Annotated in this window: 48 protein-coding genes, 1 pseudogene and 1 other annotated feature (1 of these 50 cut by a window edge); of the genes and pseudogenes, 17 read left to right on the top strand and 32 right to left on the bottom strand. The window is 68.1% G+C overall.

Annotated elements, in window-relative coordinates; translation table 11 throughout:
- Positions 1–1,275 carry the 3' portion of a ricin-type beta-trefoil lectin domain protein gene (locus tag G3I60_RS14755; protein WP_239069825.1) on the top strand. It extends 249 nt beyond the left edge of the window, so the window shows 1,275 of its 1,524 coding nt (coding positions 250–1,524); the start codon falls outside the window, past its left edge; its stop codon occupies positions 1,273–1,275.
- 83 nt (positions 1,276–1,358) lie between these two features.
- On the opposite strand, the gene G3I60_RS14750 is transcribed toward G3I60_RS14755, so the two are convergent.
- The gene (locus G3I60_RS14750; RefSeq protein WP_164607192.1) at positions 1,359–3,002 is read right to left on the bottom strand and encodes a fumarate hydratase; all 1,644 of its coding nucleotides are present in this window, start codon (positions 3,000–3,002) and stop codon (positions 1,359–1,361) included.
- Between the two features lie 189 nt (positions 3,003–3,191).
- Here G3I60_RS14750 and G3I60_RS14745 point away from each other — a divergent pair, with 189 nt between their 5' ends.
- Together G3I60_RS14745 and G3I60_RS14740 are read left to right on the top strand one after the other, a co-directional pair.
- Entirely contained in the window at positions 3,192–3,815 is a 624-nt protein-coding gene (locus G3I60_RS14745; RefSeq protein WP_164295396.1) for a DUF1707 domain-containing protein, read from the top strand.
- Between the two features lie 351 nt (positions 3,816–4,166).
- Positions 4,167–4,517 (top strand): WhiB family transcriptional regulator, encoded by a 351-nt coding sequence (locus tag G3I60_RS14740; RefSeq protein ID WP_138358599.1) that lies wholly within the window; start codon positions 4,167–4,169, stop codon positions 4,515–4,517.
- A gap of 156 nt (positions 4,518–4,673) precedes the next feature.
- On the opposite strand, the gene glpX is transcribed toward G3I60_RS14740, so the two are convergent.
- Positions 4,674–5,705 (bottom strand): class II fructose-bisphosphatase, encoded by a 1,032-nt coding sequence (gene glpX, locus G3I60_RS14735; protein WP_138358601.1) that lies wholly within the window; start codon positions 5,703–5,705, stop codon positions 4,674–4,676.
- A 212-nt stretch (positions 5,706–5,917) separates the two neighbouring features.
- On the opposite strand from glpX, the gene G3I60_RS14730 reads away from it, so the two are divergent.
- Entirely contained in the window at positions 5,918–6,445 is a 528-nt protein-coding gene (locus G3I60_RS14730; RefSeq protein WP_343241322.1) for a DUF4245 domain-containing protein, read from the top strand.
- 146 nt (positions 6,446–6,591) lie between these two features.
- Here G3I60_RS14730 and G3I60_RS14725 read toward each other — a convergent pair whose 3' ends face one another.
- From G3I60_RS14725 to G3I60_RS14710, 4 genes are all read right to left on the bottom strand, one after another.
- A complete protein-coding gene (locus G3I60_RS14725; protein WP_138358605.1) occupies positions 6,592–7,188 on the bottom strand; it encodes a malonic semialdehyde reductase in 597 nt (198 codons plus the stop codon).
- 164 nt (positions 7,189–7,352) lie between these two features.
- On the bottom strand, positions 7,353–7,574 hold the full coding sequence (locus G3I60_RS14720) for an exodeoxyribonuclease VII small subunit (protein ID WP_138358607.1): 222 nt from the start codon (positions 7,572–7,574) through the stop codon (positions 7,353–7,355).
- A 9-nt stretch (positions 7,575–7,583) separates the two neighbouring features.
- Positions 7,584–8,810: an exodeoxyribonuclease VII large subunit gene (gene xseA, locus G3I60_RS14715; protein WP_138358609.1), complete on the bottom strand. Its 1,227-nt coding sequence runs from the start codon at positions 8,808–8,810 to the stop codon at positions 7,584–7,586.
- Between the two features lie 89 nt (positions 8,811–8,899).
- Positions 8,900–10,282, bottom strand: coding sequence for an APC family permease (locus G3I60_RS14710; protein WP_138358611.1), 1,383 nt, complete (start codon positions 10,280–10,282; stop codon positions 8,900–8,902).
- A 112-nt stretch (positions 10,283–10,394) separates the two neighbouring features.
- Here G3I60_RS14710 and G3I60_RS14705 point away from each other — a divergent pair, with 112 nt between their 5' ends.
- Both G3I60_RS14705 and ppgK read left to right on the top strand, forming a co-directional pair.
- Positions 10,395–11,390 (top strand): 4-hydroxy-3-methylbut-2-enyl diphosphate reductase, encoded by a 996-nt coding sequence (locus G3I60_RS14705; protein WP_138358613.1) that lies wholly within the window; start codon positions 10,395–10,397, stop codon positions 11,388–11,390.
- Between the two features lie 58 nt (positions 11,391–11,448).
- Positions 11,449–12,186, top strand: a complete 738-nt coding sequence (gene ppgK, locus G3I60_RS14700) for a polyphosphate--glucose phosphotransferase (RefSeq protein ID WP_138358615.1) — start codon at positions 11,449–11,451, stop codon at positions 12,184–12,186.
- Here the strand turns inward: ppgK and G3I60_RS14695 are convergent.
- The gene (locus tag G3I60_RS14695; RefSeq protein ID WP_232484659.1) at positions 12,107–12,742 is read right to left on the bottom strand and encodes a DUF6542 domain-containing protein; all 636 of its coding nucleotides are present in this window, start codon (positions 12,740–12,742) and stop codon (positions 12,107–12,109) included. The genes ppgK and G3I60_RS14695 overlap by 80 nt on opposite strands.
- 174 nt (positions 12,743–12,916) lie before the next feature.
- Between G3I60_RS14695 and ychF the strand changes: the two genes are divergently transcribed.
- Positions 12,917–14,005 (top strand): redox-regulated ATPase YchF, encoded by a 1,089-nt coding sequence (gene ychF / locus G3I60_RS14690; RefSeq protein ID WP_138358617.1) that lies wholly within the window; start codon positions 12,917–12,919, stop codon positions 14,003–14,005.
- A 388-nt stretch (positions 14,006–14,393) separates the two neighbouring features.
- On the opposite strand, the gene G3I60_RS14685 is transcribed toward ychF, so the two are convergent.
- Positions 14,394–14,663: a Txe/YoeB family addiction module toxin gene (locus tag G3I60_RS14685; RefSeq protein ID WP_164295355.1), complete on the bottom strand. Its 270-nt coding sequence runs from the start codon at positions 14,661–14,663 to the stop codon at positions 14,394–14,396.
- Positions 14,660–14,920: a type II toxin-antitoxin system Phd/YefM family antitoxin gene (locus G3I60_RS14680; protein WP_164295354.1), complete on the bottom strand. Its 261-nt coding sequence runs from the start codon at positions 14,918–14,920 to the stop codon at positions 14,660–14,662. The genes G3I60_RS14685 and G3I60_RS14680 overlap by 4 nt, the downstream gene beginning before the upstream one ends.
- A 560-nt stretch (positions 14,921–15,480) precedes the next feature.
- On the opposite strand from G3I60_RS14680, the gene G3I60_RS14675 reads away from it, so the two are divergent.
- The 4 genes from G3I60_RS14675 to G3I60_RS14660 all read left to right on the top strand — a co-directional run bounded on the left by G3I60_RS14675 (position 15,481) and on the right by G3I60_RS14660 (position 26,916).
- On the top strand, positions 15,481–18,417 hold the full coding sequence (locus tag G3I60_RS14675; protein WP_343241318.1) for a DEAD/DEAH box helicase: 2,937 nt from the start codon (positions 15,481–15,483) through the stop codon (positions 18,415–18,417).
- Positions 18,414–19,817 (top strand): SWIM zinc finger family protein, encoded by a 1,404-nt coding sequence (locus tag G3I60_RS14670; RefSeq protein WP_164295352.1) that lies wholly within the window; start codon positions 18,414–18,416, stop codon positions 19,815–19,817. The genes G3I60_RS14675 and G3I60_RS14670 overlap by 4 nt, the downstream gene beginning before the upstream one ends.
- 1,652 nt (positions 19,818–21,469) lie before the next feature.
- On the top strand, positions 21,470–25,816 hold the full coding sequence (locus tag G3I60_RS46800; RefSeq protein ID WP_164295351.1) for an ATP-binding protein: 4,347 nt from the start codon (positions 21,470–21,472) through the stop codon (positions 25,814–25,816).
- Complete coding sequence (locus G3I60_RS14660; protein ID WP_164295350.1) at positions 25,813–26,916, top strand: ATP-binding protein; 1,104 nt, start codon at positions 25,813–25,815, stop codon at positions 26,914–26,916. The genes G3I60_RS46800 and G3I60_RS14660 overlap by 4 nt, the downstream gene beginning before the upstream one ends.
- Before the next feature lie 31 nt (positions 26,917–26,947).
- Here G3I60_RS14660 and G3I60_RS14655 read toward each other — a convergent pair whose 3' ends face one another.
- Positions 26,948–28,021: a caspase family protein gene (locus G3I60_RS14655; RefSeq protein ID WP_275405955.1), complete on the bottom strand. Its 1,074-nt coding sequence runs from the start codon at positions 28,019–28,021 to the stop codon at positions 26,948–26,950.
- On the bottom strand, positions 28,021–28,398 hold the full coding sequence (locus tag G3I60_RS14650; protein ID WP_164295348.1) for a hypothetical protein: 378 nt from the start codon (positions 28,396–28,398) through the stop codon (positions 28,021–28,023). Before G3I60_RS14650 ends, G3I60_RS14655 begins: the two co-directional genes overlap by 1 nt.
- 745 nt (positions 28,399–29,143) lie before the next feature.
- On the opposite strand from G3I60_RS14650, the gene G3I60_RS14645 reads away from it, so the two are divergent.
- Together G3I60_RS14645 and G3I60_RS14640 are read left to right on the top strand one after the other, a co-directional pair.
- On the top strand, positions 29,144–30,865 hold the full coding sequence (locus tag G3I60_RS14645) for a DUF262 domain-containing protein (protein ID WP_164295347.1): 1,722 nt from the start codon (positions 29,144–29,146) through the stop codon (positions 30,863–30,865).
- Positions 30,866–30,881: 16 nt separating this feature from the next.
- Positions 30,882–31,550, top strand: coding sequence for a RadC family protein (locus tag G3I60_RS14640; protein WP_164295346.1), 669 nt, complete (start codon positions 30,882–30,884; stop codon positions 31,548–31,550).
- Between the two features lie 5 nt (positions 31,551–31,555).
- On the opposite strand, the gene G3I60_RS14635 is transcribed toward G3I60_RS14640, so the two are convergent.
- From G3I60_RS14635 to G3I60_RS46395, 6 genes are all read right to left on the bottom strand, one after another.
- Entirely contained in the window at positions 31,556–32,686 is a 1,131-nt protein-coding gene (locus G3I60_RS14635; protein ID WP_164295345.1) for a restriction endonuclease subunit S, read from the bottom strand.
- Positions 32,683–34,200, bottom strand: a complete 1,518-nt coding sequence (locus G3I60_RS14630) for a class I SAM-dependent DNA methyltransferase (protein ID WP_164295344.1) — start codon at positions 34,198–34,200, stop codon at positions 32,683–32,685. The genes G3I60_RS14635 and G3I60_RS14630 overlap by 4 nt, the downstream gene beginning before the upstream one ends.
- A 1-nt stretch (position 34,201) precedes the next feature.
- Positions 34,202–35,143 (bottom strand): nucleotidyl transferase AbiEii/AbiGii toxin family protein, encoded by a 942-nt coding sequence (locus tag G3I60_RS14625; protein ID WP_164295343.1) that lies wholly within the window; start codon positions 35,141–35,143, stop codon positions 34,202–34,204.
- A complete protein-coding gene (locus G3I60_RS14620) occupies positions 35,140–35,739 on the bottom strand; it encodes a hypothetical protein (RefSeq protein ID WP_164295342.1) in 600 nt (199 codons plus the stop codon). Before G3I60_RS14620 ends, G3I60_RS14625 begins: the two co-directional genes overlap by 4 nt.
- A gap of 102 nt (positions 35,740–35,841) precedes the next feature.
- Positions 35,842–38,364, bottom strand: coding sequence for an EcoAI/FtnUII family type I restriction enzme subunit R (hsdR, locus tag G3I60_RS14615; RefSeq protein ID WP_164295341.1), 2,523 nt, complete (start codon positions 38,362–38,364; stop codon positions 35,842–35,844).
- Between the two features lie 1,017 nt (positions 38,365–39,381).
- A complete protein-coding gene (locus tag G3I60_RS46395; RefSeq protein WP_275405954.1) occupies positions 39,382–39,513 on the bottom strand; it encodes a hypothetical protein in 132 nt (43 codons plus the stop codon).
- Between the two features lie 331 nt (positions 39,514–39,844).
- Between G3I60_RS46395 and G3I60_RS45420 the strand changes: the two genes are divergently transcribed.
- The 3 genes and pseudogenes from G3I60_RS45420 (at position 39,845) to G3I60_RS14595 (ending at position 41,310) form a co-directional block, all read left to right on the top strand.
- Complete coding sequence (locus tag G3I60_RS45420; protein ID WP_239069824.1) at positions 39,845–40,099, top strand: DUF317 domain-containing protein; 255 nt, start codon at positions 39,845–39,847, stop codon at positions 40,097–40,099.
- A gap of 98 nt (positions 40,100–40,197) precedes the next feature.
- Positions 40,198–40,454 (top strand): annotated as a pseudogene (locus G3I60_RS45415) (hypothetical protein); the annotation flags it as partial.
- 37 nt (positions 40,455–40,491) lie between these two features.
- Complete coding sequence (locus tag G3I60_RS14595) at positions 40,492–41,310, top strand: DUF317 domain-containing protein (RefSeq protein WP_164607188.1); 819 nt, start codon at positions 40,492–40,494, stop codon at positions 41,308–41,310.
- 408 nt (positions 41,311–41,718) lie between these two features.
- Here the strand turns inward: G3I60_RS14595 and G3I60_RS14590 are convergent, their stop codons facing one another.
- From G3I60_RS14590 to G3I60_RS14555, 8 genes are all read right to left on the bottom strand, one after another.
- Complete coding sequence (locus G3I60_RS14590; RefSeq protein WP_203672912.1) at positions 41,719–43,455, bottom strand: relaxase/mobilization nuclease domain-containing protein; 1,737 nt, start codon at positions 43,453–43,455, stop codon at positions 41,719–41,721.
- The gene (locus tag G3I60_RS14585) at positions 43,452–43,853 is read right to left on the bottom strand and encodes a mobilization protein (RefSeq protein WP_239069823.1); all 402 of its coding nucleotides are present in this window, start codon (positions 43,851–43,853) and stop codon (positions 43,452–43,454) included. Before G3I60_RS14585 ends, G3I60_RS14590 begins: the two co-directional genes overlap by 4 nt.
- A gap of 212 nt (positions 43,854–44,065) precedes the next feature.
- Positions 44,066–44,302 carry a hypothetical protein gene (locus G3I60_RS14580; protein WP_343241311.1) on the bottom strand — a complete coding sequence of 79 codons (237 nt, stop codon included), beginning with the start codon at positions 44,300–44,302 and terminating at the stop codon, positions 44,066–44,068.
- Between the two features lie 88 nt (positions 44,303–44,390).
- Positions 44,391–44,582: a hypothetical protein gene (locus G3I60_RS14575; protein ID WP_164295338.1), complete on the bottom strand. Its 192-nt coding sequence runs from the start codon at positions 44,580–44,582 to the stop codon at positions 44,391–44,393.
- A 58-nt stretch (positions 44,583–44,640) separates the two neighbouring features.
- The gene (locus G3I60_RS14570) at positions 44,641–46,143 is read right to left on the bottom strand and encodes a hypothetical protein (protein ID WP_239069822.1); all 1,503 of its coding nucleotides are present in this window, start codon (positions 46,141–46,143) and stop codon (positions 44,641–44,643) included.
- Positions 46,140–46,748, bottom strand: a complete 609-nt coding sequence (locus tag G3I60_RS14565; RefSeq protein WP_164295337.1) for a WhiB family transcriptional regulator — start codon at positions 46,746–46,748, stop codon at positions 46,140–46,142. The genes G3I60_RS14570 and G3I60_RS14565 overlap by 4 nt, the downstream gene beginning before the upstream one ends.
- 133 nt (positions 46,749–46,881) lie before the next feature.
- Entirely contained in the window at positions 46,882–47,583 is a 702-nt protein-coding gene (locus G3I60_RS14560) for a hypothetical protein (protein WP_164295336.1), read from the bottom strand.
- A gap of 7 nt (positions 47,584–47,590) precedes the next feature.
- Positions 47,591–48,493, bottom strand: a complete 903-nt coding sequence (locus tag G3I60_RS14555) for a helix-turn-helix domain-containing protein (RefSeq protein WP_164295335.1) — start codon at positions 48,491–48,493, stop codon at positions 47,591–47,593.
- Positions 48,494–49,219: 726 nt separating this feature from the next.
- Positions 49,220–49,452: a binding site (T-box leader), on the top strand.
- Between the two features lie 36 nt (positions 49,453–49,488).
- Here G3I60_RS14555 and aspS point away from each other — a divergent pair.
- Complete coding sequence (gene aspS, locus G3I60_RS14550) at positions 49,489–50,805, top strand: aspartate--tRNA(Asn) ligase (protein WP_164295334.1); 1,317 nt, start codon at positions 49,489–49,491, stop codon at positions 50,803–50,805.
- Positions 50,806–50,918: 113 nt separating this feature from the next.
- On the opposite strand, the gene G3I60_RS14545 is transcribed toward aspS, so the two are convergent.
- The 7 genes from G3I60_RS14545 to G3I60_RS44585 form a co-directional block, all read right to left on the bottom strand.
- Positions 50,919–51,560: a restriction endonuclease gene (locus G3I60_RS14545; protein ID WP_343241308.1), complete on the bottom strand. Its 642-nt coding sequence runs from the start codon at positions 51,558–51,560 to the stop codon at positions 50,919–50,921.
- Positions 51,561–51,707: 147 nt separating this feature from the next.
- Positions 51,708–52,481 carry a hypothetical protein gene (locus G3I60_RS14540; protein ID WP_164295331.1) on the bottom strand — a complete coding sequence of 258 codons (774 nt, stop codon included), beginning with the start codon at positions 52,479–52,481 and terminating at the stop codon, positions 51,708–51,710.
- Positions 52,482–52,511: 30 nt separating this feature from the next.
- The gene (locus G3I60_RS14535) at positions 52,512–53,411 is read right to left on the bottom strand and encodes a radical SAM protein (protein WP_164295332.1); all 900 of its coding nucleotides are present in this window, start codon (positions 53,409–53,411) and stop codon (positions 52,512–52,514) included.
- Positions 53,408–54,709: a radical SAM protein gene (locus G3I60_RS14530; protein ID WP_203672906.1), complete on the bottom strand. Its 1,302-nt coding sequence runs from the start codon at positions 54,707–54,709 to the stop codon at positions 53,408–53,410. Before G3I60_RS14530 ends, G3I60_RS14535 begins: the two co-directional genes overlap by 4 nt.
- Positions 54,710–54,713: 4 nt before the next feature.
- Positions 54,714–55,070 carry a hypothetical protein gene (locus tag G3I60_RS14525; RefSeq protein WP_164295319.1) on the bottom strand — a complete coding sequence of 119 codons (357 nt, stop codon included), beginning with the start codon at positions 55,068–55,070 and terminating at the stop codon, positions 54,714–54,716.
- Between the two features lie 365 nt (positions 55,071–55,435).
- Entirely contained in the window at positions 55,436–56,155 is a 720-nt protein-coding gene (locus G3I60_RS14520) for a 2'-5' RNA ligase family protein (RefSeq protein WP_343241298.1), read from the bottom strand.
- A gap of 19 nt (positions 56,156–56,174) precedes the next feature.
- The gene (locus G3I60_RS44585; RefSeq protein WP_203672904.1) at positions 56,175–57,620 is read right to left on the bottom strand and encodes a helix-turn-helix domain-containing protein; all 1,446 of its coding nucleotides are present in this window, start codon (positions 57,618–57,620) and stop codon (positions 56,175–56,177) included.
- Positions 57,621–57,671 lie beyond the last annotated feature (51 nt).

The following is a 57,671-nucleotide window of genomic DNA, read 5'->3' as shown; positions in this document are numbered from 1 at the left end:
ATCTCCGGCGAGGGCGTCGGCACCTACGAGGCGGGCACGGACGGCCCCACGAACTGGTGCCACCGCTCCCCGGACTCCGCGATCCACCGCACCGGCATCCCGGCCGACGAGACGTACAACGTCGCCTGCTCGGGCGCGTACACCGGCAACATCAGGATCGGCGGCAGCAAGCAGTACGCGGACGAGCTGGTGCAGAGCGACAGCCTCGCCATCAAGGCCCGCAACACGAAGATCAAGATGGTGGTGCTGGTCGCGGGGGCCAATGACGACCTGCAGTTCGGACCGGTCATCACCGACTGCGTGGAGCGCTGGTTCCTGCTCCAGGGCAGCTGCGACTCCAAGTACGCGCCCGGCTGGCAGGCCCGCGTCGACGGACTGGTGCCCAAGGTCGAGGGGACCGTGCAGGACCTGCGGACGGTCATGCGCGACGCCGGCTACGCGGACGCCGACTACAAGCTCGTGGTGATGGGCTACCCCAGCCCGATGAGCCCCGACATCTACGACAACCCCGGCTTCCCCGGCAAGATCCCGGGCGGCTGCACCGGCTATGACACGGACCTCGCCTGGGGCCGCAACTCCGCGGTGCCCGCCTTCGAGCTCGGCATGCGCCAGGCCGCCGAGGCCACCGGGGCGGTGTACCTCGACAACTCCCGGCTCTTCCACGGGCATGAGGCGTGCACGGACAACACCTGGGCGCGCGGCCTGGTCGTGAACATCACCAACCCGTTCCCGCCCGACGCCAACTCCGTACGCCAGTCCTTCCACCCGAACGCCCGCGGCCACGGCGCCTTCGCGTCGTGCCTGACCCAGCTCTACAACTCCGGCTACCAGGAAGCCGGTTGCGCCGACCCGGCCAGCACCGGCACTCCGGTGCTCCACCAGGGCGCCTGGGACGACGCGTTCAAGCCGGTCACCAACGCGGCCACCGGCCAGTGCATGGACGCCAACGGCGGCTCGTCGCGCAACAACACCGCTCTGCTCGGCTGGAGCTGCCACGGGGGCCGCAACCAGTCCTTCGCGTACGACACCCAGTACCAGTCGCTGCACATCGCGCTCAGCCAGGACCGGTGCATGGACGTGCCGGCCTCGAACTACAGCGCCGGGACCGGCCTCATCCTGTGGGACTGCCACGGCGGCACCAACCAGCGGTTCACCATGACGGCGGGCACCATCCGTCCGGCGGCGGCCACCGGCCTGTGCGTGACCCAGAGCGCCGCGAGTTCGCCGCTGAGACTGGCGGCTTGCGACGGCTCCGCGAGCCAGCGCTTCGCGTAACGGCTCGCGACGGAACACGAACGGGCCCCGCCGATGGAGCGGGGGGGCCCGTTCGTGCTGCTGTTGTTCTCAGGGTCGGAGGATCAGCCCCGGCGGCCGATCGAGAGCACCGGGCCCGACGGGTCGGTGAAGAAGTCGTTGCCCTTGTCGTCGACGACGATGAACGCGGGGAAGTCCTCCACCTCGATCTTCCAGACCGCTTCCATGCCCAGCTCCGCGTACTCCAGGACGTCGACCTTCTTGATGCAGTCCTGGGCGAGCCGCGCGCCCGCGCCGCCGATCGAGCCGAGGTAGAAGCCGCCGTGCGCCTTGCACGCGTCGGTCACCTGCTTCGAGCGGTTGCCCTTGGCGAGCATGACGAACGAACCGCCGGCCGCCTGGAACTGCTCGACGTACGCGTCCATCCGGCCCGCCGTGGTCGGGCCGAACGAGCCGGACGCGAAGCCCTCGGGGGTCTTGGCCGGGCCCGCGTAGTAGACGGGGTGGTCGTGCAGGTACTGCGGCATGGACTCGCCCGCGTCCAGCCGCTCCTTGATCTTGGCGTGCGCGATGTCACGGGCCACGACGAGCGTGCCGGACAGCGACAGCCGGGTCTTGACCGGGTACTTGGACAGCTCGGCGCGGATGTCCGCCATCGGCCGGTTCAGATCGACGCGCACGACGTCGTCGTCCAGGTGCTCGTCCGTGGTCTCCGGGAGGAAGCGCGCCGGGTCGGTCTCCAGCTGCTCCAGGAAGACGCCCTCGGCGGTGATCTTCGCGACGGCCTGCCGGTCGGCCGAGCAGGACACCGCGATGGCGACGGGCAGCGACGCGCCGTGCCGGGGCAGCCGCACCACGCGCACGTCGTGGCAGAAGTACTTGCCGCCGAACTGCGCGCCGATGCCGATCTTCTGCGTCAGCTCGAAGACCTTCTCCTCCAGGCCCTTGTCCCGGAAGCCGTGCCCGTCCGGCGAGCCCTCGCCCGGCAGCTCGTCCAGGTAGTGCGCGGAGGCGTACTTGGCGGTCTTCAGCGCGAACTCGGCGCTGGTGCCGCCGACCACGATCGCCAGGTGGTACGGCGGGCAGGCCGCCGTACCGAGCGAGCGGATCTTCTCCTCCAGGAACTTCATCATGGAGGCCTCGTTGAGGACCGCCTTCGTCTCCTGGTAGAGGAACGACTTGTTGGCGCTGCCGCCGCCCTTCGCCATGAACAGGAACTTGTACGCGCCGCCGTCGGTCGCGTACAGCTCGATCTGGGCCGGCAGGTTCGAGCCGGTGTTCTTCTCGTCCCACATGGTCAGCGGGGCCATCTGCGAGTACCGCAGGTTGAGCTTGGTGTACGCGTCGTAGATGCCGTGCGACAGCGCCGCCTCGTCACCGCCGGAGGTCAGCACGTTCTGGCCGCGCTTGCCCATCACGATCGCGGTGCCGGTGTCCTGGCACATCGGGAGCACGCCGGCCGCCGCGATGTTCGCGTTCTTCAGCAGGTCCAGCGCGACGAAGCGGTCGTTCGGCGACGCCTCGGGGTCATCGAGGATCCGCCGCAGCTGGGTGAGGTGGGCCGGCCGCAGGTAGTGCGAGATGTCGTGCATCGCCTCGGCGGCGAGCGTGCGCAGCGCCTCCGGCTCGACCTTGAGGAAGGTGCGCCCGTCCGCCTCGAAGGTGCTCACACCCTCGGAGGTGATCAGCCGGTACGGCGTCGTGTCCTCGCCGAGCGGGAGGAGATCCGTATAGGAGAACTCGGGCATTTTGGGGGGCTTCCTCACTCGGCTGCGTCATTCGGCTGCGTCGACGAACGGTGTCCAGCGTAGAGCCCGCCGGCCGCTCGATCGGTGTGAGGTGAGGCTCACTCGCACTAGTCGCGATCTATCGCGTTTGTGTACGGTGGGCGGGTGGATGAATCGCAGCTCCAGAAGAAGTCGCAGCAGCCGGTGTCGATGCACAAGCCGACCACCGAAGCGGAGCTGCGCGCGTCCGATGCCGACCGTGACCGCATTTCCGACATTCTCCGCGATGCGCTGGCCGAGGGCCGGTTGAGCGCGGAGGAGCACTCGGAACGCCTCGACCATGTCTATGCCGCCAAGACGCTGGGCGAGCTGGAGCCGCTGGTGCGGGACCTGCCGGCCACCCGGGAGGGTGGGCCGCGGCCGCTCGCGCCGCTGGCCGATCCGTCGTCGCCCGTCGTGGCCGAGAATCTCGTCGCGGTCTTCGGCGGCGCCGCCCGCAAGGGGCGCTGGCTCGTCGGCCGGCGCACCAACGCCTTCGCCTGCTTCGGCGGTGTGGAGATCGATCTGACCGAGGCCGTCTTCCAGCATCAGCAGATCGTCATCCATGCCACCGCGATCTTCGGAGGCGTCGAAGTACGCGTCCCGGAGAACGTCACTCTGCGTGGCAGCGGGACCGGGATCTTCGGTGGTTTCGAGGTCAAGACGTACGAGGCCCCGGATCCGAACGCACCGGTCGTCATCGTCACCGGCACCGCCATCTTCGGCGGCGTCGAGGCGAAGGCGAAGCGCGGGAAGCGCCTCAAGGAATGGATCAACAAGCGCCTCGACGGGTAGGGATGGGGCTGTCGCACTCCCGCATCATGCCGCGCGTTCACGCCATGCATGGTGCGGGTTTACGCCCCGCGCAAGCTGGCTGGTTTTGGCCAGTGGCCAGTGTTCATCAGGGGTGTTGTTCGGTGGTCCGGATCGGACGATCGCCCATGCGCGCCCCAGTCGGACAGATGTTCGACGGAGAGGCCCTGGCGGCGAACACGGTCCGCATGAACACGCGCACAGCGGGTAGGGCTCCGACCACGTCACCCGCCTGGTTCCTCCCCGTTGCGACCCCCTGGAACAGCACGCGTGGAGCTCACCCGCGGTGACGGGCAAGGGTGACAAACGCCGAGCCGTCGTCAGGAGTATCCCGTGCTTCAACCGATCGAGCCCGTCAAGGACACTGCCCTCCCGCCGAGTCACCCACGGGATCTGGCAGGCCCATGGCACTCGGAGGCGGCGTGCCGCAGTGATGAGGCGGGATTGTTCTTCGCCCCGTCCAAAGAGCCGACAGCGGCGCGGCTGTCCCGTGAGGAGAACGCGAAGCGGGTGTGCGCCCGCTGCCCGGTGATGCTGGAATGCCGGGAACACGCACTGCGGCAGCCAGAGCCGTACGGCGTGTGGGGTGGCCTGACCGCCGCCGAACGCCGGGTCGTACTCGCCCGCAGGCGCCGCCGCGAGGCGGAACTGCCGCGGACGGACCGGATCGCCGCCGCAGGCTGAACAGGCGAACGGGCCGGGTCCGCCGCGTCAGTCGGCGGGCCCGGCCCGTACGTTTTCCCTGCCGCCCTCGCGCTGCCCAGGGCGCTCAGCGGCGGTTCAGCGAGTGCTCGGCGCGTGCCGGGTGCCGGCCGCGCGCTCGAGCGGATGCGCCAGGTCTCAGCGCGCGCGGTCGAAGTCGATCGCGCTGTACGCGCGCAGCTTCGACAGCCGGTGCGTGGAGGAGATCTGCCGGATCGTGCCGGACTTGGAGCGCACCACCAGTGATTCGGTGGTGGCGGTCTCGGCGCGGTAGCGGACGCCCTGGAGCAGCTCGCCGTCCGTGATGCCGGTCGCGACGAAGAACACGTTCTCCCCGCTGACCAGGTCGTTGGTGTGCAGCACGCGGTCCAGGTCGTGGCCCGCGTCGAGTGCCCGCTGCCGCTCGGCGTCGTCCTTCGGCCACAGCCGGCCCTGGATCGTGCCGCCGAGGCACTTGATCGCACAGGCGGCGATGATGCCTTCCGGCGTGCCGCCGATGCCCATCAGCATGTCCACGCCGGTGCCGTCGCGTACGGCCATGATGGCGCCCGCGACATCGCCGTCCGCGATGAACTTGATCCGTGCGCCGGTCTCCCGGATCTCCTTGACCAGCCCGTCGTGGCGCGGCCGGTCGAGGATCATGACGGTGACGTCCTCGGGCGCGCTGTGCTTCGCCTTGGCGACCCGGCGGATGTTCACCGCGGCGGGCGCCATGATGTCGACGTAGTCGGCGGCCTCGGGGCCGGTGACCAGTTTGTCCATGTAGAAGACGGCCGACGGGTCGAACATCGTGCCGCGGTCGGCCACGGCGAGCACGGCCACCGCGTTGGACATGCCCTTGGCGGTGAGGGTCGTCCCGTCGACGGGGTCCACGGCGACGTCGCACTCCGCACCGGTGCCGTCGCCGATCCGCTCGCCGTTGTAGAGCATGGGGGCGTCGTCCTTCTCGCCCTCACCGATGACGACGACGCCGTTCATCGAGACGGTGGAGACGAGCGTCCGCATCGCCTTCACCGCGGCGCCGTCCGCGCCGTTCTTGTCACCACGGCCGACCCAGCGACCGGCGGCCATGGCGGCCGCCTCCGTCACCCGGACGAGTTCCAGGGCAAGGTTGCGATCAGGGGCCTCGGGACTCACTTCGAGCTGGGGCGGCAAATGCTGTTCGGTCATCACAGCGCACCTTTCTGTACGAGGACGGCCGGAAAAGAGGGTGCTGTGACCTTATCGGGTCATCGCGAATATGAGCAGGGCGCACGTCACATGAGCGGCGCCCCCACGGGCCTGGTCGGCGTGTCCCGGGCCGGGCCCGCGCGGTGCGCCCCGGCGTCCCGGCGGCCGACCCCCGGGCCGGAGCGCCGCCCGGCATGGGGGACCATAGGAGCGTGGCAAACAAGCGTGGCAATCAGACGGTGCGGGACCTGGTCCTGTCGATGGTGGTGCTCGGCGTCGTCGTCGCGTTCATCTACATCTTCATCCCGCACGACACCAACGCGGACCCGGTCAAGCCGATCGGCTTCCGGACCGAGCTGAGCCAGGCGCGGCGCGACGCGCCCTTCCCGGTGGCCGCGCCCGAGGGGCTCGGCAAGGACTGGCGCGCTACGACGGTGACGTACGACGCCAAGGACGCCAAGGCCGTCGAATGGCACCTGGGCTTCGTCGATCCGCAGAACGAGTACGCGGCCGTGGAGCAGGGCAACGGCCCGGCGGCGAAGTTCATCGCGGACAAGAGCAAGCGCGCGGTGCGGGACGGGAACCGTACGGTCACCGTCGCCGGGGTGGCGTGGGACCGGTACAAGGGCCCGAAGTACAACGCGCTGGTGCGGGTGGAGAAGGGTGTCACCACGATGATCACCGGCACCGCCCCCGACGAGCAGCTCGCCGAACTGGCGGCCGCGCTCAAGGCGTCCTGACCCGTTGCCGCGCCGACCCGCTGGCGCGCTGGCCCGCTGGCGCACAGGCCCGCTGGCGCGCTGGCCCGCGAAACTCACCCTGTCCGGACGCACGAACGCCGGGCGGCCCGTGACGGGCGCCCGGCGTTCGGGAGTGTGCGGGGAGATCAGACGGTCGTGACGACCTCGTCGTAGGCCAGACGGGGGCTGCGGGTCGGGAACCAGGAGTCGGTGCCGGGCTTGCCGATGTTCACCACGGCGAGGACCGAGTGCTCACCGTCGGGGAAGAACTCCTTGTCGATGCCCGCGGCGTCGAAGCCGGTCATCGGGCCGGCGGCCAGGCCGGCGGCGCGGATGCCCAGGATGAAGTAGCCGGCCTGCAGCGAACCGTTGAGGGTGGCGGCCTGCTCGCGCACGGAACGCTCGGAGAAGAAGAGGTCCTTCGCCTGCGGGAAGTGCGGGAACTGGGTCGGCAGCTCCTCGTGGAACTCGTTGTCCGCGGCGAGGATCGCGACGAGCGGGGCGGCGGAGGTCTTCGGCTGGTTGCCCTCGGCCATGTGCTTCACGAGGCGCTCGCGGCCCTCGGCGGAACGCACCAGGACGATACGCAGCGGCTGCTGGTTGAACGCGGTCGGCGCGTACTTGACCAGGTCGTAGATCGCCTGGATCTGCTCGTCGGTCACGGGCTCGTCGGTGAAGGTGTTGGCCGTGCGGGCCTCACGGAAGAGCAGGTCCTGGGCGGAGGCGTCGAGTACGAGAGACATGGGAACCTCTTACGGAATCGTGGCAATTTGCGCCGATCGGGCACGTCGCGAACACTCTCATCAACCTGTGTGAAAGTTCAACGATTCCTGGGTCCGGGGTGACGCTCGTCACATCCATGCCGGTTCGACCGTCGCTCGAGCCGTCAAGTGACCGCCCCGCCACGTCACTCGGCGGCGGACTCCTCGTCCGGCGCCTCGGCGAGCGCCGCGTCCAGCCGGGCCCGCGCGCCCTCCAGCCAGCGCCGGCACACCCGCGCGAGTTCCTCGCCGCGCTCCCAGAGCGCCAGCGACTCCTCCAGCGTCGAGCCGCCGGCCTCCAACCGCCGTACGACATCGACGAGCTCGTCCCGCGCCTGCTCGTATCCCAGCGTGTCCTGTTCTGCCATGGTCACAGCCTAGGCCGGAGGTACGACAGTGCCGGTGACCTTCACCAGGAACGCACCACCGGAGACCCGGGCGCGCAACTCCTCGTCCGCCGCCACCTCGTCGGGGCCGCGCACCACGGAACCGTCCTCGCGCTGCAGCACCGCGTAGCCGCGCTGCAGGGTCGCGGCGGGGGAGAGGGCCACCACCCGCGCCCGGGTGTGCTCCAGCTCGTCGTCGGCCCGGTCCAGCAGATGCCGCAGCGTCCGGCGGCTGCGGTCCAGCAGCGCGTCGACCTGCTCCTCGCGGTGCTCGACCATCGTGTGCGGCCGGGCCATCGACGGCCGGCTGAGCGCCGCGTCCAGACCGCGCTGCTCACGGTCGAGCAGACCGGTCACGACGCGCAGCGCCCGCAGCCCCAGATGCTCCACCCGGGTCAGTTCCTCGCCCACGTCCGGGACCACCCGCTTCGCCGCGTCCGTCGGGGTCGACGCCCGCAGGTCCGCCACCAGGTCCAGCAGCGGGGAGTCCGGCTCGTGCCCGATCGCCGACACGACCGGGGTGACGCACGCGGCCACCGCCCGCACCAGCTGCTCGTCGGAGAACGGCAGCAGGTCCTCCACGCTGCCGCCGCCGCGCGCCACGATGATCACGTCGACCTCGGCATGCGCGTCCAGCTCGCGCACCGCCTCCACCACCCGGGGCACCGCCTGCGCGCCCTGCACCGGAACGTTGCGCACCTCGAAGCGGACGGCGGGCCAGCGCAGCCGCGCGTTCTCCAGCACATCGCGCTCCGCCGCCGAGGCGCGGCCGGTCACCAGCCCGATGCACTGCGGAAGGAAGGGCAGCGGGCGCTTGCGGTCCAGCGCGAACAGACCCTCAGCCGCCAGCGCCTTCTTCAGCTGCTCCAGCCGGGCCAGCAGCTCACCGACGCCGACCGGCCGGATCTCTGTCGCGCGCAGCGACAACTGCCCGCGCGGGCCGTACCACTCGGGCTTGGCGAACAGCACGACACGGGCGCCCTCGCCGACCACGTCGGCGATCTGGTCGAACACCGCCCGGAAGCACGTCACCGAGATCGACACATCGTGCGACGGGTCGCGCAGCGTCAGGAACACCACGCCCGCACCCGGGCGCCGCGACAGCTGGGTGATCTGCCCCTCCACCCAGACGGCGCCGAGCCGGTCCACCCACCCGCCGATCAGCCGTGACACTTCGCCGACGGGGATCGGCGTATCCGCCGACGTACTCAGAGCCATGTGCCGAGGGTATCGGCCGCCGCCGACAGCGGGATTTCCTTCCGGCCGCGCTGTGGGCCGTGCTGTGTACGGCGACACGAAGGTGACGGCTACCGCTCCGCCGCGGTCCGCCGCCGGGAGAGCTGGGCGGCCAGCACGATCAGTCCCGCGGCCAGCCAGACGGCCCCGACGACCTGGGCCGATCCTGCGGCTTCGACGATCACGGCGATGGTGATGGCGAGGCCGAGCAGCGGTACGACGATGTGGCGCAGCACGCTGGGCGGCCCCCCCTGGCGGCGGACGGCGAACCAGCCGACGACCGACAGGTGCAGCAGCGAGAAGGCGGTGAGCGCGCCGATGTCGACGACGGAGACCAACCGGTCCAGGCCGTCGTCGCGGCGGGCCGCCCAGACCGCGGCGACCAGGGTGACGACCGCCGCGAACAGCAGCGCCCGCCGGGGCACCCCGCTGCCCGCGTCGATCTTGGACAGCGGTCCCGGCAGCCGCCGGTCGCGGGCCATCGCGAAGAGCAGCCGACCCGCCGCTGCCTGCCCGGCGAGCGCCGCGAAGGCCGCGCCGATGGCCTTGCTGACGGCGACGAGGTCGTGCAGCCAGCCGCCGACGGCCGCGTCCACGGTGTCGTAGAAGGCGGACCCCTGCCCGGCCGGCTTCGCGGCCAGCTCGGCAGCGGACATCGGGGCGAGCAGCGCCGCCAGATACGTCTGCACGATGAACAACACACCCGCCATGACGAGGCAGAACAGCACGGCCCGCGCGACCTTCGCCGAGCCGCCCGCCGCCTCCTCGGCGAAGGAGGCGATGGCGTCGAAGCCCAGATAGGACAGCACCGCGACGGACACGGCGCCCAGCACCGCGCCCAGGGAGAACGCGCCCTGGCCGGAGAAGGGCGAGGCCCAGCCGCGCTGCGCCCCGTCCGTGCCGAGGACGACGACCGCGGACACCACGAAGATCAGCAGCACCACGATCTCCAGGGCGAGCACGAGGAAGCCGACCGCCGCCGCGGCCCGCACCCCCCACAGGTTGAGCCCGGTCGTCACCACGACCGCGATCGTCGTCCACACCCACTGCGACACCGACGGCACCAGCGCGTGCAGCGCGATCCCGGAGAAGAGATAGGCCACCGCGGGGATCAGCAGATAGTCGAGCATCGCCATCCAGCCGGCGATGAAGCCGGGCCCCTCACCGAGCCCGGCCCGCGCGTAAGCGAAGACCGAACCGGCCTGCGGGACGACCCGCACCATCTGCGCGTAGCTGAACGCGGTGAACGCCATCGCGACCGTCGCGAACACATAGACCAGCGCGACCGCCCCGTGCGATCTGGCGTCCAGCGCGCCGAACACGCCGACGGGTGCCATGGGGGCGATGAAGAGCATCCCGTAGACCACGAGGTCGCGGAAGCCGAGGTTGCGCCGCAGGGTGCCTTCGGCGGCGCGGGCCGTGTCGTCCGGGGGAGCGGGGGTCGGTGCGCTCATGCCCCTCAGCTTGCGCGAAGGGTGCCGTGCCCACGAACGGAGCGGCGCCGGGCGGACACGTCCCCCGGCGCCGCCGGGCGGCCTTCTTCGGACCGGACGGCTGCCCCGTACCATGGCTGACATGACTGCTACGACTGCCCGACGCGTCCTGCTCGCAGCCCCCCGCGGATACTGCGCAGGCGTGGACCGCGCCGTGATCACCGTCGAGAAGGCACTGGAGCAGTACGGAGCGCCGATCTATGTGCGCAAGGAGATCGTGCACAACAAGTACGTGGTGCAGACCCTGCAGAAGAAGGGCGCGATCTTCGTCGACGAGACGGAGGAGGTGCCCGAGAACGCCATCGTGATCTTCTCGGCGCACGGCGTCGCCCCCGTCGTCCACGAGGAGGCCGCGCAGCGCAGCCTGGCCTCGATCGACGCGACCTGCCCCCTGGTCACCAAGGTGCACAAGGAAGCCGTCCGGTTCGCGAACGAGGACTACGACATCCTGCTGATCGGCCATGAGGGCCATGAAGAGGTCGTCGGCACCATGGGCGAGGCCCCGGAGCGCATGACGCTCGTCGACGGCCCCGCCGACGTGGCGAACGTCGAGGTCCGCGACGAGAGCAAGGTCGTCTGGCTCTCCCAGACCACGCTCTCCGTCGACGAGACGATGGAGACCGTCGACGCCCTCAAGGAGCGCTTCCCCAACCTGATCAGCCCCCCGAGCGACGACATCTGCTACGCCACGCAGAACCGCCAGGTCGCGGTGAAGCAGATCGGCGCGGAGGCGGAGCTGGTCATCGTCGTCGGCTCCAAGAACTCGTCGAACTCCGTTCGGCTGGTCGAGGTCGCCCTGCAGGCCGGTTCCAAGGCCTCGTACCTGGTGGACTTCGCCGACGAGTGCGACGAGGCGTGGCTGGAGGGCGTGACCACGGTCGGCGTCACCTCGGGCGCCTCCGTCCCGGAGATCCTCGTCGAGGGTGTGCTGGACTGGCTGGCCGAGCGCGGCTTCGGCGATGTGGAGATCCTCCGGTCGGCGGAAGAGAGCATCGTTTTCTCGCTGCCGAAGGAATTGCGGCGTGACCTGCGTGCGGAGACCGCCCCCGGGGCATCTGCCCAGGGGTGAGCCGAACGGCTCACGTGCCGAGGGGTGAGCCGAACGGTTCACGCTTAGCGTGGAGGTCATGAACGTGTTCGGCGTGGACATCGGTGGCACAGGCATCAAGGGCGCTCCGGTCGATCTGGAGCGCGGCGATCTGGCGGAAGTGCGCTGCAAGGTGTCGACCCCGCATCCGGCCACCCCGGACGCCGTGCTCGACGGCGTCCAGCAGGTCGTGGAGCATTTCGGCTGGTCGGGGCCGGTCGGCGTGACCTTCCCCGGCGTCGTGGTGGACGGGGTGACCCGGACCGCGGCCAATGTCGACTCCGACTGGATCGGCAAGGACGCCCGCGCCCTGATCTCGGAGCGGCTGGGCATGCCGGTGGCCGTCCTGAACGACGCGGACGCGGCCGGCATGGCCGAGATGACCTTCGGCGCCGGCCGGGGCCGCGGCGGGACGGTGATCCTGCTGACGCTGGGCACCGGCATCGGCAGCGCGGTCTTCGTCGACGGGCACCTGCTGCCCAACACCGAGCTGGGCCATCTGGAGCTGCACGGCCATGACGCGGAGAAGCGCGCGTCGGTCAAGGCCCGCGAGGAGGACGACCTCAGCTGGGAGCACTGGGCGCACCGGCTCACGAAGTACCTCGCCCATGTGGAGATGCTGTTCTCGCCCGAGCTGTTCGTGATCGGCGGCGGGGTGAGCCGCAAGGCGGAGAAGTTCCTGCCGCTGATCGAGGGGATCAGCGCCGAGATCGTCCCTGCTGGTCTGCAGAACAACGCGGGGATCGTCGGAGCCGCCATGAACGCTGCAAAGCTCTGACGCCGACGATGCCGGCGGCCAGCAGCGTGCCGGTGTAGAGCCAGCCGGTCAGCAGGGCCAGACCGGTGAACATGCCCAGCAGATGGCCGACGAAGCCGCCGCCGTTGTCGTCACCGGTCAGCGCGATGGCGGTGGCGAACGCGATGGGGGCGGCGATCGGCGCCGCCACCAGGTCGTACGGCCGGACGTACAGCCCCGCTGTGACGCACACCGCGATGAACACCAGCCCGAAGAAGACCCCGGGCCCGTCGAAGAGCAGGGCGTCCAGCGCGCCGCCGGTCACCGTGACCACGACGGTCAGCAGCCCCGTCCCCAGCCCGGTGAGCTTCGGCTGGGCCTGTGGCAGTCGCACCACCCTGGCGAGCGCCGTGATCGTGGGCGCGAGCGAGGCCAGCGGCCCGCGACGTGCCGACCGGTAGACCACCGAACCCCCCACCGTGCCCGTGGGGCGGGCCGGCCTGGGCAGCCGGGGCCTGCCCTGGGCGTCTCTGCTGCCGTTCCCGGTGTCGTTTTTGGTGCCGTTCCTGGTGCCGGTGCGCGCACTGTGTTGCTCCACCCACTCAAAGTAGGCGGATGACCCCGGTCATACCCTGGCAGGACACGCCTTTGCCCGGTCCTTGGCCTGCTGTTCGACGGCGACGGGTCGGGCCCGCGCTCGCCCCGTAGACTGGTGGATCGGTCCCTGGACCACTCCACTCTCCTCGCTCCTCTCGTTACGGGAAGTCGCCACGTGTCGCTCACGATCGGAATCGTCGGTCTGCCGAATGTCGGCAAGTCGACCCTTTTCAACGCCCTGACCAAGAACGACGTGCTGGCGGCCAACTACCCGTTCGCCACCATCGAGCCGAACGTGGGCGTCGTCGGCGTCCCCGACCCGCGCCTCGCCCAGCTCGCCAAGATCTTCGGCTCGCAGAAGCTGCTCCCCGCCACGGTCGACTTCGTCGACATCGCGGGCATCGTGCGCGGTGCGAGCGAGGGTGAGGGCCTGGGCAACAAGTTCCTGGCGAACATCCGCGAGTCGGATGCGATCTGCCAGGTCATCCGGGCCTTCAAGGACGAGAACGTCGTGCACGTCGACGGCAAGGTCTCGCCCAAGGACGACATCGAGACGATCAACACCGAGCTGATCCTCGCGGACATGCAGTCCGTCGAGAAGGCCGTCCCGCGCCTCACCAAGGAGGCCCGCCTCCAGAAGGAGAAGGCCGCCGTCCTGGCCGCGGTCCTGGACGCCCAGAAGATCCTCGAAGAGGGCCGCACCCTCTACGCCGCCGGCATCCACGCCGGCACCGAACAGGGCCGCCTCCTCCACGAGCTGCACCTGCTCACCGTCAAGCCGTTCCTCTACGTCTTCAACGTGGACGAGGACGAGCTGACCGACGAGGACTTCAAGAACGAGCAGCGCGCGCTCGTCGCCCCCGCCGAGGCGATCTTCCTGAACGCCAAGATCGAGGCCGAGCTGATCGAGCTCGACGACGAGGAGGCCCTCGAGCTCCTGCAGTCCATGGGCCAGGAGGAGCCCGGCATGGCCGTCCTCGGCCGCGTCGGCTTCGACACCCTCGGCCTGCAGACGTACCTCACCGCCGGCCCCAAGGAAACCCGCGCCTGGACCATCAAGAAGGGCGCCACGGCCCCCGAGGCGGCCGGTGTGATCCACACCGACTTCCAGCGCGGCTTCATCAAGGCCGAGATCGTCTCCTTCGACGACCTCGTCGCCTGCGGCTCCATCCCCGAGGCCCGCGCCAAGGGCAAGGCCCGCATGGAGGGCAAGGATTACGTGATGCAGGACGGCGACGTGGTCGAGTTCCGCTTCAATGTGTAATGGGTGACCTACCACCACGTCACCGATCTGGCAAACGTGCAGGTCGGAAGGGGTCCGACTCTTCGGAGTCGGGCCCCTAGTTTTTTCCCGTGCTGGGATGGTGCTGGGTTGGCTGACCCCTCGTCACCCGTCATCACCCCTGCTCACCTCTACCGTGCTGGGATCGTGCTGGGATGGGAGAAGGCCCCCCGTGCTGGGGAAGGGCACGGGGGTAGGTCCGGCTTTGCCCTGCCTCGGTGAGAGTGCGTGGGTGTGAGCGGCGGCGGGGTTCAGTACGAGCGGGGTCCGTAACGGACTCCAGCCATGGAGGAAGGGCTCAAGGTCGGCGGCGCGGGGAGCTTCGGCGCTGAGGTGGACTCGGTGAGGCGATCCGGGGCTGACCCGCTGGCTAGCGGTCGGTGTAGTGGCCGTAGACGCGGGCGATCTCCAGTACGTCACCGCTCACCCGGTACACGAGGCGGTGTTCCTCGGTGATGCGCCGTGAGCACCAGCCCTTGAGCGCGCCCTTCAGCATCTCCGGCTTCCCGAGGCCGTTGCCGTCATCCGGGTTGCGCTGGATGTCCGCGATCAGGACGTTGATGCGTTTGAGGGTGCGCCGGTCGGTCATGGCCCACTGCGCGTACTGCTCCCACGCACGAGTGGAGAACATGACCTTCACTCCGCCGCCTCCGGGTCGATCAGGTCGCGCACAGTGCCGCGTCCGGCGTTCAGTTCGGCAACGGACTCCATCAGCTCAGCGGCGGTGCGCGCGTTGCTGAGCAGGTACATGGTCTCCGTCCACGCTTCGTAGTCGGACTCCGCCATGAGGACGGCGTTTCCCTGCTTGGAGGCGATCCGCACCGGCGCGTGATCGTCGTTGACCTTCTTCAGCAGGGGGAAGAAGTCCCTCCGCGCCTCGGTTCCGGTGATCGTCACAGCTGTTGCCCCTTTGGTTCCGGCCATCCTCTTATGGTACTGAAAAAGGTACATCATCGGTACGGATTTCGGTACCAGAAGCCCAGAAGCTGCCCATCCCCGCCAAGATCGCGCGACCGGGCACCCGGTTCGATCAGATGTCTCGTTGGGGCGCGCAGGGAGGCGGTGCTGGGCGCCGAGCCCGACATCGTCGTGTTCGAGGGCCACCTCTGGGCGATTGTCAAGGGGAGCGACCGGGCCCGGTAGGCTTACCCGTCCGGGATGGCGGGGTGGATCCGGGTGGGCCACCGTCTGCCGACAGGCGAAGGGATCGGCGCATGGCCACCGTATTTCGGGTGGTGACCGTGGATGACGATGACGGCCATGAGGTTCGGACGCAGTACTACGACGAGGCGGGGAGTGAGATCCCTGCCCCTCGGCTGCCTGTCGGGCGCAGGTCGGCCCGTGGCGCCGTATCCCGTGTTGATGTACCCCCCGCTGCTGTAGCTCATGCGGCTGTTGAGCCCGCGGGGGGTCGGGAAAGGGCTACCTCCCCGGAGTTCGCCGGGGATCAGTGGGCGGTGTTGTCCGAGTGTGTGGCGGTCTTTCTGCCGGCGGATCCGCCGCGCAGTGGGCGCGTCGCCTTTCATGTCGCGGGAAGCGGTCGGCTTCCCGCGGGTTTGCCGGCCGAGGACGTGGAGATCGTTACCGCGCATGGGCGTGGTGCGCGTCGGCGTACGGTGTCGGCGGTGGTGCGGCCGTTGGCCGAGGTGCTGCCCTGGGTCTTGTCCGTGGACGTGGAGGCGGATGCGCCGTGCGGTGAGACGGCGGCAGTCTGGCGGCATGCTGCTCTGTACGCCCTGCACCTGGCGGGGCGTGGGCTGCTGCTGCCGGGGCTCAGCGCCGGTGACCATGATGCCTGGCGGCTTGGCCCTTATGCGGAGGCGGACGCGACCTGGGTGCGGGCGCTGGCCGAGGTCATGCCGCCCGCCGCGTACGCCGTACCGCTGGAGTCCGCGGGGGAGGGGAGTGCGCGTACGCCGCTGCAACTCCCCGATCCTTACGCCCGGTTGAGGGAGTTCATGGACGCGGTGGCGGATCTGCTGCCGCGTACCCCTGCCGCATCGGCGGCCGCGGGGATGCGGCCGTTCGCCTCGCGGGATGCGCAGCACCTGCCGGGGCTGCGGGCGTGGGCCGCGCGGGTGGCCGACGGCCGGGATGCCGGTGTACGCGTCTCGCTGCGGCTCGAACTGCCCGGCGGCGCGATGCGTGAATATGCGGACGACGAGGGCGACGCGTACGACGAGGACGCGTACGACGCTGCTCTGGAGGTGGCCGGTGCATCAGTGCGGGCCGTTGTGCAGGTGCACTCGCTCGCCGATCCGCTGCTCCTCGCGGACGCGGCCGGCGTCTTCAGTGGCGAGAGCGGCGGTTTTGGTCCGCGTACCCGCGTCCAGGTGGAGGACGTTCTGCGCCGGGCCGCCGCTGCGTGGCCGCCGCTGCACCGGATCCTCTCGCTGCCGGTTCCAGATGAACTCGCCCTGGACGACCAGGAGTTCATTGGACTCCTGGCAGGCGGGGCGGCCTCGCTGTCGGCCGCCGGGGTGGCCGTCCACCTCCCCAAGGAGCTGGCACGGGAGATGACGGCCCGCGCGGTGATCGAGCCCGACGGGCCCGCCGAACGCGACCAGGACACCGAGGCTCCCGCGTTCTTCTCGCCCGAGCAACTTCTCTCCTTTCGCTGGGAGTTCGCGGTCGGCGACCACACGCTGACGCAAGAGGAGCTGGACCGGCTCGCGCAGGCCCGCCGCCCCCTGGTGCGGCTGCGCGACCAGTGGGTAGTGGTGGACGCGGATCTGCTGCGCAAGGCCCGCCGGGCCCGCCGGGAACTGGGCGCACTCGACGCGCTGAGCGCCGCGCTCACCGGCAGCGTGGAGGACCCCGACGGTGTTCTCGTTCCCGTACGGGCAGGAGGGTGGCTGGCCGCGCTGCGCGACAGGCTCGCCGCACCCGAGCAGGCCGAAGCGGCCGAGCTGGCCGCTCCAGCCGCCCTGGACGCCACCCTGCGCGGCTATCAGCTGCGCGGACTTGCCTGGCTGGACCGGATGACCAGGCTGGGGCTCGGCGCCTGCCTCGCCGACGACATGGGCCTGGGCAAGACGATCACCACGATCGCCCTGCATCTGCGCCGCCAGGAGGATCCGGCGACCGCGGGCAGGCCGGCTCTGGTGGTCTGTCCGGCATCCCTGCTCGGCAACTGGGGCCGGGAGATCGACAGGTTCGCGCCCGGCACCCCCTGGCGCCGCCACCATGGACCGGGGCGCGATCTGGGCGGCCTCAAGCCGGGCGAGATCGTCCTCACCACATACGGAACCATGCGCCGCGACGCCCAGGCGCTCGCCGAAGCCGGGCCGTGGGGGCTCCTCGTCGCGGACGAGGCGCAGCACGTGAAGAACCCGGCGGGGGCCACCGCGAAAGCGCTGCGCACCCTGCCGAGTTCGGCGCGCGTGGCCCTGTCGGGCACCCCGGTGGAGAACAACCTCAGTGAACTGTGGGCGCTCCTGGACTGGGGCACCCCCGGGCTGCTCGGCTCCTTGAAAACCTTCAGACAGCGCTATGGGCGGGCCGCCGAGCGTGCCGCGCGCGGTGGTGCGACCGGTGAGGAGGACAGTGCGGCGGCCGAGCGGCTCGGCCGGCTCATCCGCCCCTTTGTGCTGCGCCGGCGCAAGGCCGACCCGGGCATCGCGCCCGAGCTGCCGCCGAAGACCGAGACCGATGAGCGGGTGCTGCTGAGCAGGGAGCAGACCGTGCTGTACGAGGCGCAGGTACGCGAGTCGCTCGCCGTGATCAAGGAGGCGAAGGGCATTGCCCGGCATGGTCTCGTACTCAAACTCCTCACCGCGCTCAAGCAGATCTGCAACCACCCCGCCCAGTATCTGAAGGAGCCCGACGCGACCCGGCTGACCGGCCGCAGCGGCAAACTGGAACTCCTCGACGAACTCCTCGATGTGATCGTCGCCGAGGACGCGTCCGTGCTGCTGTTCACCCAGTACACGCGGATGGCCCGCCTCCTCGAACACCATCTGACCGCGCGCGGCATCCACTCCCTCTATCTGCACGGCGGTACGCCGGTGAAGCGGCGCGAGGAGATGGTCGACGCTTTTCAGCGCGGCGAGGCCCCGGTCTTTCTGCTCTCCCTGAAGGCCGCGGGCACCGGCCTCAATCTCACCCGCGCCGGGCACGTCATCCACTACGACCGGTGGTGGAACCCGGCCGTGGAAGATCAGGCCACCGACCGCGCGTACCGCATCGGCCAGACCCAGCCCGTCCAGGTCCACCGCCTGATCTCCGAGGGTACGGTGGAGGACCAGATTGCCCAACTCCTCAGCAGTAAGCGTGACTTGGCGGACTCCGTGCTCGGGGGGCAGGGCGAGGCCGCCCTCACCGACCTGAGCGACGATGAACTCGCCGATCTGGTCTCCCTGCACTCCGCCCACGGCGACAGGAGCCGCCGATGAGACGCCGCACCGGTACCCTCGCCCTCCCGGCGCCGCAACTGGCGCGCGGGCAGCGGGAGTTGGCGAGCAGCTGGTGGGGCGAGGAGTGGATCGACTCCCTTCAGACGCCTTCCTCGTCGTTCGGGTACGGATTCTCCGCGGGCCACGACAGCCGCCTGGCCCGCGCCCGCACCTACGCACGCAAGGGGGCGGTCGGCGAGATCACGGTGCGGCCGGGGTCGGTGGCCGCCCGCGTCAAGGGCAGCCGCCGTACCCCCTACCGCTGCGAGATCCACGTACCCGAACTGTCCGAGGCGCAGTGGGACAAGCTCTTCGAGGAGTGGACCGCCGCCGGTCGGGAGCTGCTGCTCGAACTCGCCCAGGGTCGGCTCGGCGTACACGCGGTCGATGCCGCGGTGCGGGCGGAGACGGATCTGGTTCCACCGCCGGACGCGTTCGTCTACCACTGCTCCTGTCCCGACTGGGGCGACCCGTGCAAGCACGCCGCCGCGCTGTCGTACGCGTTCGCGCGGGCCCTGGACACCCGCGCCGAGGCGCTGCTCGTACTGCGCGGACGCGATCTTGTCGAGGCAGCCACCGAGATCTCGGTACGCCACAGAGCGCGGGAGCAGTCCGCGGCGGACGAGGAGGCCGTACGGGCGGCGCGGCCCAGTGGGGTCCCGGCGGGTGAGGTGTTCGCGCGGGCCCGGGCCCGCGCGGCGGACGGTCCTGCCGTACTGCCGGTGCTGCCCGCGCCCCTCCTTGTTCCCGTCCCGGCTCCTGTCGTGGGCCAGGAGAGGGCCGCGGCGATGACGCCGGTGCTGCTCGTAGGCGAGTCCGTCGCCCCGGAAGCGCTGCACCTGCTGGCCGTCGATGCCGCCCGGCGTGCTTCGGCGGTCTATGTGTGGGCGGTTGACCAGCGGGATGTCACCGATACAACGGCGGCTGCCGGGGCGGCGCAGACGCAGGCGGCCGATCTTCTGATGCTGGACGGCGACCCCTGGCACGACACCGTGCGCCGGGCTGCTGCCGCCGACGGCGACCTGCCGGTGGTCTCCCGCCTCCTGAACAGCTCGGACCGGGCCCGCACCCAGCTCGCCCGGGCGAGCGTCGCCTGGCGCTACGGCGGCCCGGCGGCGCTGAGCGCCCTGGACGGCACACTCGTACCGCCGCCCGAGACTGAGGCCGCGGCACGCGAGCGGCTGCTGCAGGTACGGAGTCCAGGCCGGTCAGGACCGCCCAGGCCGCGCCGGACCCGTGGCCGCCTGCAGCTGGTCGGCGAGGACGTCGAGCTGCGCTGGGGCTCGGACGGGTGCTGGTACCCGTACCAGAAGGAGCGCGGCCAGTGGTGGGCGGCGGGCCCGCCCGCCACCGACGCCGACGCGGCACTGTACGGAGCCCTTGGCGCAGAGTCACCTTGAGGTCAATGGACGGGTGCGGCGAATGGACGGTGCGCTGTCGAGAGTGGGCGGCAGGACGAGACGTTGCCGACGCTGTTGTGTAGCGTTGTCGACCTTGGGTCTTCTTGTAGGTTGTCACGAGTCCCGTACTGGGATGGTGCTGGAATGCGCCCGTATACCCGCAGGTCAGAGCGTTGTGGGGTAGTTCCGCTTCAACGTGTAGTGGGTGACATACCACCACGTCGCTGATCTAGCAAACGTGCAGCTCAGAAGGGGTCCGACTCTCCGGGGTCGGGCCCCTGGCTTTTTCCCGTGCTGGGATGGTGCTGGGATGGCTGACCCCTCGTCACCTGTCATCACCCCTGCTCACCTCTACTGTGCTGGGATCGTGCTGGGATGCCGGTGAGGCCCCTGTGCTGGCGCATGGGTCTGTGCTCGGCCGGGTGGTGCCTTCGATGGCACAGGACGACGGGACAGCATGGTGTGACCGGGCGCCTGAGTTGATTCTGGCGGCCGAATGGTTCTCGCCGTCGTGATCTCGCCGACACCTACCAGCGGTGAACGACCCGGTCTCGTCCAGTGCACGGCTGTTGGCCACGATGCACTGGCATCGGGCTCCCGGGAACCGACCAGCTGCGAACGAAGATCCACAGCAGCGAGGGACCGGAATGCCCTCGCACCCCCATGGCGGCCAGGTTGCGTGGGGTGCGAAATAGCCCACGCCACCACTCCGCCCAGCGCGCCCTGGACAGTGTCCGTGCCGTTCTGGCCGAACTCGAGGCTGTCGGGCGAGCTCGATCGTCGAGCGTGCCCTGCCCGGAGCAAGTGTCCTGGATGCGCGCGCGGCACTCCTGGCTGACGGAGAAGCGGCAACAACCGGATGGCTTTGACGCCTGGTTCGCGCCTCGCGACTCGATCGAGGTGCTGGGCGCCCGGCGGATGCCGAGCGGGCCGGCGGCGCGGACCCCGAGCCGGGCGAGGACGTCCTGTGGCGTGCTGTGGGACCGCTGGCCGATCGCGATGTAGGAAACGAGCACCAGCCAAGACCGCGCAGGCGCCAGCCAGCAGTACCGACACCCACGGATGACGGCGCTCACAATGGTCACGCAGGACGGGTAAGGTCCGCAGCCGGTCTCTCAACTCCGCAATCTCATGGTGTTGACCCATGGGCGATGCGGCCAGACAGACGCTGGCAGGTCGGCGCCTCGAAACTCCCTGTTTGTTGGGGGACTTGAGAGTTCACTCCCTCAACCAGGGCTTTGATGCGTTCGTAGTGGCCCATAGAGGTCGGCACAACGCCGTGACCAGCACAGCTACAAGGTCTCCATGAATTTGAGTCAGCCCTTGCTCTACCTCTTGACCCCTGTGTCGGGTCAGTCCGTGCTGAGATCGGCAACCGTGCTAGGTCGGACAGCCCGGAATCGGCCTTTTCGCAGATCGCAGTGCCGCGCCGCGCCGGGGACTCAGGTTCAACACGTGGCAGGTGTCCTGTTTAGCCGAATAGAGTGTTGCCCGAGAACCGAACCGTGCGATGTGACTCGTACTACAGTGGCTGCGTGCCGGTGAAGATTTTCTTCGGGGGGCCGGTGCGATCGCCGCATCCTCCCCCGGCGCCGTCGCGGGTAGGCCGGTCATTCGCCGACGGTTGGACAGGCCGGTACAGGAGGATCGGCGTGGACGCGGATGACATCCAATCGGTGGCCCGGGTCGGCGACCCAATCGAGATCGTACTGCTCACCGGCGACCGCTTCGAGGGTATTTTAGAGGGACTGAAACTCACTGCCCTGAATCTGCGCACGCCTGACGGGCAGGCCATCGGGGTGGCGCTACAAATGGTGGCACTCATCAAGCCGAAGCCCGTCGTGCAGACTCTCCTTGCTGCCGTCAGTGCCCCTGAGTCCAGCGTTCAGGCGCCTACTGAGCAAGCGCCGCCGACTCAGGCCGTGGCTGCGTCAGTCGATACTCCGCCCGCCTCGCGGGCGCACGAACCGCGCTTGGCTGCGTCTGCGGAGTTAAGCAGGGACCATTCGGCGTCGCTCGCCGAGGCGCTCGCCGTCATTGCCCAACTGCCTGTCGGGCCGGTCGACATGCAGGTCTACGTCAGGCCGGAGAACCGCAAGGAGCTGGAGCGGATCCGGAACTCGTACCTCAACGCCGAGAAGATCGGTGAACTCGATCCGCGCTTCGGTCGAGTTGCCCAGTTGTACACGAAAGCTAGATACCTCTGGAACATTGAGAGGGGCAACCCCGAAGTCACCCGTCTGGTTGGCGCTCTGGCACTTCTCAAGGGTGATGCCGGGTCGGCACACCACTTCCTCATCCAGGCGGAGGCGGACGATGTGCAGGCGCGGCGGCTGATGGCTGTCAGCGCCGCACATCAGGACGATGCGGACACCGCCAAGTTCGCACTACTTCGGTACTTTTACGAGGTGGTTCCCGCCGACGATCCCGAGGTCTGGCAAGCCCTGCTCGGCTTGCTCGATGCGTGTGGCGACCGAGGGCAGTTGGGTGAACTCATCAACTCCCCCGCGCACAACGAGGCCGCGTGCGAGACGGTGCGCGCCGCGCTCGGCAATGCCTCACCGGCGTCGGTACCGGCTCCCAGACCACCAGGTGCAGTACCGGCTCTTGCCGCCCGCCGTGTGGTCCCTCCGAAACCCGTGCCGAGAAACAAACCGCGGCCCCTGGCTGGCGATATACGGGCCAGAACCGAGCCGACGACCGTGCGATCCGGGGGGCAGGGGCGCTGGGAGAACCCCTACCAGCGCGCCAAGTACCTGGAACACCGCGAGAAGAACCTGGAAGCGGCGAAGGCCGCCTACCGCCAAGCGATCAAGCAGAACGTGAAGCGGGAGAGCGCCGCGAAGGACCTGGCCTGGCTGACCCGCCGCGTGGACGGCGCCGAAGCCGCACTTCGTGTCATTGAGCAGGAATGCCAGGGCATGATCGAGCCCGGCCACGTTCTCGACAATATCCTTAGCGACTTCTATGTAGGCGCCAAGCGTTATGCGGAGGCGCTTGAGGTGCTTGACCGCCAATTCCAGAGGGTCGACCTCACCAGCAGTAGGCGCTATCACCTCTGCCACCAGATCGCATTCGTGAAACTTGCCTACGGTCAGGATTCCACGAGCGAATGGCACATGTTGCTTCAAATGTCCCCGGACAACCAGAACGCGCAGCGCGGTATGGCACTGGCACTCGTCCGGCGCGGCGCCCCGGAGGGCCTGGAGGAAGCCGAGAAATTGATTGGTCATCATGTGGACGACCGATCCGTCCGGATCCTGCATCAGATCGATGCCTTGCGAGAGAGCGGAGGCGCTAACACCGATCCCGGCTGGGTGGAGCGACTGTTGGAGGAGGTCCCGCGGTTCGTCGACTCGACCCCACCGCTCGTCACGTTCGTGATGCAAAATTATTCGGAGCTCGCCGCGCGGACGAAGGAGGAACGGGAACGCACGCAGCGCCCGGTCACTAGGAGCGACCTGAACGTCATCGCGGAGACGGCCCGTCAGATGAGCGGCAAGCAGCCCGTAAACAGCGCTCAAGCGTACATCTCGGCTGCAGTGCTCGCGAAGGAAGTGGGCGAGGAAGGAGCGCAGCGGTATCTGTACCTGGGGCTGACCACGCTGGCCGGCATCGTCCTCGACCAGCAGGAGTATGAGTCGGCCCAGGATCTCTACTGCGCCGCACTGGCCGTAGCGGACGAGCGGGACGACGGTGAGCTTACCCCGGACGTCAGATCGGCGCTGATTGGTTACCTTCGCTCACCGAACGGCCGCCGCGCCAAACCAACCCGGCACCGGGACCGGGACGAAGGTGCCTCCTTGCGGGACGAAGTAGCCCGGGTGCTCTGGGACGGGATCCGCCAAGATGGTCCCAAGGTAATATTCTCGCTGATCCTTCCTCTCTTCGCGGATACCAGTGTGGCCCGGGATTTGGTTCTGGACGCCATGTGCTCGAAGCCCGAATTGCTCGTTGCGGCGGCCAAATATCTTCGCCTCGCCGAGGGCCCTGAACGGACCCGGCCGGACCAGCATGCGGTGCGTGAGGCATGGCAGCAGGTGAGCGACAAGTGGACGCGCGACCGCCGAAGGCTGGAGCACAGCCTGGTTGAACTGCAGCAACTGTCGATGTCGGAGAACGATCTGGAGTCGGCGCTAGTCCGGCTTCGCGACCGGGACACGCTGACTTCACCGTCCCTGAGCGAGGCCCTCGGACGGATCGAGGAGGCCCTGTTCGAGCTCCGGAGGTTCATCAACGAGCGCTCTTTCGAAGAGCGAGAGAGCTGCCTGCGGCTCGCCGACCAGAAGGCCCGTGCGCTCAGCGCGGATATTCGACGCGGTCCGACCAGCCTCGCTGTCGGGCTCGTCGAGCCCGTCGCGGCGCGCATCCGGGCACTCGTCGCCGAGACCCAGCAGAATTTGCTCGTCACGCAGCCGCCCCAGCCCGAACTGAGCTTGGCGCTGGAGGAGAGCAGCGGAGGCCAGAACGGTGTGGTCACGGTCCAGATCAAGGTGGCGAACACTCTCGGGATGGCGCCGCTGGAGTCCCCGGAGCTGACCGTGGGGACAGACGTCGATCTGTTCTCCATCGCGGAGCCGAAGGTGCAGCTTCCGACGGCCGTGCGCGGCGGCGACCACCGGATCGAGCAGGTCAAACTGCGTGTCACCGACAAGGGCTTCGCCGCGGGTGCCTTCTCCCTGCCGGTGACGCTTCGGTACAAGCGGCGCTCCAGCGCTGTCTACGCGACGTTCGAGGCCACGCTGCCGGTCCGGCTGGCGCGCGAGGAGGAGTTCGAGCCTATCTTCAACCCGTTCCAGGACGGTGCCACGGGACGTCCGGTGTTCGATCCGAAAATGTTCTTCGGCAGGGACGAACTGATCGAGCGGATCCGCACCGGTCTGCGGGAAGTCTCCTCACCCGGCGTGGGAGTGGCCATCTACGGCCAGAAGCGGGCCGGAAAGTCTTCCATTGCCCATCATCTGGCGCAGCGGCTGAGAGAGGACGGCCTGCCGATCGTTAACGTGGGAAACATCGGAGACCTCTCCCCGGAGTCCGGCGACCTGACTGGAACCCGCTTGCTGGCTCTGCTGATGTGGCGCATCCTGGAGGGTGCCCACGAAGCACTGACACGGCTTGACGAGCCGCTCGGTGCTTCGGCGCTGTTGATTCCCGAGGGACTAACCCGCAAGGAGTTCCTCACCAGCGAAGAGCCGGTGCATGACTGCGCCAAGTACTTCGAGCGCCACCGTGAGGGGATTAAGGGCACTCCACCACCGCTGATCGTGCTGGTCGACGAGTTCCAGTACATCGACCGGTGGATCAGGATGGGACTGCTTTCACCGTCCTTCATGCAGGCGTTTAAGGCCCTCATCGAGAGGCGACTCTTCCACTTGGTGATTGTCGGCCAGGATGCCCTTGACCGGTTGATTCAGCAAGATCCCAACGTCTTCGGGGTGTTCCAGAAGGAACGGGTGACATACCTTGCCGAGCCCGACGCGCGCGCCCTGATCGAGAACCCGATCCGCATTGAGGAGGGGGACCGGACCACCAGCAGGTACCGCGAACACGCAGTCGGTCAGATCATCGAGCTGACCGGTGGAAGCGCCTTCTACATCCAGCGATTCTGCTCGCACCTAGTTGAGTACATGAATTCCGAGCGGGCGCCGGTGGTGACGGAGGCGGATGTCGAAAGGGTCCGTGACGATTTCCTCGGCAGGCTTACGCGGGAGGACTTCGACAATCTCGAGTCACCCGGCTATACCGACCCGGACGCTTTCACAAGCGAGCAATATCAGCCAGTCCTGCTCGCCGTTGCCCGCGCGTCTCGCAACCAGCCAGCCACGTTGGCAGCGATCCGGGAGGAACACCGGGGTGAGCAACTTGAGGAGCTGCTCGACGACCTCGTCCTGCGCGACGTGGTACGCCGTGAGTCCGGGGCCTACCAGATAGTGGTCCGTCTTTACCAGGAATGGCTGCTCAAGTACCTTGGATCTAGCTCGAAGGCAGGCGCCTCATGACGGCACCCGCGGACGGCGAGGCCCCCTTCCCGGCCAATCCGTATCGCCAGGTCGGCAGGGTGGCCGAGGGCGACCGTTTCGTCGGCCGAGGCAGTCTGGTGCGCCTGGTACAGAACGCCTGGCAGGAGCCTGGTCGTCCGTCGAACGCACGCGTGCTCGGATATCACCGCACCGGCAAGACGAGCCTGGTGCGGCGGGCGCTGCAGACGTCCTCCGCGCGTCGAATCGACCTGATCACCGTGTGGCTCGATGTCGGCACACACGATTCCGGGCCGGACTTGTTCCGGTCGATGGCCCGGCAGGTGATGGAGGAGTTCGGTGAGCGCGGCGAGCGTCGAGAGATGGGTCCGCCGGACGCACTGGATGCGATCAACGCCGCAGTCCAACAGGATGGGGGTTGGGGTGATCTGCGGGAAGCACTACGTGACTTCTTCAAGACCCTATGCAAAAGCGGGTACTACGTCCTTGCAGTGCTGGACGAGTTCGACCGGGCTTCGACAACGTTCACGCGGCTGGCGGAGTTTCAGCTGTTGCGTAATCTGGCGAGTGATCCGGCGTTCTCCATGGGGTTGATCACCATTTCCCGACGGGACATCGAATCCATTGAAGTCGATGCCGCAGGGGGGTCAATCCTAGGCGGTGTGTTGGCGACTCGCCGCTATGTCGGTATGTTCACCGATGAAGAAGCGGATCTGATACTGGCTCGCGCTGCGGGCGTCGGCATCGGACTGGCCTCCGTACGTGCGGACATCATCGCCCGCACCGGGCTCCACCCTTTCCTGATGGAACTTCTCTGCAACCGGATCGTAGACAACCACCAGGCCACGGGCGAGCTGGATGTGGAGGCGGCGTACGAGTACGAGGCCCCCACCTTTGATATGCAGTTCGCCCAGCTGCGGCAGAATATCGAGGCGGACAGCGAAGGGCGCGCCACAGCACTACTGAAGAGGCTTGCCGTCGGCGCTGCCGCCGAGCCTGCGTCCTTGGAGCTGAGTCGGCTGAAGCAGATGGGTGTCGTAGCGTCGTCGACGGGGTCAGCCGCCCTGTTCTCCCGGGAGTTTGCACACTATATCCGGATGTCTGCGTTGGGCCGGTCGTGACATCGCGAGGGAGAGCTGTGCCCGAAGCGGCTCAGAGCTCCCGAAGGCTGCCGTCTCGCAGCCGCCGAAGTACCAGCTGTGCCGCCTCGCCGCCGGGGACAGCCCGTTCCAGCTGGGCAGCGGACCGATAGTTCCCCTTGCGCCGGAGTTGAGCCACCACGTCCCGGAGCGCGATGGTGTCCCCGGCCACGGCAAGACGTAGCCGCAACTCCTGGGCTGCCTCGTAGCGGCCAGTTCGCAGCAGTTCCTGAATGCGTCGGCGCGCGTGCTGATCGACCGGCACCAGCGGCCCTACGACATCCGGTACGGGCGGTGCCCCGACTTCCCGTGACTCCGCTGATCGGGCGGGCTCCTGCCAGATGTTCTTCGCCAGCATGAGGCCCGATCCGGATCCCGTGGTGGCGAGCTGTGGGCGGGGGCGGTTTTCGCTGCCGAGCCGACTGTCCAGGCTTCGGAAGAGGGTTGCGACGTCGAGTTCGCGAGGCCCCCCGCGAATTCCCTCGTACAGGATCTGCGTTAGGGCCCCGGTGAACGCGGTGCAGTCCTCACCGGCAGGGGAGAGGGCCTTGGCGGTGGACGCACAGGCGGTGAGCACAGCGGTGCCCTTGATGGCCGCGACAGCCGCGAGATCGTCCGCGCCCATGGTGCCGCCCTTTAGGGCCTTGCCGCTCCAGCAGCAGTCGAGGATCACCACCTTCTGCGGTACCGCCGTGGCGCGCAGCAGTTCGGCCCGTACGTTCTGGTAGCGCAGGGCGAGATGGATGCCCGCCGGCTCGCGGCTGTTCGGCAAGGCCAGGTGTAGTTCGTCGTCGATGAGGGGGTCGGTGAGCCCGTGGCCGGCGTAATAAAAGAGCAGCGACTCCGTCGCTTCCCGGGCTGCCGTCTGCAGAGCGCTGATCACGGCATCGGCTTCATCGGGCTGGTGCAGGACCACGCAGTGTTCGGGAGGCAAGCCCCAGATCCTCGGTTCGCCGAGGAGCGTCGCCAACCGCCCGAGATTGTTCTGCACCGCGGGCAGCTGTCTGTCCTCAGGCATCGCCGAGTATCGGGACACACCGACAAGCACGGCGCGAGAGGCCCTCGGGTCGGGCAGCCGTGGAGGCATCACGGGGTGGTGGGAGTCACCCCGGAGGACGCCTGTGAGGATCCGACCGCTTGTGTGAGTTGCGCCACCGCCTCGTTACCGTCTCCCACCACGACGACCCTTATACCTATGTGGCTGACGCTCACGCTAGGCGCCGTACCCGTGCTCTGCTGGGTTTGGAGACGGTAGGTCGCGATCGAGGTGACGAGACTGCTGAGGGCGATAACGTTGGGGATCACCAGATTGAGGACGTCGAAGCCGATCCCCATCTCGCCGCCGGCCGGATTCATGGCCGCAGGGGTGACCCCAGATGCGTAAGCGGCCGCTTCGGGGTCCTCTAGCAGCCAGCGGTAGAGATCGGTGCCCGCACCGTCGTCGGTTTGGATCGTCAATTCCATGTCGTCCCCACGGGTCGTCAAGTACCTCGGAAGTTCACGGGTAATAGGGCGGAGTTTAATGGTTCGTCACCCGCGGCGTGAGGCCTTTGGGAGTAGCCCAGAGCCCAGGTCTGTGGCTGCCTGGACCAGGTGGAGCGGCCGAGGTAGCTGTTTTCGCGAGGTGATCGCCCTCGCCGCGCAGGACGCCTACTTGTTCGGCCTGACGGTGGTGGCACGATGCTCTGAGCGCGGTGAGGGAGGAGGACGGGGTGGGGCAGGTGGAGCGCGAGCCGGTCGGCGGGGCACTCTCCGGGGAGATGCGGCGGGTCCTGTCGCCGAGCCTAGATTGGGATAGAGCTCCCGTGCTGGGATCGTGCTGGGATGACCCCCGTCAGGACTCAGTCACCGCAGGTGGGAGCTCCGTACTAATTTCCGCTTCAACGTGTAGTGGGCGATATACCACCACGTCGCTGATCTGGCAAACATGCAGGTCAAAAGGGGTCCGACCCTTTCGAGTCGGGCCCCTAGCTTTTTCCCGCGCTGGGATGGTGCTGGGATAGCTGACCCCTCGTCACCTGTCATCACCCCTGCTCACCTCTACTGTGCTGGGATCGTGCTGGGTGTCTGTGAGGCAAGCTGGCACGCAGGGGGACTGCGTCCCTGCGCGGCGTTCCACCGACGTGGTCGGCGGATTGTCAGCGCTGACTTCTAGACTCGTCTCGACAGCTGCACAGGCGAGCAGGCACAGCAGTGGAGGGGCGGAAGAATGGGGTCATCTCGGGGCTCCGGGCGCGTCACAGCGCCCGAGCCGACGATTTCGCCGATCGCGACGCTCGCGCACCGCGTGCTGTCCGGAGAGATCGTTCTGCCGAAGTACCAGCGGGCGTTCGTCTGGGAGCCAGAACAAGTGCTCTATCTTCTGGACTCGGTCCGCCGGAACTATCCCATCGGCAGTCTGCTGATGTGGCGTACGTCCGACCGGAGGCTGGCTAGCGGTCACGAGATTGCTGGGTTGACCGCCGTTCCGCAGGTATCCGGGGCTCCGGTGCAGTACGTCATCGATGGACAGCAGCGGCTGGCCAGTCTCGTGGGCGCGATGCACGGTGAGGGGGCACGGTGGAGGATCGGATTCGACCTGGCCAGTGAGGAGTTCCTGTACCTCACGGAGGAGACCCCGGTCGGTGCGCACGTCATTCCCGTGCGTGACCTGGACTCGGCGGGCTCGATGATGGCGTGGGTGTTGAGGGATAAACCGACGGACGAGCACGTGCGGCGCGCCCAGGCACTGAGCGATCAGTTCCGCGGATACCAGGTACCGGTCGTGACCATGCTCGAGGTCACCGAGGAGGACTCGGCCCGCATCTTCGAGCGGATCAACAGCACGGGCACGAGGATGGACATCGTCGATCTTGTGCGCGCCGGGACCTGGTCGAGCGACTTCGACCTCAAGGAGGAGATCGAACGGCTGCTGCAGGTCCTCGACCGGAAGCGGTACGGCCGGGTCGACACCAAGACGATGCTCCGCACGATCTCCGCAGCCGCTGGCTTGGGGTTCTCCACCAAGTCCATCCAGGACCTGCGGCGTCTCGACCGTGCGGAGTTGCAGGACGCGGTGAGCGAGGCCGGTAAAGCGGCCGCTCGAGCGGTCGACTTCCTCTTCACTCAGGTCCGGACCCCTCGCGCCGAGGCTCTGCCGTACTACAACCAGTTCGCGGTCCTGGTGGAGTTGTTCCGGCAGCTCCCCAAGCCGTCCGCCGATCAATACGCGGCGATCGGCCGGTGGTTCTGGCTGACGGCGAGCAGCGAGTACTTCAAGGGCTGGCGCGAGTCTCAGATGACGGCCGACCTCGACGCGGTGAGCGCCTTCGCCGCCGGCCAGGCGACGGAGATCGAGACCGGGGCAGCCCTGCCGCGCGACGTGCTCTGGCAGCGGACGCAGTTCTCACGCGCCAACGCGCCAACCAAGCTGCACGTCTTGCTGATGTCGTACGAGAAGCCGGTGGACCTCAACACCGGTCAAGCCATCGACACCGATAAGGCGCTGGCCGGGCAGAACGACAAGCAGTTCCACCACTTCTTCCCACGCGCCTTTTTGAGGCGACGCGGAGTGAGCGCGGCTCGGGCGAACGTGTGCGGAAACCTGATCATGTTGAGCGCGATCACCAACAACAACGTCTCCGACTCTCCGCCCTCCGTGTATCTCAAGGACTTGATCGACTGGCACGGCGAGGACACTCTGAGAGCTCGGCTGCGGACCTGTCTCGTCGAGGAGGACGCCTACCAGGCTGCTCTGCGAGATGACTACGAGGGCTTCCTGAAAGCTCGCTCGCGGACCCTGCACGCGCGTCTGATCAACCTGATCGGATCGGCGGCCGAGGGCAGCGATGGGTCGAGGCCGGACGTCACGTCGATGGGCGCCGAGGAGTCCGAGGAGCCCGACCCCGTACCTGACGACGCGGAGCCGTTCGACCGCGACTCGGTCGACTGAGCCGGGCCTGATCGGCATGCGCATGAGGGAGGTCCCGGCGCAGGATCGGCCACGAGAACGGCTGCTCGACCGGGGTGCGGAGGCGCTGTCCGACCGGGAGCTTCTCGCACTGCTGCTGGGGGCTGGCCTGGCTGGCCAGGACGCTGTGGAGCTGGCGGGACGGTTGATCGCCCGACACGGTGGGCTGCACGCGCTCTCGCGCGTCCCTGCCGATGAGCTCGCCGCCGGTCTGCCGGGTGTGGGCCCGGCGAAAGCGGCGCGGATCGCGGCAGCGTTCCAGTTGGGACGGCGGGCGGCGGTGCAGCAGGCTCCCGGCCTGCGGCGGGTTTCCGGCTCCGCCGACCTGGCGGCTGTCGCGAGCCCCCTTCTCCGTGGCTTGCGTCACGAGCGAGCTGTCCTGGTGACGTGCGACGGGACGGGCGCGGTCCTCCGCGCCTCCGTCCTCACAGACGGAGCGTCCGACCGCACTCTCGTCCCGGTTCGCGACACCCTGGCGCGTGTTCTCGCCCTCGGCGGTGCCGCGTTCGGCGTCGCCCACAACCACCCCTCCGGCCGCCTGACGCCGAGCGACGCCGACCGCCTCACGACTTCCCGCCTTATGGCGGGGGCGGAGACGGTCGGCCTGCGGTTCCTCGACCACGTGGTGGTCACGGATTCGGGATGGCGGCGGGTCCCGTCCGATTAACCCGACTACAGGCGTCCGGAGAAGGCGGCGACGAGCAGTCCCTTACGCAGCGTCTCCAGGTCGGCGACCTGCCGGGCGCCGAACTGGGCGACCCCCCGGGCCAGGGTGAGACGCTCCGCGATGCGGCGCTGTTCCGGTAGTGACGGGAGGGGAACCTCCGTGGTGAGCAGGGTTGCCGGGGTAGTGCGCTTACGCCGCACCATTGAGCCGCGAGGTGTCAGCCTTGACCACAGATCCGGCCACGCGAGGAGGTGTCCGATGTACTCGGGGTCCGCTGCCTCGGTATTCAGGCTGAAGACCGGGTACTCGGGCGAGACGAAAGTACCCGAGAAGCGCTCGTCGACGACAGCCAGCGCGCCTTCCCATGCGTTCAGCTTGCTCATCACGACTTGGCCCTTACGCAGGCGCGCGAATCGCGGATACGCGGTCTCGGAGCCCTGAATGACGGGACGCTTGATGAGCCCCTTACCGAAGCTGTAGATGCCGGTGACGGCGTACTTCTCGTCTGACGAGACACCGACAAAGTCCTGGTCGACGCGTAGAGCGGAGCCAAGGGTCGCAACCTGGTCCACAGAACGGAGGAGCGAATCCGCGTGCTGTTGCACGAGCGAGCCCGACTCCTTCTTCAGCTGCGCCACACGGGTAATACTGCCCATCGCCGCGTCGAGCTTGTCGGCGATGCGACGTTGCTCGATGGGATGAGGGAGTGAAATTTTGATCTGTTCGAATGCTCTGATGCTCAGGGTTCGATTTCTGTCGGCTGACCCACGTGACGCCTTACCGATCTCCGCTAGGCCTTCCCTTGTAAGGAAAAAATAGCGCATGTATCGGACATCCACCTCCTCCCCCTTTGGTACGTAGAAAAGGAATCGACTGGAGGCGACGCAATTAGCGTCCTCTTCATCTGTAACCCCGACAGCGCCTTCCCAAGCCTTGATGTTGCTCAGAACGAGCGCTGTGGACTTGAAGTTGAAGTGCGGGAGTTTGGTCAGGCGACTCCCAATCGTTGGCGCGTACCGGATTGTGCCGCGCCCGAACGACCTCATCCCGAAGGCTCGGTATTCTTGCTCGGGCTGAATATCGACGAGTTCCCGATCCATCCGCAACACGTCACCAACTCGCACAACCTGGTTCACCCCGCCGCCCCCAGGTTTGACCGAAGATCCTTCAGCAATCCGAGGATCTCTTCCTCCGTCTTCGCGAGCTCGTCCACCAGCTCCTCCGGCGTGCGATGAGCTAGCTCGTCGCCGATGTGCGGGTTCGTGCGGTCTAGGTGATACCCGTCCGCGATGATCTCCGCGGCCGAGACTGACCACGCGCGCTCCCCCGCCTCGCGGCCCTCGCGCGTCTTGCCGCCCCACCAGGCCACGCAGTCGTCGTACTCCTCAAGCCGTTGCGGCTTCGTCTTGGTGTAGCTGCGGCGCCCCTCCGGGAGGGGGATCTCGTAGAACCAGACGTCCCGAGTAGGGCCGGTCTTCTCGAAGAAGAGGATGTTGGACGGGATCTGCGTGTACGGCGCGAAAACGCCCTGTGGGAGCCGGACTACGGTGTGCAGGTTGCACTCCTTCATCAGCTTCTTCTTGATTTTCGCGCCGATCGAGCTCTCACCGGAGGCGAAGAGTGAACCGTTCGGCAGGACGATCGCACAGCGGCCACCCAGCTTCAGCTGGTCCAAGATCGAGTACAGGAAGAGCCAAGCCGTCTCCTGCGTCTGGAATGCGGACGGAAAGGCCGTGACCACCGACGACTCCTCCTCCCCGCCGAACGGCGGATTGGTGAGGACCACATCCACCTTGTCCGCCGCCTGAGAGTTCCGCATGGTGAGAAGCGAGTTCTCCCGGCGGAGGCGAGGGGCGTGCACGCCGTGGAGGAGCAGGTTCATCGAGGCCAGCAGATACGGCAGCGGCTTCTTCTCGATGCCCTTAAGGTTCGCGTGGAGCTCACGCTGCTGTGTCTCGGTCTTGACCCTCCCCTCCAGTTCCTCGTGGGCCTGCACCAGGAATCCGCCGGTCCCACAGGCCGGGTCGAGGATCGTCTCGCCGAGTTCGAGGAACGACTGCCGCACCATGAAGCGGTTGACGGGGCGCGGAGTGTAGAACTCGCCGGAGTCGCCGGCAGCGTCCCGCATCTCCCGCAGGATTGACTCGTAGACGAACGCCATGGTGTGGATGTCGTCGTGCGAGACGAAGTGGATTTTGTTGACGATGTTCACGAGGTCGCGCAGCAGCGTGCCCGACTGCATGCGATTGACGACATCCTTGAAGATCAGCGAGATGACGTTGCGCGGGTCCTCTGCTCCCCGGTCGGCCTCCTTGTCCAGGCCCGCCAGGTAGGGGATGAGGTCGTCGTTGACGAAGGTCTTCAGCTCGTTGCCGCTGAGGTCCTCGTCCGTCGCCCAGTCCGTCCAGCGGTAGGGCTTTTCGATCGCCCGGCGGTATCCGCCCGGGTCCAGCGCCTCGCCCTCCTCCTCGACGCGCTCCTCGAACGCCTTGAGGAACAGGAGCCAGGACAGCTGCGGCAACCGGTCCAGGTCGCCGTTCATGCCGGCGTCCTTGCGCATGGTGTCGCGCGCGGACTTGATCAGGGACGCAAGGCGACCCTGAGTGGTGACGGGTGCCTTCTCTGCCGCTTTCCTTCTGGTCGCTGCCATGTCAGTTCAGTCGATCCTTCTGCTCGTTCCGTCCCGGAAATGCGATGTCTTCGTCATCCTTGGCAGAGCCCTTGGCCAGCGTGCGGGTCCATATCTCGCGGACCAGGGCCATCGCGGCGTCAAGGGTCGGTGGAATATGGGTCGTCAGTTCCCCGGCGATCTCCGGATAGTCGTCCCGCCACCGCGGAGGTGGATCAGGAAGGACGAAGGGAACCCCGTGCGTGGCCCGCACCGCGAACACGTGTCGCACGGCCTTCAGCAGGTCCACGTCGCCGGAGAGCCCGCTCTCGATCAGGAGTACGAGGTCCACTAGGTCCTTGACTCGGGTGTTGGGCCGATCCCCGTAGTCGCGTGTGAGCGCGTGGAGTTTCTCCGCGAAGTGCTGACGCCGGTCGACTGCCTCGATCGCACGGGCTGGTGCCCCGGCGAACTCCAGTGTGTTGGGGAGTCGCAGGCGCTCCGTGAGTGTGATCTCCTCGCCACGGTCGACCACGTCCACCCTGACACCGGCGAAGAGTCTCCCTGCCAGGTGCGCCTCGACGGAGAAGCGCCACCCGCCCCGTCCCGCGACATCCGCTTTGAGGGCCACTGGCGCGGCGACACGGAAACGAAACCCGTCGGCGTCCAGGTCGAGGTCCAGAGCTTCGATGAGCAGGTCACGGACCGCATCCCCGTCAAGACCCCCGCTGACCGGCTCAGGCCGTACGGCCAGGTCCAGGTCCTTGGTGGTGCGCGCGCGTCCGGTGAAACGGAACTCCATAGCGGCTCCACCCTTCAGTACCCAGCCGCTGGTGCGGTCCTCGGCCAGCCGGGCCGCGAGGCGGTCGAAGACGACCAGCCGCCGGCGACGAGCCAGGTCCGTTCCTGTCTCGGCGGCCTCCTGCTTGAGTCGCACCTCCAGCGCCCGCCGCAGATCGGCGGCGTCCCGGTATCGGCCGGTCACGACAGCGCCCCGAGTGCGCGCTCGATTCCCAGTTCGGACCGCGGTCCGCACAGTTGGGCTGCGTGCATCAGCTTCCGGCGGGTGATCACGCCGCGCTCCAGGGCCTCGGACACCGCGGATTCGAGCACGTCCTGGTCCGCCCCGTCAGCCGCACTCTCCGCCAGCGCCCTCAGCGGTGTCGTCACCCGGTACCCGGTACGCCCCTCGCTGTCTCCGTCGCCGAGTTCGGCGTGGTGCAGGATTGCGGTGTCCGTGCTCTGGCGGAAGCCGTGCGGCACGGTGAGATGGATGCGTGAGGGGTTGGCCACTCCCAGGTCATGAGCCGCAAGGGCGCTGGTGTGGGAAACCACCGCACGACCCTTGCTCCACAGCGACCAGCGGACGAACTGCTCATCGCCATCGCTCGGCAGGTCCGCAAACTCGCGGAAGCGGTAGATGGCCCGGTCGACGGCAAGCCAGTTGCCGTGCTGCGCGTGGTAGCGCTGGGCTTGGTATGAGTATCCCGCCGTCCGGGCTTGAGCGGCGGTGAAGTACCCCCGCTGCCCGGCAGCGATCCGCCAGAGCGCGGCGCGGGTATCCGTACGATCTCTGAGCACCTCCTCAGCGTAGCAGTGCTGAAAACACAAAGCTGGCTTTACTTCAATGTGCCATTCTAACATCAAAGTAAAGCCATCTTGTATTTCTACGCCTCGCGCAAGTCAGACCGCGGTGAGTAGCCGGGCCGCCAGATCGTCGATGGCCTGATGTGCCTTACCTGGCTCCCCGAACCGGCTGGTCAGCTCCGCCACCCGTCCCATCTCGGTGAACGGCGGCACCCTGAGCGTCTCCACTTTCAGCTGCGGCGAGCCCGACTCCTCGAACTTCAGGAGCATCGCTTCGAGCACCTCCTTGGCTCGGGGCCCGAAGGAGTCCAGGAATTCCGCGTGCTCCCGGCGGAACCACGTCAGCCGTTCGTCCCGACTCACGACGGCCAGCCCCTCCCAGGCGACGGACACCAGCAGGTCCACGGGGTCCACCTCGCGCCTGCCCAACTCCTCGGGTAGGCGCTCGGCGTCGATCTGCGCGGACTTCAGCGCCTCCATCAGAGCGGCGCGGCTCTTCGCCTGCGCCCACTGCGTGCGCAGCTGGGCCGGATCGAGGTCCAGTTCCAAAACGCGGTCGTGTACCCACTGCTGCACGGTCACCAGCTGGAGTCGCCTGCCGTCGTCCTTGAGGATGTACCGCAGCTCACCCACCTTGTAGACGTCGACATCCTTGACCGTGTACCGGTCCCTGGAGCGAGAGAGAATCCTCTCGATCTCCTCGTCGTCGGTGATGTCGCCGTCCTGCGCCCCTGCCGCGGGGTCGCCATCGGTGCCGAACACACCGCCGTCCTGCCGTGCGTACTCCGCCTCGGGTTCCGCGGCCGACTCGGCGTCCGCATCCGGCCCGGCCTCAGGTGAAGGTGTCAGATCCTCGGAGTCCACCACCCCGCCTTGCTCGTCGATCCAGTCCCTGACCACCTTGAGCGGTGGCCCGTCGAAGGCCGGGTCGTCGAAGAGTCGCGACGCCTCGACGAAGTCGATGATGTCGAACGACTCCTTGCCGATCTCTGGGCAGAGCCGAGTGCCCCTGCCGATGACCTGCTTGAACTCCGGCATAGAGGCCATCCGCCGGAACAGCACCACGTTCCGCACAGGTGGCATGTCCACCCCCGTCGACAGCAGCTTCGACGTCACCGCGATGACCGGCTCGTTGCTGTCCGCCTTGCGGAACTCCTCCAGCGCCTCGCCACCGTGCGAACCGTCATCTCCGACGATGCGCCTGACGAAGTCCGGAAGCGCTGCGACCTCCTCGGGGGCGGAGTTGAACAGCGCCGTCCGCATACGGGCCGCGTGGTCGTTGTTCTCGCAGAAGATCAGCGTCTTTCCAAACCGCCCCTCCTCGGCCGTGGCGCGCAGATGATCAAGGAGGTAGCGCGCCGCCAACTCGGTCCGCTCGAGGATCACCATGACCCGCTCGTAGTCCTTGGGGCCGTAGAGATTGTCGGGGATCTCCCGCCCGTAGATGTCCGTCTCACCTGGTCGGGGGCGGAACCCCTCCACGTCCACGTTCAGCCGGACCCGGCGCAGTCGGTACGGCGAGAGGAACCCGTCCTCGATGCCGTCCTTGAGTGAATACGTGAAGACGGGGTTGCCGAAGTACTCGTAGGTGTCGGTCTTCCGCCTGTCGTCGGCGACCGGCGTGGCGGTCAGGCCGATCTGTACGGCCGGCGAGAAGTGCTGAAGGATCCTCCGCCAGCGACCGTCACTGGCGGCGCTCCCTCGGTGGCACTCGTCCACGATGACGACGTCGAAGTAGTCCTTCGGGTACTGCCGGTACAACTCCTCTCCCGGCGCACCGTGCTCCAGGGTCTGGTAGAGGGCGAAGTAGACCTTCCGTCCGCGCTTGGCCTGACCTCCCGTGATCTTGTGGACGTCGTCCTTTCCGAACACTTCCTGAAAGTAGCGGTCCTTGGGATCATCGACGAGCATGTTGCGGTCCGCGAGGTACAGCACACGTGGCTTCCTGCCGCCGAAAGCCTCGGGGGCGTTCATCAGCCGAGCCACCAGTTGGAGCGCGAGCATGGTCTTGCCCGTGCCCGTCGCCAGGACGAGCAGGATGCGCCGCTCGTCGCGGGCCAGAGCGGCCAACGCCCGTGTCACGGCCACCCGCTGGTAGTACCGGGGCCGCTGGGATGTGCTGTCGGAGTTGCGCAGCGTGTAGTCGTACAGGGTCGAGAGGAGTCGCTCGCCCAGCGCTGTGTCACCCACGCCCTGGTCCTGAAGGAACCGCTCCCAGAGCTCCTGCGGGGAGGGAAACTTCTGGATGTCCCGGATCACCGACCGCTTCGGGTCGCTGAAATCGATCTCCACGATGTCACGGCCGTTGGTGGCGTAGGCGAACCGCAGTCCCAACTTGCGTGCGTAACGCCGAGCCTGCTCGACCCCGTTCTCCGCGCTGAGCCGGTACCGCTTGGCCTCTACCACGGCAATCGGAACGTCCGCGACGTACTCTAGGACGTAGTCGGCGACCAGCGGCCTTCCCTTGCGGTGACGCCTTTTGGTCGGCACGAGTTGTCCGTTGTTGATCCCGTACTGAGATCTGATCTGCCGAGTGGCCCACCCGGAGGCCGCGAGTGCCGGAAGGACGAACCGCTTGCACGTCTCGTCCTCGGTCATCTGATACGAACCGAAGGTCATGGGACCAGATTTACTGCATGTCTCTGACAGTTGTGACCAGAGAGCGGAATCAGTCATCGCTTCGGGCGTTTTTGCCTCTGGAACTGCCAGTTCGGCAGAGTCGCGGGAGCCCGTGGGCGGGCTGGCCGGAGGTGGTAATCCGCGCCTCGCCGTCTGCGCTGCGGACGGTCCTGAGTCGACGAACGTCATGAGCATGAGGTGATGTGACGGTCAATCCCTCTTGAGTTCGAGGACAACGCCGGTCGCCCGCGGGTGGTTGAGGTTCTACACGCCGAGGGAGCGCGGGAAGTGGGTCACGCTTACGGTTACAACCTGCTCCAATACTTCCGAAAGGCGCAGATTGCGGCTGGCGTCACCTAGCCCGACGGCACGCGAATGGACCCCCGCGCTCTCTGCGGCGCTCCTTCGCTTCGACTGCTACGGCCCCCTGGCCCCCGAGGTATGGGATCGTTGCGCTCGGTCGTGATGGACTCGGAGTGACTTCGGCTCCGCAGCGTGAACACTTGACAAGTTTCGACCGTGCTGGATCAGTGCTGGATGTCCACGCGTTTCCGCAGGTCAGAGTCTTATTGTGGAGTTCCGCTTGAACAGTGGGTGATAGGTCAAGCGCGCAGAAGCACGATGTTTGCGTTGCCGACAGTGCCCAGCGAAACTCCAGCCGTTCACTGAGTGAACGGGAAAAGCGTTCACTGAGTGAACGCCCACTCTGTTCACTCAGTGAAAAGGCTGCAGCGGTGATCTTGACTATCTGACCCTTGGCCCGATGGCGCCGGTGAATGTTCACGAACAAGGCGGAGACGCCCGGATCGTTACACCCCGGCCTCGCGTCATGGGCGGGTCGTTGGGCGCGGCAGCGGGGAGACTCGGACGACCAGTTTCCCGGTACGCGCAGCGCGGCTGGTTCCGCAGATGCGGGGTGACGTCACGGCCAACCTCGGGAGCAGCCTTGATGATCACCCGACACGTGGGGGTCGGGGCGTACCAGCCGTCGGTCGCCGGGAACCCGTCCGAACCTGCCTACGCCTTGTGCGCGGCCGTCCGCTGCTGCTTGCGCGGCCTATCCGGGGGTCCGCTGCTGACAAGGACAGTCAGGTCGAAGCTGTCGGCGTAAGTGAGCGGCGGCTCGTCGGGGACGAGTGTGGGGATCATGCGGCTCGCAGTGGCATGGGCCTGGACCGCTCCCGGCGCCGGGTATCGGGGCACCAACCAGTGCGCGGCAGGAGCATAAGGTGCGGGTGTTCCGTCATACCGGAGGCCGGTCTGAACAGTTCGCCGGGGGCAGACATGAAAGATCGCGGAAAGACTGGCCAACGTGCGAGAGGGCATGCCAACCTGGACGTCCTTGCTAGAAACGCCAGGTCAGACAGGCGATTGCTCGTGGCCGAGGCTCGCGCAAGCCCTCGCTAGCCTGGCTTCTCAAAGACTGTAGAAGCACTACGGCGGCGAGAGTGGCCGCTCGGTCCTGGCCAGCCCGCGCGTCTTGAACGTTCTCCGCCGAGGACGCAACCTCATCGTGGACGACCGCGAGGACGTGCACGTCAGCTCGATGGACGGCCGCTTCTACCTCGGCTCGTTCCCGCTCGGCCGCCCTGGCACCGACGGCGAGGGATGGAAAGTCGCCCTCACCGGCGCGGCCAAGGTGCGCGGATATTACCTGTCCTTCGACACCGAGACCCCGGCCGATATCGTCGCCACCGCTGTGGCGCGCGTGCTGGCGACCTCCCCGCGCCTATAAACCGGAGGCTCCAGTCGGAAGTCCTCCCGCAGAGGCTGCTCTCTGACTGCCGACGGCATGGCGGTCCCACCCCACACCGTTCTCCCTCACCCTGGAGGCTGCCCGTGAGGCAGTTGACCGTCGGCGATCTCATGGACCGTTTGTCTGTCTGCGACCGGGTCGTTGCGGTCCGGCTGGCGATGACCCGTTCTTCCCCGTGGCGCACCGTCTCGCGCAGGTCGTGCCGTCCATGGACGAGACCGGTCGTCCCGTCGTCTAACTCGCGAAAGAGCGTGATGCGGGCATCCAGCTCGGTCATCTGCCACCTGAGGTCGCCGTCGCCCTGACCTGGCAGGGCCCCGTCCAGACACCCCCGCCGCACCGCAAACGGCCAGTAGAACCGCACCTAGCCTTTGGAGGCGCTCCTGCACCCCGAGTATCCGATCGACCCGCCCGCCCCGCACGGTGCTCTGCCCGCGTACTGGGTCGGCCCCCGGCACCTGGCCGGTGACGACAATCGTTTCTACGACGCCGTCGCCGATGCCCTCGTCGGCCTGGGCTGGACGAGCCTGACGATCGTGCGCGGACGGCGTGAGCTGGACGAGGCGGAAGGCGACCGGCAGGTCCTGCGCAGCACCGTCCTGCACATCAGCCCGGACACGCTGCGCTGGGCCCAGTGGGTTCTGGCGGATGAGCCGTTCTACCTGGGGGACCTGCCGATCGCCTGGCAGGTCTGCGCTCGCGCGGACACCAGCAGCCCGCTTGCCGCGTGGTCGGCCTACTTCACCCCCGACATTCCCGGGGAGGTCCTCGTCGACTTCCTCGTCGCGCTCGACGCCCGCGCCCAGCCCGCCGTGCCGCTGGCCGGCCCCGAGATGGTCCTCGACGCAGTCGCCGGCCACGGCTGGCTCCGCGACATCGACCAGCCCCACACGGGAGCGATGGACCCGTCGTTCACCTCATACCTCAGCCTCGGCGAGGTGCCGCCCCTCATCCAGGATGCCGACCCGCGCGCTCTGACCGCCGAGGCGGATGAAGCGGGCCTGGCCGGGTGGCAGGCGTGGGCCGAGCCCGTGCTGGGCGCACCGTGCCTGTGGGCGGCGTCATTCGGCGCCAGCGTGCCCCACGATCTCGTCGCCGCCTTCGCCGCCTCCCTCAGCTCGACCGCACCGGTCCTGCGACGTGTGCTGCCCGAGGCCACCCGGGAGCGACTGCTCCGGGCCCCGGCCTAGCGTCCGAGGACGCTCTCGTGCGGAGCCCGGTCTTCCCGAAGGGGAAGGCCGGGCTCCTTTGCTCCTCTGGCGCTCGGATGAGCCGTGCAGTCAGGGACCCGCTCTTTGCGTCATCGTCACAACATGCAGCTGGGCTGGGCATGAGAGGGCCTCGTGCCCCGGGGCCGTCGCTGACCGCCGTTCGTGTTGACGCGTTCAGCACTTCAGGCAGTTTGCACAGCGGAACCCGCTGCGGTGGCCGGCACGGGCGAGGCAGAACCGCCGAACCCCAGGGTGCCCACGGTGGCGACAGTGTTGGTGGACGTCAGCGACGCCCCAGCACAGACTCCCCCCAACTGGCTCAAGGGGTGTTTCCGTCCCCGGTAGCGGTACAGCGCCGTACCCCTCTTGTCGGCCAGTTTGAAGGGCTCACCGTGTGTTGCCCGCCGCCTCCCCACCGCTGTACCGATTGGGTGACGCGGGACGGGGAGTCGCAGGGCGCACGGCGGACAGGCGCTCCACCGTGCCGGGCTCGGGCGCTCCAGAGGTGGCGGCTGGAAGATCGGCTAGGCGGCGAATCCGCCACACCAGGACCTCGCTCACCGAATCCGCGGTGCCCAATTCACGGCGTTGCACCGCTTCGGCTAGGAGGGTTGCTGGGTCGTGGCTGGCGGCTTCGGCCTCGGCGATGGTCGCGGCCAGTGCGTACCAGCCGGGTTCGGCGAGGATCCGTTCGGCCAGCTCCGGCACCGCTGCGCGCAGCAGTGCCGTCTGCCGTTGGAGCAGCGGCCGGTGCAGGCGTCGCCCGTGCTGGTACAGGACTGCGAGCGGTTGGGCGGCTGCGGCCTGGTAGGCGGACCGCAGGTGGTTGGCGGTTTGGAGGGCGGCGGCGGCCTGTTGCGCGTGCCCCTTCTTGGCGTGCCAGTGCGCGGTGGCGGTGATGAGGAAGAACAGCATGTCGATCGCCATCGCGGTCGTTGCACCGTCTTCGCCGCGGCCCAGGGCGGGCCCGCCGTGGACGAGGTCGCGGGCGGCCTGCCGCAGGGCACGGTCGTGCCCCCGTTGGGCCCGGACGTGGGAGCGCGAAGCGCGCTCGAACGCGGTTGCGGCGTCGCGCAGTTCGCGCCGGGTGTGGGCGGCGGAGGTCTTTGCGAGCGCGTCCAGGATCTCGCCGGTCGCCGCGATGTGGGCGGCGGCCTCCGGGTCGTTGCCGTGCTCGACGATCGTGATCGCTGTCCAGGCCGCCGACGCGGTCCGCCGGCGCGCGGCGGACGGGTTGCCGGCTGTCGCGCCGTCGGGTGCGCCCGTCGACGGAATTCGCTCGGAGTGGAGGTCGGCGGACCAGCGCTCTCGGATGCGGGGGAGGGATAGGTCCGGGGCGAGGCGTGCCCCGGGGTAGAACACGGGCTCGCCGTCTTTGTTGCGGTCGTCCGGTAGGGCCACTTTGTAGCCGAGGAGGTCGCCGGAGGGCGCGGCGCGTTTGCGGATCAGGAGGCCGGCTGCGGCGAGCCGGTCGAAGAATTCGGTCTCGCTGGTCGCGCCCGCCACTGCGCGCCGTACGGTCTCGCGCAGTTCTTCGCGGGCGGTGCGTTCGCGGCCCTGGCGTTTGGCCTTGTGGAGTTCGGCGCTGGTGGGGCGCTGGGCGGCGGTGCCGTCGCCGGGCACGACCCGGTGGAGTCCGAGTTCCTTTTCGATGAGGCGCGCTTCGGCTTGGGCTCGCTTCCCGGAGCGGTGGTGGTCGGGGCGGCGGCCATCTTCGCGGACGAGGGTGGCGATGATGTGGATGTGGTCGTCAGCGTGACGAACGGCAGCCCAGCGGCAGCCCGCGCCGTCGTGTGGGTCGATGCCGGTGGCGGCGACGATGCGGCGGGCGATGTCCGCCCATTGCTCGTCGGTAAGGATCGGGTCGTCGGGTGCGGCACGCACGGAGCAGTGCCATACGTGCTTGTCGGGTCGCTGGTCCGCGGCGAGGAGGTGGAGGGGCTGATCGAGCAGTTCTTGCAGGTCTTTCTTCGTCACGGTCGTGTCCCGGCCGGGGTCGGGGGACATGCCATCGAAGGAGGCGACGAGGTGCGGGTCGATGTGTTCTTCGTGGGTGCCTTTGCCGTAGAGGTAGTGCAGCAGTCCCAGCGTGTTGATTCCCTGCTTGTGGATTTGGGGGATCAAGGTGCCTCGCCTGCTTCCCGGTTGGCCACCCTGTTGGCGGCGGCTGTCACAGCGTCGGCCGCCCGGTGGATGTCGGCGATCACGTCTGTCAGGTGGGGCACGTCGCTGCCGGAGTTGAGTGCTGTGGCGGCCTGGTTGAGGTTGCTGCCGGCCCAGCCGAGCTGGCGGCGCATGGCGAACAGTTCGGTCAGCACGTCGCGCTCGGTGGCGATCGCGACGGCGGTGCGGGATTGATCACGTGCCATGGCCAGGCCGCAATAGGCGAGGAAGCCGGCCACGCTCATGCCGACGGTGTCTGCTCCGGCTTGGATGAGGGCGTGTTCGGCAGGGTTGAGGCGGACGCTGTGGGCGCGGCGCTGCTTCTTGTCGCGCGGGCGTGCTCTTCCCTTGGGCCGCACCGTTGGGGCGGTTCCTGGCTGCGATCCGCCCTCGGTCGCAGCCTTCCCGTCCGGCGCCCCCTGGTGCCGGTCGGTCCCCGCCACCCCAGGGGCGGGGACCGGTTCGGACGCACCCCCGACGGGGGAGTGTCCGAACCTCCATCTTGCTCGCCCTGAAACCGAGTTGAGGTCATGAGCGGGTTCCGGGGTGGTGGCGTTCTGGGTCGGGTTCGTCATCGGGATGCGGGCCTCGTGGAGTGGGTGCGGTGCTGGATGGTGGCGACCAGTTCGACGACCTCGGCTGCTCCTGCGAGGGCGTGGACGGGTCCGTCGGGCTGGTGTTGGATGAGCCACTGTGCGGTCGGGCCGAGGACGGCGGCGTGCAGGAGCCGTCGGCGGACCAGGACGTCCGCCCAGGCGCCGGCCTCGGCGGTCGTGGGCTCGGATGAACGGGGATGACGCGGTATCACGGCGTACCTCCTTAAGCAGGCCGGTAGCCCGGCGCCGAGCCGGGCCACCCATGGCGGATAGGGGCGATGAACTGCTGTTTTGCCCGGTTCAGCCGCACTCGGGGCAGCGCCCGACGTGGCTGTTGAGCGCCCGGGCCATCCGTGCCTTGGTCGATGCGGCCTGCTTCGCGCTGGACTTCGCCGCTGGCTTGCCCTGGTGCCGTGCGGAGTGGGCGAGCATGAAGCCGATCTCCCGCTCGTACTCCGCGCGGACGGTCTTGAACTGGTGGCACGTCTTCATCGGGTAGTGCTCCTGGTCCGGGTGGTGTTGTCGCTCCGCAGTTGCTGGAGGACAAGGCTCAGTCGTTCGTTCCGGCCGCCCGCCAGGCCCTCGCGCCGCAGGATCTCCCGCAGCTGGACCCTGGTAACCGCTTCGTTGCCGTCACGTGCAAGCAGAGACGGGACGTGGGGGCGGACCTGCTGGGCGAGCTGGTCCACCGACTGCTCCGACCCGCGCGGCGGACGCTGCGCCTGCGGGCTGCGGGACCGGCCGCTGCGCTTGCCCTTGGCCTTCGTGGTCGGATTCCGCGGCAGAGGAACCTTGTTCCCCGGCCTCGGTCCCCGGTCCCCGGTGGGGTCGGTCCCCGCGTTGGTGTGGCCCGGTCCCCGGTCCCCAATGGGTTCGGTCCTTGGCTCGGTCCCGTGCGGTACCGGTCCCCGGTGGGGTCGGTCCCCGACTCGGTCCCACCCGGTCCCCGAGCCGATTCAGGGGTCTGAGCTGCCACTTCAACCCCGGGTCGGTCGGTCCCCGCACTGCCGTTGCACCCCTGGTCCCGCTTCGTCCTGCCATCTTCGGTCCCCGAGTCAGGGTCCTCGGTTTCGGGGACCGGTCCCCTTTCCCTGTGCGGTCCCCGGTCCCCGATCAGTGCGGCGGGACGGGGACCGCCGATGGGGACCGCCCTACTGGAGGGGTTCGGGGTGGGGACCGTGGTGGCCGTTCCGTTGCCGTGGTGCGGGGACCAGGGGGAGGGGAGCGGGACCGTGGCGAGGGTGAGTGCGTGCCGGCGGGCGGCGAGTTGGTCGAGCAGCTGGGCGCGTTGGAGGGGGTCGGTGCCGACCGAGGCCCTGCCCAGAGCCTTCGACAGCCGCCTGGTGAGGCGTCGTCCGCGCCGTCCCTGCTGTTGCTGGGGGGTGCGTTCGGCCAGGCGGGCGGCCAGAGCGACCGCGCGCGAGGTGGCCCGGTCGCGGGTGATTTGTGCGGCGTCGCGGTCGCGGGCGGCGATGCCCAGGCGGGACAGCAGCCGCTCGTGCGCCTCCCGCCCCAAGGTGGTGAGCAGCCCGTGGGAGGCGGCGCCCGGGGTGCGCAGGCGCAGTTCGATGCCCATGGCCAGGTGCCAGAGCACCGCCGCCATGATCGGCCCGACGAAGGCCCGGACCGTGCCGCCGACCGGCCCGCTCTCGGCGTAGGCGGGGATCACCTGCACTCCAGTGATCACCCAGACCAGCGTGCCCGGCAGGCCCGGCGCCCCCTCGCTGGCCAAGTGTTCCCTAGCCATCAGGGCGGTTGCGAACAGCGCGAGTTCGGCGGCCGCGAACATCCCAACGCGCTCGGCGGTGCCGGCGATGTCGAGGAAGTCCGCGGCGAACCGCCACGAGGTGTCCGCGCTGTAGGCGGTGCAGCCGAGCGCGGCGAGGGCGGCGACCTTGACCGCCGGGCTGCCGAGACGTTTCTGCGGGCGGGCGATCTGACGGCGGATCGCCCGCCCGGTCAGCACCAGGGTGAGGGCGGCGAGGGGAGCGCCGATCGCGAGGAGCAGTGGCAGATCCGGAGCGGCACCAAGGGACAGGGCGGGGTGGGTCATGCGACCTTTCCGAGGGGGACGTGCAACGTGGCCGGCGCCGCCGGCTGCTGGGTGGTCGTCGGGACAGCCGGCTTGCGCTTCCGTTTCTTCTTGGGCTTCGGCACGCCGTACGTGCGGTCGCGGTCGAAGACCTTGAGGGCGGCTTGGCGCAGCAGGTCACGGGCGTGCTTGGGGCTGATCTGCAGGGCGCCGGCGAGCCGGGCGGTCCGCCAGCCGCGGACGTAGGCGTGGTCGATGACGGCCTGGCGCTCGTCCTCGGTCAGGTGCACGTCGCGCCCGTTGAAGAACGCGATGACGCGGGCGTAGTCGGTGCGTTTGTGCAACCCGTCGTGCCAGGGGCGCCGTTCGGCTTCGGTCAGGCCGCCCCAGATGCCCTCCTTGAGGACGTTCTCCAAGGCGAAGTTGAGGCAGTCGCGGCGCACCGGGCACCAGCCGCACAGCTCCTTCGCCTCGGCGATGTCTTCGTGGTCCCGGGGCCCGGGGAAGAACACGGCGTCGGCGTCCTCGACGTCCATGCCGTGGCACGCCCCGCGGATGTGCCAACTGGTGTCGCCGATGGCGCGCAGGCCGGTGGGTGGCGTGTGGTGGGTGGTGATGTGGCGCATGGTGGTCTCCGATGTGCTGCCGCGTCGGCCGGTCGTATCGGCGGGAGAAGGACGCGGGCGTCGGGCGGGGGCTGGCTGCGGCCCAGGGCAGGCGCTGTAGCCGCAGCAGGACGGCGGTGTGCTGGCGGGGCGATCAGGCCATCGAGGGCTGCTGGGCCTGCTGGGCCTGTTGGGCGGTGGCGAGGTCGCGGCGGCTGGGGTGCGCTGTGGCACACGGGGCGGTTCCGCGTGCTTTCCCGTCGGGGCCGGTCCGCCGACGGCGGCACGGCTCATCGATCGGGGCCAGGCACCAGTCGCAGCGCACCGCGAGGGCGTCGGGCCGGCCCTGGGCGACGGCCTCCTCGCGAGCTGCGCGGGCGGGCCGGTAGCGCGCGAGGGCTGCCCGGGGGGCGGGCGGTATGCAGGAGCCGACCTCCCGCAGCCGCGATTCCAGTTCCGGATCGCGCTGCCCGCTGGCGATGGCCCGGTACTGCACGGGCTGCGCACAGCCGGTGGCCACCGCGCGTCGGGAGCTGACCAGGGCGGCGGTCCAGGCGGCCTGGTCGTCTGGGTCGACGGCCGGGGTGGGGTCGGTGTGACGGCCCAGGCGGTCGCGCCGGTAGCTCTCCCACGGTCGGCCGATATCGGCCGCCACGATCGGGTATGGCGAGATGCGGATGTGGTTGCGGGCGGCGATGCGGGCGTCCCAGCCGTGTGGTGTGGCCATCGGCACGTCGCCGAGCAGCTCGTGCCACTGGGCGAGCTGGTCGCGGGCCTCGCCCTGGTCGGTGCGGCTGGTACGGGGGTCGAGTCGGCCGATGTAGGCCAGCAGGGCGGCGATTTCGCGGCGATCCACGGGGTACCTACTCCGTTCCGGTCGGCTCGTCGAGAGCGGCCAGCAGGGCTGCGGTGTGGGCCTCAGCGCGGGTCATCCCGCCCGGCTGCGCGGGGCCCTGGCCGGGCAGGGCGTAGAGATTCGGGCGGCCCGGGGGGTGCTCCCGGGCGACCCAGGAGCGCCAGTCGGCAGCCCACACTCCCGCCGACTTCAAGCCCCGGTCCGCGCGGTGCGCCCGCCACTTCGCGTCGGCCGCCCGCAGGCCCTCCTCGCCGAGGCGGTCGAGGTGCCCTTGCTGGCGGGCCCAGGTGTGGGTTGCTGGGTCGACCTTCCACCCGCTGGCCGAGGTGACGGTGCCAGCCCTACTGCTGTACCTACGGTTCACCTTCGGTTCACTACGGTTCTGGGGGGCGGAATCCGTACCCTCGAGGGTGCGGATTCCGTACCGTCGAGGGGTCGGATTCCGTCGCGAGGGGTCGGATTTCGCACCGGTCGGATTCCGTTGCGAGGGGTCGGATTCCGTACCCTTGACGGGCCAGATCGAGTACCTCCGGAGTTCCTCTGGCACCAGCTCGGGCACCGGGTCCATGGCGCAGGACTCGACCTGGTCGACGCGCACGTTCGGGTCCTCCTTCCTGAACACGGCGAGATTGACCAGGAAGGCGGCGGCGCGGGTCAGGCGGTAGACCGTGGCCCGCTGCGGGCCCTGGTAGTCGGCGAGCAGCTGCAGCTCGTCGCCGTCCGTGAGGGCCTTCAGCGCCGCACGCACTGCGGTCCGCGATGCGTTCGTGCGCTCGACCAGGCTGCCCAGGGAGGCCCAGGCCACGCCCTGCTCGTCGGGGACCCGGTCGGCGATCGACAGCAGGACCAGGCGTGCGACCCCCCGGCTGGAGCTGTGCTCCCACACCCATTCGCGGGCATCGGCGCTCATCGGCCACTCCCGTTGCCGGAGCGGGGCGGATGGCCTGGACAGGGCGCGGTGGTGTTTTCCAGACCGGGGCGGTACAGGGCCGAGGTCGGGCTGGTTGCCGTGCAGGCCCGTCGGATGGGCCTTTTGCGCGGGGCAGGAGGCATGCAAGAATCTCCTTCGCAGTGATGCCACGCTGAGACGCCCCTGGAAGGGATCAGCGTGGTGATAGTGGGCAATCTCCGCCCTTGCCGGGGCGGTTTATGCCGTGAAGCGCTCGGCGTCCAGGAGTTCGTATCTCCGCGGGCGCCGTCGCTTTCGGATCCGTGTAGTCCGGTCCCTGCGTTGCTCACCTCTCACATCGCGCCGCCGGGCCAGGCTGACCGGGCACGACGAACATACGCACGACCCCGCGCCAAGATCCAGAGTTGGTTCTCAAACTCTGTAGTAGTTGCAGAGAGTGACGAGACGTGCGGCTTCGTAGCAACCTACAGATGCTCGCTCAGACGGGCGGGAATCCTTGCCGTGGCTCCCGAAAACGCCGTGGTCTGGAAGGGCAAAATGCGTCGAGGGCAGGAGCGCCGCGTTGCCGGTCACTATCGATTCGACTTGTTGGTCAAGATGAGTGTCCGATCCAAGCTGCAACGTGCCGCGATGTCGGACGCAGGCTATTCGGTGCCGAACCGGCGCGAAGGGGCAGCCATTGTTCGTCAGGCCGCACGCCCGAGTGGCAGCACCGCTATCCTCTTGTGTAACGCGTTGATGGAGACGAGTAGTCAAGGATCCCGCGAGTCGAGAGAGCTGCCGGTAGCTGAGAAGGCAGCCTCGCACCCTTGGCGAAGACCCTCCTGAGCGCGGGGAGAAAAGGCCCTCGGGCCCAATGCCCCGCCGGTTGGCCACCGTCATCAGGCACGAATGAGGCCGCCGCTGTCTGGCGGTGGCAAAGGCGTGGTGGCACCGCGAGTACCCTTCTCGCCCACGCTCCCAAGGGATCATGACGACGCCCCTGGAGGGCTGCGATGATCCACACGACAAGCCGCGTACTGGTCTCTGACCTGCGAGAACATGTCGGTCAAACCGTTTCGATCTCGGGCTGGGTGAACACTCTCCGCCTGCAGCGCACGATGCAATTCGTTCTCGTGCGGGACCACACCGGCATGGCCCAGGTGACCCACAAGCGCGACGACAGCGAGCTGGAATCGCAGCTCGAACATTGCACCACCGAGTCCGCCGTCCGGATCGTCGGCCGTGTCGTGGACAACCCGGTGGTCAAGCTCGGCGGGCTGGAGATCATCCCCGAGTCCGTAGAGATCCTGAACCGGGCCGAGGCACCGCTGCCGATCGACGAGCACACCGGCCTGGAGCAGCGCTTGGACTGGCGCTTCCTGGATGTCCGTAGGCGCCCGGCCGCGCAGCTGCTGTTCGCTGTGCAGACCACCCTTGAGCAGGGGATGCGCGAGTTCGCGTACGCGCAGGGCTGCACCGAGATGCATACCCCGAAGCTCATGGGTACCGCGTCGGAGTCCGGGGCTGAGGTGTTCAAGCTCGGCTACTTCGACCGTTCCGCCTACCTCGCGCAGTCGCCGCAGTTCTTCAAGCAGATGGCGATCGCCGCCGGCATCGACCGTGTCTTCGAGATCGGCCCGGTCTTCCGCGCCGAGCCGTCCTTCACCTCTCGGCACGCCACGGAGTTCACCGGCGTGGACGTCGAGCTGGCGTGGATCTTGGACGTCGAGGACGTGATGGTCTTTGAGGAGCAGATGCTCGCTCACGCCATCGCGAAGGTCGCCGAGGTACACGGCGAGGCGGTCCGGGAACTGCTCGGCGTGGAGGTGGTGGTGCCGCAGACGCCGTTCCCGCGGATCACCATGGCGCAGGCGCAGGAGATCCTGCGCGCCAAGGGCTGGGACCCCGAGGGCGTCAAGGAGGACCTGGACCCGGAAGGCGAGCGGGGCATCGCCGCCCATATCAAGGAGCAGACCGGGCACGAGTTCGTGTTCATCACGCACTACCCCACGAGCATCCGGCCGTTCTACCACATGCGGCCCGCCGACCAGCCGGGGCTGACGCTCAGCTTCGACCTTCTGTGGAAGGGCCTGGAGGTCACCACCGGGGCTCAGCGCGAGCACCGCTATGACGTGCTGCTCAAGCAGGCCGCGGAGAAGGGCATGGGCACCGAGCCGTTGCAGGACTACCTGAACGCGTTCCGTTACGGCTGCCCGCCACACGGTGGCCTCGGTATGGGCCTCGGCCGGGTGCTGATGGTCATGCTCGGGCTCGACTCGATCCGCGAAGCCACCTTCCTGTTCCGCGGGCCGAACCGACTGACCCCGTAAGGCGGTTGCGCCCGGTCCCGATAGGGCCGGGCGCTTGGGGTGCTGCGATCAGATTGCAGCACCCCAAGCGCCCGGGGAATCAGGCTGGCTCCTGGCGAGGAGCTCGGCAGCACCTACGCCGTGCCCTGTTGCCGCTTCCGAGGCGCCCTTTGCCCGCGTGGCGGCCCGCCGCCGGTCCCACTCAACGGCAAGAGGGATGTCAGGGGCGCCCCGCTGTTCCAGGAGCCGAACAGGTCACGGTTGAGGGCGACGATGTTGTGTTTGACGGCGAGGTCCCGGGCGGCCTTGCCGTACGCGCAGGTGGCGACGAACAGGGCGACGTCCGCGTGGTGCTCTGCGAAGGCCATGCCGACGAACTTCTGCATGTCACCGCTGGGCACCGAGCGGTGGGGCGCGTAGTGCTTGACCTGTACGACCAGTCGCCGGCCGTCGGGCATGCGGCCGATGACGTCGGCAGCCAGATCGCCTGAGCCGCCGCTCACGAAGACATCGGTGCACCCGTCACGGCGGCACAGCTCCGCCACGTAGTGCTCGAAGTCCTGCCAGCTCATGGCGTCGATAGCAACCATGGACCGTTCCAGCTCCATCCGGCGGTTCTGCTCTCGCCACACCTGATCACCGGCTCGCTCGCGCCGATGCGCCCGCCACCCGAACCAGCACGCCGCCCCCCCACCCCCGGCGACAGCGACCTCCAGCACGATCCACGGGATCTGCCAGAGCGCGAAGAGCACCACTGCGACTCCGCCCGATGCCACAGCTGCTCGTTGGCGTAGTTCGCGGCGGCGCTGCGCTTTGGAACGGCGTCCCTTCCGTTTGGGCATGGAGTCCCTTCCCCGTTGGTGAACTGCTGGGCAGTGTGGGAGCGCGCGGCGGTACTGCCAAGGCGGCGTTTCCGGCCATGGTCAGTAGCGGGGGTTCCTCAGGTCGGTCAGCCATGCCTGCTCGGGGTGCTCATCCCAGTGTCTGCGCAGGGCGATCTCGCGCTCCGCGTAGCGGCCTTGGTGGCACAGGCCGCCGTGGGACAGGGTGACGCTCATGCTCAGCGGGCTCTCCCCGGTGACCCAGTGCGGGGTGAGGGCGTGGCTCCACAGCAGGTTGCCGGGTTTCATGCGCACGGACTGACGGGCAGCAGGGTCATGTGCCGGCGGCTGCTCGGTGGTGATCTCGCCGGAGACAGCCGTCTCTGCGGTGACCATCCGGTCCGGGCTTCGGTAGCTGTGGAAGGTCTTGACGCCTTCTACCTGCCACACCAGGCCGTGCGAGTTGTCCGAGTGGTACGTGGAGTTGCTTGCCGGCCCGGAGATGAACAGCGCCGGCGAGCACCGATGCCAAGTAAACCCTTGGCCGGCCAGGAACGTACGCCACGGGATCATGACCTGCGCCTGGAAGTCGTGCAGGAGTCCGCCGTAGAAACGGCTGAGATTGAAGTGCGCCAGGCGGAAGGGCCAGGACAGGAACTCGTCGAGGGGCGCGGTGCGGGCAGCCAAGGATCGGGCGGTCCGCACCGCGCTGCTGATGTCGCCGAGGACCGTGATGCGCGCTTCCTCGTCCCGGCGCACGATGTCGAGCACCTCCCGGGCGTCGGGGAAGGTGAGAGGGAACGGGATGAGGTTCGCGGCGACCGGGAAGTTCGGCGGGTTCCTCCAGCGTGCGGTCAACTCTTCTACGGTGGTCACGGGATGCGGCGTCATAGAGAACCTCGCAGGTCAGACGTCCGCCCGGCACAAGGCCGCACAGTCCGGGCTCACACGGTCTTGCGGCGGGACGCTGAGGAAGCGGGCGATGTCGGCGCGAGGCCCGAGTACGCTGCTAGATTCCCGGCCGTACGGGCAGCGCCGGAGATCGCCCTTGGCGGAGACATACACGGTGGGCGAGCAGCAAGGGTGGCCATCCTCGGGCGAGAGGGTCGCGGCCTGGATGGTGTCCAGGTGCTCCTCGTAGCCGGCCCCCAGCCGGAAGTGGCGGTTGAGGACCTGGGCGTCGATCCGGTGCTGGCTGAGGTACTCCGTGGCGGTCATGCCGGCACGCTGGAGGGCTGCGGCATCGAGGGTGACAGGGCTCAGCTGGAGCTCAACGCCCGCTGCGACGACGTGCTCAGCGATCTCGCGGCATTCTTCGGCGGTGACCTGCCAGCAGGTGAGGTGAAGAATCTTGGTCGGCGTATCGGCCCCCTGGAGGGTGGCGACAGCGGACGGCACGGTGCGGGTCGTCCGGCCAAGAACTCTGGCTCTTTCCGAATCGGCGGAGACAGTCACGTTGTGCAGGAGATGAGCGATCGCCTCCAGAGCGGATACCTCGGCCTCGGTTCGGGCGGAGGTGACCATGGAAACGGGCATACCGAATTGGTGGGCGAGCCTTACGAGCTGCCGCAGGTCGGGATGGTGGGTTGGTTCACCACCCGTGAGGCAGATGCCCCGGATCCCAAATTCCTTCAGTCTGGACAGGGTCCGGGTGTACGTGGGGATGTCGAGGAAGCCGTGCGCGCGGTCGGGGCGGAGGCAGAAGCCACAGGCGATCTTGCAGTGGCCTGCTGTGCTGACCAGCGCGGAGTGGAATCCGCCCAACTGAGTGGCGGGGGGCAGGTTGAGGTCGGTGTTGGTGTTCATTGCACCCCCGTGTTGTCCCAGGCGGCGATCTCCACGGAGCTGGTGTAGAAGGCGCACATCTGCGGGTCGGGGGCGTTTCCGCCGATGAGGGCCTGTTCGTTGCGAGAGGGGCCACCACAGATAGCGAGCGCTGGGCAATCACCGCAGGCCGCATAGGGTGCGATGGGCTTGGCGATGGAGGCCAAGAGATCGGGGTTCTGGCGCAGCTCGTCGAGGGTGTGGATGAAGGTTGGTTCTTCGAAGTTGATGTCGCACAGGCTGATCCGGCCGCCGCGCAGCAGCGCGGCGTTGAGACTGCGATCGCCCTGCATATGGTCGAGAAGCATCGGACGTCGGGTATCGAGGGCCTGGAAGGCCCGGTCGAGGACGGAGAACACCATGCCGCCTTGGGCCAGCGCGACCATCCGGGCCTGATACAGCTCATGGGCGAGGTCGCGGCCGTTAATCCGCCAGCGCCCGCCTGAAGGAATGGGGGTATTGGCGTAGATGAACGTCAGCCCCAACTCCTCGATGATCCACGTCACCGCTTCACCCAGCCGGCCGACGTTGGCCGCGGTGGGGGTGAGATTGGCACCGACGTGGATGCCTTCCGCCGCCACCAGGCGCCGCACGTTGGCGCGAATCCGGTCGTCGGCGGGCTGCCCGCCGAGCAATGTGCGGTTGACGGAGTTGACCGCCGGCGGCCCGTCGATGGAGATCCCGACGCCGTACTCGTAGCGGGCGAAGTGCGCGAGCATCTCGTCCGTCAGGCGGGCACCGTTGGTCACCACGGTGCGGCGGATGCGCTGGACCCCATACTTGGCGGCCAGTTCGTCGGCGAGCTCATCTCCATACTGCATGAGGTCGAATCGGATGGTCGGCTCGCCCCCGAACCACTGGATGGCGACTTCCTTCTGCCCGACGTTGTCCTCGAAGAGGCACGTCAGTCCTTCGGCGATTTCTTCCTGCGTCATGTCGTCCGCACCGGTGTTCGTGTGGACGAAGCAGTAGTCGCAGGTCATGTTGCACTTCGTGGTGATGACGACCCGTAGACCGCTGATCCGGCTCGGGGCCGCATCGAGGCCGAGCAATTCAAGGCGGTGGAGGAGTGCTTCACGCCGGCTGACGGTTGGCCCGTCGGAAGTGAAGCCGAGCTCTGAAAGAGCGGTGTGGGTAGTGGTCGGGGGGACCGCGGAGAGGTCGATAACCTCCCCGCGGTCGAGGTACACACTGTTCAGCGCGACCGGGTCGAGGAGAACGGTCTCGCCGTCCCGGTCGAACTGAATGTATTTCCCCCACAGAAGGCCAGAGGCATCCATGGGATCAGGCGGCCTCTTCTTCGGCGATCCCGAGGCCAGCCATGGCGTTGCGGATGGCCTCCTCCGAGAGGGACTGGAGGACGGAGGACGCGGCAGGCGAGCCCCCGTCCGACAGGACGATCATGCCGGGCAGGGTCGGGTTGGCGGCGATGACGGTGATGCCGGCAGGCGCCGTGCTGATGACCATGATGGCGTTCTCCAGCGGAACCCAGCTCAGCTGGTCTTTGACCGCCTCCAGGATCTGAGCCTGCTTGGTCTGGAAGGAGTCACGCTCTCCCATCCAGACACCGGCCTTGGTCTTGGAGTCGACGACATCCGCGTAGAGCAGGTGGTCGTTCTTTGTGCGGCGAGGCGTTGGCATGTTCGCATCTCTCCATTGGTTGATACCGATGGCGTGCGTGCTCCGGACCAGGTGATTCCACCTGCTGGTGCCGCACCTTGTCTCGGTATGGAGCCTCGCCCATTCACCGCAGGTGCGCACATTTCAGGCGTGATATCACCGCGGTGATAGGGAGATTCGGAACCCTTTCCCAGTCACCGCAGTAGCGGTGAATAGGCGGGAGACAAGCGCGGACCACGCGAAGCGGGGGAGTCAGTGCCACGGCCGCTCGCGGGCCGAAGAGGTTGCGCCTACGAGAGGTGCTCGCACAGGGCAGAACCGTCTCAATGGCCGCGGTCTCAGTCACCCGGGATGAGGGTGTAGCCGACGAATGCCGCGAGCGCGCCTTACGGACGGAGCGGGATGGTGTGAGCCACGTCCCAACGGTAAGCACGGTTCTCTCGGCGCAACTCGACCAGATGCACTTCCCGGACGTCCAGCACCTGCGGCGGCAGGGCGCGCAAGGGCTGGATCCGTTCCCGGACGCGTTCGGCATCCATCGTCCGGTTGCAGTAGGCGACCCCCAGGTGAGGACGGAAGTCTTGAGGGCTGCGACCTTCGTGAACCCCGATATCGGTGCACGCGGTATCCACGGCCTCGTGGAGCGCCAGCAGAGGTTCCCAGGGGGCGAGGCTCATGCGTACGGCGCCCCGGGAACCGGCAATCGGAATGGCCTGGAGCGTGAATGACGGAACGTCGTGGCACCGGAGGCGGGCCGCGTCCGCCAGGTCTTGCAAGGTCTGTTTGTCGACTTGGCGGGCGTCGCCGATGCGGGCAATCGTCACGTGGAGACCGTCGGACGGAACGCGGTCGAAGGTATGCCTCGGCAGGGGCTGCTGACACTGGACAGCCAGCTGCGCGATTTCGGGGGAGTGCTCTGTGGTGAGGAACCAGTAGTAGCGCCGGGTACTGGCACTCCAGCCTGGTCGATCCCAGTGATCGTTCATTTCAGACAGAGCGGAGAAGGCTCGCCATTCGTGATCTGTGATCGTCTGCGGATCGCTCAGGGAAGCAGGGGGATCGACGGGGAAGGCCGCGGAGCGGGCCGAGTGGTGGACCGGGTTCACCGGACTCCTCAGAGGCGTTCTACAGGCGCGGAGCAGGATCGGATGCGCAGACGACATAGGAGGCAGGCGTCGCCCTCCAGCTGCGCAGCGCTTCCGCATACTCCCGTACCTCGGGAAGTTTGCGCCACTTGTTCGCCTGCTGTTCCAGTTCGTGCGCTCGCTGCACGACAGACCGGATAGGACGGCTGCTGCTCGCGCGCAGCGCAGTCTGGCCGAGCGCCATTGCCTGCTCCACGTCCGGCTGCTGTTGCTGCAAGACCGCCGAGGCGACGTCGAGCGCCACCAGGGCCCGGCTCCACGCGGAATCCGCGCTGTCGATATGGGCGTCCACCTGCTCGGCATAGTGCAGAACCTTGGTCACGTCGCCGAGAGACACGTACGCCGTGGCGACATTTGCGAAGGTTCGTGCGCGGCCGTAAGGAGCAAAGGAGATGCACGGCGTCAAGCCCTCGGGCGTGACGAACCGGTCCGCGAGTTCCAACGCCTGCTGTGCCGTACGCTCAGCGGCTGCCCGCTCTCCCTGCTTACTGAGAGCGCGGGCGGCCCCATTGGCCAGCAGCCGGATCGTCTGCGGACTGTCTGGGGCATGCTCGACACCGGCCATGGCGAAATCGTGGGCTTCGGCGTACCTGCCGTCGTAGTACGCCTCCAGGGACTGCGTGCCACGCACCCACGCCACCAACGAGCTGTCCTCGACCTCCGTGGCCAGTTGCAAGGCTTCGGCTGAATAGCTGCGCGATGTCGGCAGGCGGCCGGCGTTCACGGCCATGTACCCCAACAAGCCGGAAGTCATGGCTGCCAGGGCATAGAGCTCGCGGCGTTGCCGTGGGTGCTGGGAACCGGAGAGGAGGCTGTGGAGGAGGCCCCGGATCTCGACGGCACGGGGAGCCAGAGCTTGTGGGCCGACAGCTTCGTAGCGTTCCACGAGGTCATCGAGGCTGCCACGTAACGTGATCAGGGTCGCGTCGTCCACATTGACGGATGCCATGCTCTGGGCGCGCCGGACGATAGCGAGCGGATCCTCCCACTCGATTTGTAGCTCGGCTGTAGGCGTCGATGGTGCCTCCGGACGCCGGTGGGCAGGCCGTCCTGGCAAAGGGAGCGCCACTAGGTGGCCAGGAACGCCAAGGCCGCCGAGGAACTCGACGGCCTTGGAGATGTTCGTGAGTTTTCGCGCACCGGACTCCAGCATGGACAGGTACGCCTGGCTCAAGCCGGTGAGCGTCGCGATGTCCTCCTGGCGAAACGAAGTACGTTCACGAATCAGGCGGCTGGCAAGTCCGAAATCCCAAGCGGCCAAGGCGCCTTGCACTCCCGGATCACGCCAGACATGATCCGGGACTCGGAGGGCCGGCGGAGCATCGTCCTGGGCGAGGCGCATGCATGCTGAGCACAGCTGGCCCTCGTTGTATCGGCTCAGCCGGCAGGCGCAACGCGCGCACTGACGCCCCTCATCAACAGACATGCAGGGTGCTCCTCGGCGTGCTTGCGGATGGATCGTGACGCCCAGCGCTTC

This window comes from Streptomyces sp. SID13666 (assembly GCF_010548325.1).
GTDB lineage: Bacteria > Actinomycetota > Actinomycetes > Streptomycetales > Streptomycetaceae > Actinacidiphila > Actinacidiphila fildesensis.
The sequence above is the reverse complement of the archived record's forward strand: the minus strand, read 5'-3'. Positions and strand labels throughout refer to the sequence as shown.

Excerpts from the sequence above, each read along its gene's own strand:
- G3I60_RS14750 (WP_164607192.1), bottom strand. The coding sequence starts at position 3,002 with ATGCCCGAGTTCTCCTATACGGATCTCCTCCCGCTCGGCGAGGACACG.
- G3I60_RS14745 (WP_164295396.1), top strand. The coding sequence starts at position 3,192 with ATGCACAAGCCGACCACCGAAGCGGAGCTGCGCGCGTCCGATGCCGAC.
- glpX (WP_138358601.1), bottom strand. The coding sequence starts at position 5,705 with ATGACCGAACAGCATTTGCCGCCCCAGCTCGAAGTGAGTCCCGAGGCC.
- G3I60_RS14725 (WP_138358605.1), bottom strand. The coding sequence starts at position 7,188 with ATGTCTCTCGTACTCGACGCCTCCGCCCAGGACCTGCTCTTCCGTGAG.
- G3I60_RS14720 (WP_138358607.1), bottom strand. The coding sequence starts at position 7,574 with ATGGCAGAACAGGACACGCTGGGATACGAGCAGGCGCGGGACGAGCTC.
- xseA (WP_138358609.1), bottom strand. The coding sequence starts at position 8,810 with ATGGCTCTGAGTACGTCGGCGGATACGCCGATCCCCGTCGGCGAAGTG.
- G3I60_RS14710 (WP_138358611.1), bottom strand. The coding sequence starts at position 10,282 with ATGAGCGCACCGACCCCCGCTCCCCCGGACGACACGGCCCGCGCCGCC.
- G3I60_RS14705 (WP_138358613.1), top strand. The coding sequence starts at position 10,395 with ATGGCTGACATGACTGCTACGACTGCCCGACGCGTCCTGCTCGCAGCC.
- ppgK (WP_138358615.1), top strand. The coding sequence starts at position 11,449 with ATGAACGTGTTCGGCGTGGACATCGGTGGCACAGGCATCAAGGGCGCT.
- G3I60_RS14670 (WP_164295352.1), top strand. The coding sequence starts at position 18,414 with ATGAGACGCCGCACCGGTACCCTCGCCCTCCCGGCGCCGCAACTGGCG.
- G3I60_RS14660 (WP_164295350.1), top strand. The coding sequence starts at position 25,813 with ATGACGGCACCCGCGGACGGCGAGGCCCCCTTCCCGGCCAATCCGTAT.
- G3I60_RS14655 (WP_275405955.1), bottom strand. The coding sequence starts at position 28,021 with ATGCCTCCACGGCTGCCCGACCCGAGGGCCTCTCGCGCCGTGCTTGTC.
- G3I60_RS14650 (WP_164295348.1), bottom strand. The coding sequence starts at position 28,398 with ATGGAATTGACGATCCAAACCGACGACGGTGCGGGCACCGATCTCTAC.
- G3I60_RS14645 (WP_164295347.1), top strand. The coding sequence starts at position 29,144 with ATGGGGTCATCTCGGGGCTCCGGGCGCGTCACAGCGCCCGAGCCGACG.
- G3I60_RS14640 (WP_164295346.1), top strand. The coding sequence starts at position 30,882 with ATGCGCATGAGGGAGGTCCCGGCGCAGGATCGGCCACGAGAACGGCTG.
- G3I60_RS14630 (WP_164295344.1), bottom strand. The coding sequence starts at position 34,200 with ATGGCAGCGACCAGAAGGAAAGCGGCAGAGAAGGCACCCGTCACCACT.
- hsdR (WP_164295341.1), bottom strand. The coding sequence starts at position 38,364 with ATGACCTTCGGTTCGTATCAGATGACCGAGGACGAGACGTGCAAGCGG.
- G3I60_RS46395 (WP_275405954.1), bottom strand. The coding sequence starts at position 39,513 with ATGATCCCCACACTCGTCCCCGACGAGCCGCCGCTCACTTACGCCGAC.
- G3I60_RS14575 (WP_164295338.1), bottom strand. The coding sequence starts at position 44,582 with ATGAAGACGTGCCACCAGTTCAAGACCGTCCGCGCGGAGTACGAGCGG.
- G3I60_RS14570 (WP_239069822.1), bottom strand. The coding sequence starts at position 46,143 with ATGACCCACCCCGCCCTGTCCCTTGGTGCCGCTCCGGATCTGCCACTG.
- G3I60_RS14565 (WP_164295337.1), bottom strand. The coding sequence starts at position 46,748 with ATGCGCCACATCACCACCCACCACACGCCACCCACCGGCCTGCGCGCC.
- G3I60_RS14555 (WP_164295335.1), bottom strand. The coding sequence starts at position 48,493 with ATGAGCGCCGATGCCCGCGAATGGGTGTGGGAGCACAGCTCCAGCCGG.
- aspS (WP_164295334.1), top strand. The coding sequence starts at position 49,489 with ATGATCCACACGACAAGCCGCGTACTGGTCTCTGACCTGCGAGAACAT.
- G3I60_RS14535 (WP_164295332.1), bottom strand. The coding sequence starts at position 53,411 with ATGAACACCAACACCGACCTCAACCTGCCCCCCGCCACTCAGTTGGGC.
- G3I60_RS14530 (WP_203672906.1), bottom strand. The coding sequence starts at position 54,709 with ATGGATGCCTCTGGCCTTCTGTGGGGGAAATACATTCAGTTCGACCGG.
- G3I60_RS14525 (WP_164295319.1), bottom strand. The coding sequence starts at position 55,070 with ATGCCAACGCCTCGCCGCACAAAGAACGACCACCTGCTCTACGCGGAT.
- G3I60_RS44585 (WP_203672904.1), bottom strand. The coding sequence starts at position 57,620 with ATGTCTGTTGATGAGGGGCGTCAGTGCGCGCGTTGCGCCTGCCGGCTG.